General features: G+C 39.0%; 60 protein-coding genes, 1 pseudogene and 2 riboswitches (1 of these 63 running past the window's edge). Of the genes and pseudogenes, 24 read left to right on the forward strand and 37 right to left on the reverse strand.

Annotated features, from left to right (window positions below; genetic code table 11):
- Nucleotides 1-240: 240 nt before the first annotated feature.
- On the reverse strand, nt 241-1083 hold the full coding sequence (gene ablB, locus RYX56_RS04640) for a putative beta-lysine N-acetyltransferase (protein ID WP_317120965.1): 843 nt from the start codon (nt 1081-1083) through the stop codon (nt 241-243).
- Nucleotides 1080-2507 (reverse strand): sigma-54 interaction domain-containing protein, encoded by a 1428-nt coding sequence (locus tag RYX56_RS04645; RefSeq protein ID WP_317120966.1) that lies wholly within the window; start codon nt 2505-2507, stop codon nt 1080-1082. Before RYX56_RS04645 ends, ablB begins: the two co-directional genes overlap by 4 nt.
- A gap of 396 nt (nt 2508-2903) precedes the next feature.
- Between RYX56_RS04645 and RYX56_RS04650 the strand changes: the two genes are divergently transcribed.
- The gene (locus RYX56_RS04650) at nt 2904-3965 is read left to right on the forward strand and encodes a M14 family zinc carboxypeptidase (RefSeq protein WP_317120967.1); all 1062 of its coding nucleotides are present in this window, start codon (nt 2904-2906) and stop codon (nt 3963-3965) included.
- Between the two features lie 159 nt (nt 3966-4124).
- On the opposite strand, the gene wrbA is transcribed toward RYX56_RS04650, so the two are convergent.
- The 3 genes from wrbA to RYX56_RS04665 all read right to left on the reverse strand — a co-directional run bounded on the left by wrbA (nt 4125) and on the right by RYX56_RS04665 (nt 8349).
- Nucleotides 4125-4790 carry an NAD(P)H:quinone oxidoreductase gene (wrbA, locus tag RYX56_RS04655; protein ID WP_317120968.1) on the reverse strand — a complete coding sequence of 222 codons (666 nt, stop codon included), beginning with the start codon at nt 4788-4790 and terminating at the stop codon, nt 4125-4127.
- 276 nt (nt 4791-5066) lie between these two features.
- On the reverse strand, nt 5067-6992 hold the full coding sequence (locus tag RYX56_RS04660) for an ATP-dependent DNA helicase (protein ID WP_317121307.1): 1926 nt from the start codon (nt 6990-6992) through the stop codon (nt 5067-5069).
- A 157-nt stretch (nt 6993-7149) separates the two neighbouring features.
- Nucleotides 7150-8349 (reverse strand): alanyl-tRNA editing protein, encoded by a 1200-nt coding sequence (locus RYX56_RS04665; protein WP_317120969.1) that lies wholly within the window; start codon nt 8347-8349, stop codon nt 7150-7152.
- 265 nt (nt 8350-8614) lie between these two features.
- On the opposite strand from RYX56_RS04665, the gene RYX56_RS04670 reads away from it, so the two are divergent.
- Together RYX56_RS04670 and ymzB are read left to right on the forward strand one after the other, a co-directional pair.
- Nucleotides 8615-9121, forward strand: coding sequence for a hypothetical protein (locus RYX56_RS04670; RefSeq protein ID WP_317120970.1), 507 nt, complete (start codon nt 8615-8617; stop codon nt 9119-9121).
- A 167-nt stretch (nt 9122-9288) separates the two neighbouring features.
- On the forward strand, nt 9289-9648 hold the full coding sequence (gene ymzB, locus RYX56_RS04675; protein WP_317120971.1) for a protein YmzB: 360 nt from the start codon (nt 9289-9291) through the stop codon (nt 9646-9648).
- Nucleotides 9649-9744: 96 nt separating this feature from the next.
- On the opposite strand, the gene RYX56_RS04680 is transcribed toward ymzB, so the two are convergent.
- Nucleotides 9745-9987, reverse strand: a complete 243-nt coding sequence (locus RYX56_RS04680) for a hypothetical protein (RefSeq protein ID WP_317120972.1) — start codon at nt 9985-9987, stop codon at nt 9745-9747.
- A 492-nt stretch (nt 9988-10479) separates the two neighbouring features.
- Here RYX56_RS04680 and proC point away from each other — a divergent pair, with 492 nt between their 5' ends.
- The 3 genes from proC to RYX56_RS04695 are packed head-to-tail and all read left to right on the forward strand — an operon-like array spanning nt 10480 to nt 13768.
- A complete protein-coding gene (gene proC, locus RYX56_RS04685; protein ID WP_317120973.1) occupies nt 10480-11328 on the forward strand; it encodes a pyrroline-5-carboxylate reductase in 849 nt (282 codons plus the stop codon).
- Between the two features lie 17 nt (nt 11329-11345).
- Nucleotides 11346-12482, forward strand: coding sequence for a glutamate 5-kinase (gene proB, locus RYX56_RS04690; RefSeq protein ID WP_439108453.1), 1137 nt, complete (start codon nt 11346-11348; stop codon nt 12480-12482).
- A gap of 35 nt (nt 12483-12517) precedes the next feature.
- Nucleotides 12518-13768, forward strand: a complete 1251-nt coding sequence (locus RYX56_RS04695; RefSeq protein WP_317121308.1) for a glutamate-5-semialdehyde dehydrogenase — start codon at nt 12518-12520, stop codon at nt 13766-13768.
- A gap of 69 nt (nt 13769-13837) precedes the next feature.
- Here the strand turns inward: RYX56_RS04695 and RYX56_RS04700 are convergent, their stop codons facing one another.
- Nucleotides 13838-14236, reverse strand: a complete 399-nt coding sequence (locus RYX56_RS04700; RefSeq protein ID WP_317120975.1) for a phage holin family protein — start codon at nt 14234-14236, stop codon at nt 13838-13840.
- A gap of 117 nt (nt 14237-14353) precedes the next feature.
- The gene (locus RYX56_RS04705) at nt 14354-15409 is read right to left on the reverse strand and encodes a DUF3900 domain-containing protein (RefSeq protein ID WP_317120976.1); all 1056 of its coding nucleotides are present in this window, start codon (nt 15407-15409) and stop codon (nt 14354-14356) included.
- 163 nt (nt 15410-15572) lie between these two features.
- On the opposite strand from RYX56_RS04705, the gene RYX56_RS04710 reads away from it, so the two are divergent.
- Together RYX56_RS04710 and RYX56_RS04715 are read left to right on the forward strand one after the other, a co-directional pair.
- On the forward strand, nt 15573-16469 hold the full coding sequence (locus RYX56_RS04710) for a diacylglycerol/lipid kinase family protein (protein WP_317120977.1): 897 nt from the start codon (nt 15573-15575) through the stop codon (nt 16467-16469).
- A 154-nt stretch (nt 16470-16623) separates the two neighbouring features.
- The gene (locus RYX56_RS04715; protein WP_317120978.1) at nt 16624-17040 is read left to right on the forward strand and encodes a DUF4395 domain-containing protein; all 417 of its coding nucleotides are present in this window, start codon (nt 16624-16626) and stop codon (nt 17038-17040) included.
- Nucleotides 17041-17072: 32 nt separating this feature from the next.
- On the opposite strand, the gene RYX56_RS04720 is transcribed toward RYX56_RS04715, so the two are convergent.
- The 4 genes from RYX56_RS04720 to RYX56_RS04735 all read right to left on the reverse strand — a co-directional run bounded on the left by RYX56_RS04720 (nt 17073) and on the right by RYX56_RS04735 (nt 20142).
- Entirely contained in the window at nt 17073-17660 is a 588-nt protein-coding gene (locus tag RYX56_RS04720) for a DNA-3-methyladenine glycosylase (protein WP_317120979.1), read from the reverse strand.
- A 67-nt stretch (nt 17661-17727) separates the two neighbouring features.
- Entirely contained in the window at nt 17728-18717 is a 990-nt protein-coding gene (locus RYX56_RS04725; RefSeq protein WP_317120980.1) for an acrylyl-CoA reductase family protein, read from the reverse strand.
- A 66-nt stretch (nt 18718-18783) separates the two neighbouring features.
- On the reverse strand, nt 18784-19596 hold the full coding sequence (locus RYX56_RS04730; protein ID WP_317120981.1) for a uroporphyrinogen-III synthase: 813 nt from the start codon (nt 19594-19596) through the stop codon (nt 18784-18786).
- A gap of 33 nt (nt 19597-19629) precedes the next feature.
- Nucleotides 19630-20142: a P-loop NTPase family protein gene (locus RYX56_RS04735; RefSeq protein WP_317120982.1), complete on the reverse strand. Its 513-nt coding sequence runs from the start codon at nt 20140-20142 to the stop codon at nt 19630-19632.
- A gap of 194 nt (nt 20143-20336) precedes the next feature.
- On the opposite strand from RYX56_RS04735, the gene pepF reads away from it, so the two are divergent.
- Entirely contained in the window at nt 20337-22124 is a 1788-nt protein-coding gene (pepF, locus tag RYX56_RS04740) for an oligoendopeptidase F (protein WP_317120983.1), read from the forward strand.
- Between the two features lie 44 nt (nt 22125-22168).
- On the opposite strand, the gene RYX56_RS04745 is transcribed toward pepF, so the two are convergent.
- Nucleotides 22169-22894 (reverse strand): hypothetical protein, encoded by a 726-nt coding sequence (locus tag RYX56_RS04745; protein ID WP_317120984.1) that lies wholly within the window; start codon nt 22892-22894, stop codon nt 22169-22171.
- Between the two features lie 288 nt (nt 22895-23182).
- On the opposite strand from RYX56_RS04745, the gene RYX56_RS04750 reads away from it, so the two are divergent.
- Both RYX56_RS04750 and RYX56_RS04755 read left to right on the forward strand, forming a co-directional pair.
- A complete protein-coding gene (locus tag RYX56_RS04750; RefSeq protein ID WP_317120985.1) occupies nt 23183-23395 on the forward strand; it encodes a CDGSH iron-sulfur domain-containing protein in 213 nt (70 codons plus the stop codon).
- Nucleotides 23396-23599: 204 nt separating this feature from the next.
- Nucleotides 23600-23905, forward strand: a complete 306-nt coding sequence (locus RYX56_RS04755; protein ID WP_317120986.1) for a YrhK family protein — start codon at nt 23600-23602, stop codon at nt 23903-23905.
- Between the two features lie 102 nt (nt 23906-24007).
- On the opposite strand, the gene RYX56_RS04760 is transcribed toward RYX56_RS04755, so the two are convergent.
- Nucleotides 24008-24427 (reverse strand): hypothetical protein, encoded by a 420-nt coding sequence (locus RYX56_RS04760; RefSeq protein WP_317120987.1) that lies wholly within the window; start codon nt 24425-24427, stop codon nt 24008-24010.
- 1027 nt (nt 24428-25454) lie between these two features.
- On the opposite strand from RYX56_RS04760, the gene RYX56_RS04765 reads away from it, so the two are divergent.
- Nucleotides 25455-26876, forward strand: coding sequence for a hypothetical protein (locus tag RYX56_RS04765; RefSeq protein ID WP_317121309.1), 1422 nt, complete (start codon nt 25455-25457; stop codon nt 26874-26876).
- Nucleotides 26877-26986: 110 nt separating this feature from the next.
- On the opposite strand, the gene RYX56_RS04770 is transcribed toward RYX56_RS04765, so the two are convergent.
- From RYX56_RS04770 to RYX56_RS04800, 7 genes are all read right to left on the reverse strand, one after another.
- On the reverse strand, nt 26987-27223 hold the full coding sequence (locus RYX56_RS04770) for a hypothetical protein (protein WP_317120988.1): 237 nt from the start codon (nt 27221-27223) through the stop codon (nt 26987-26989).
- 106 nt (nt 27224-27329) lie between these two features.
- Nucleotides 27330-28547: an MFS transporter gene (locus RYX56_RS04775; RefSeq protein WP_317120989.1), complete on the reverse strand. Its 1218-nt coding sequence runs from the start codon at nt 28545-28547 to the stop codon at nt 27330-27332.
- Nucleotides 28548-28612: 65 nt separating this feature from the next.
- Entirely contained in the window at nt 28613-29560 is a 948-nt protein-coding gene (locus RYX56_RS04780; protein ID WP_317120990.1) for a ketopantoate reductase family protein, read from the reverse strand.
- A gap of 32 nt (nt 29561-29592) precedes the next feature.
- Nucleotides 29593-29835 (reverse strand): hypothetical protein, encoded by a 243-nt coding sequence (locus RYX56_RS04785; protein ID WP_317120991.1) that lies wholly within the window; start codon nt 29833-29835, stop codon nt 29593-29595.
- Between the two features lie 37 nt (nt 29836-29872).
- Complete coding sequence (locus tag RYX56_RS04790; protein WP_317120992.1) at nt 29873-30652, reverse strand: class II aldolase/adducin family protein; 780 nt, start codon at nt 30650-30652, stop codon at nt 29873-29875.
- Between the two features lie 289 nt (nt 30653-30941).
- Nucleotides 30942-31277, reverse strand: a complete 336-nt coding sequence (locus RYX56_RS04795) for a hypothetical protein (RefSeq protein WP_317120993.1) — start codon at nt 31275-31277, stop codon at nt 30942-30944.
- A gap of 65 nt (nt 31278-31342) precedes the next feature.
- Complete coding sequence (locus RYX56_RS04800) at nt 31343-32215, reverse strand: TRM11 family SAM-dependent methyltransferase (protein ID WP_317121310.1); 873 nt, start codon at nt 32213-32215, stop codon at nt 31343-31345.
- A 273-nt stretch (nt 32216-32488) separates the two neighbouring features.
- Between RYX56_RS04800 and RYX56_RS04805 the strand changes: the two genes are divergently transcribed.
- The gene (locus tag RYX56_RS04805) at nt 32489-32653 is read left to right on the forward strand and encodes a hypothetical protein (RefSeq protein WP_317121322.1); all 165 of its coding nucleotides are present in this window, start codon (nt 32489-32491) and stop codon (nt 32651-32653) included.
- 55 nt (nt 32654-32708) lie between these two features.
- Here the strand turns inward: RYX56_RS04805 and RYX56_RS04810 are convergent, their stop codons facing one another.
- From RYX56_RS04810 to RYX56_RS04825, 4 genes are read right to left on the reverse strand one after another with little or no spacing between them, the layout of a single operon-like run.
- Complete coding sequence (locus RYX56_RS04810; RefSeq protein ID WP_317120994.1) at nt 32709-34058, reverse strand: hypothetical protein; 1350 nt, start codon at nt 34056-34058, stop codon at nt 32709-32711.
- Between the two features lie 41 nt (nt 34059-34099).
- A complete protein-coding gene (locus RYX56_RS04815) occupies nt 34100-34483 on the reverse strand; it encodes a hypothetical protein (RefSeq protein ID WP_317120995.1) in 384 nt (127 codons plus the stop codon).
- Nucleotides 34480-34785, reverse strand: coding sequence for an antibiotic biosynthesis monooxygenase family protein (locus RYX56_RS04820; protein ID WP_317120996.1), 306 nt, complete (start codon nt 34783-34785; stop codon nt 34480-34482). Before RYX56_RS04820 ends, RYX56_RS04815 begins: the two co-directional genes overlap by 4 nt.
- A 22-nt stretch (nt 34786-34807) precedes the next feature.
- Nucleotides 34808-36004: a pyridoxal phosphate-dependent aminotransferase gene (locus RYX56_RS04825; RefSeq protein WP_317120997.1), complete on the reverse strand. Its 1197-nt coding sequence runs from the start codon at nt 36002-36004 to the stop codon at nt 34808-34810.
- A 204-nt stretch (nt 36005-36208) separates the two neighbouring features.
- Between RYX56_RS04825 and RYX56_RS04830 the strand changes: the two genes are divergently transcribed.
- Nucleotides 36209-37720 carry an esterase/lipase family protein gene (locus RYX56_RS04830; RefSeq protein WP_317120998.1) on the forward strand — a complete coding sequence of 504 codons (1512 nt, stop codon included), beginning with the start codon at nt 36209-36211 and terminating at the stop codon, nt 37718-37720.
- Between the two features lie 34 nt (nt 37721-37754).
- Here the strand turns inward: RYX56_RS04830 and RYX56_RS04835 are convergent, their stop codons facing one another.
- Nucleotides 37755-38561, reverse strand: a complete 807-nt coding sequence (locus tag RYX56_RS04835) for a S1 family peptidase (protein ID WP_317120999.1) — start codon at nt 38559-38561, stop codon at nt 37755-37757.
- Nucleotides 38562-38578: 17 nt separating this feature from the next.
- Entirely contained in the window at nt 38579-39145 is a 567-nt protein-coding gene (locus RYX56_RS04840) for a cysteine hydrolase family protein (RefSeq protein ID WP_317121000.1), read from the reverse strand.
- A 143-nt stretch (nt 39146-39288) separates the two neighbouring features.
- On the opposite strand from RYX56_RS04840, the gene RYX56_RS04845 reads away from it, so the two are divergent.
- Both RYX56_RS04845 and bshB2 read left to right on the forward strand, forming a co-directional pair.
- Nucleotides 39289-39651, forward strand: a complete 363-nt coding sequence (locus RYX56_RS04845; RefSeq protein ID WP_439108464.1) for a YojF family protein — start codon at nt 39289-39291, stop codon at nt 39649-39651.
- 26 nt (nt 39652-39677) lie between these two features.
- Nucleotides 39678-40361: a bacillithiol biosynthesis deacetylase BshB2 gene (gene bshB2, locus RYX56_RS04850; RefSeq protein WP_317121002.1), complete on the forward strand. Its 684-nt coding sequence runs from the start codon at nt 39678-39680 to the stop codon at nt 40359-40361.
- A gap of 32 nt (nt 40362-40393) precedes the next feature.
- Here bshB2 and RYX56_RS04855 read toward each other — a convergent pair whose 3' ends face one another.
- Complete coding sequence (locus RYX56_RS04855) at nt 40394-40579, reverse strand: BshB3 potential contributor to bacillithiol synthesis (RefSeq protein WP_317121003.1); 186 nt, start codon at nt 40577-40579, stop codon at nt 40394-40396.
- A gap of 141 nt (nt 40580-40720) precedes the next feature.
- Here RYX56_RS04855 and RYX56_RS04860 point away from each other — a divergent pair, with 141 nt between their 5' ends.
- The 3 genes from RYX56_RS04860 to RYX56_RS04870 all read left to right on the forward strand — a co-directional run bounded on the left by RYX56_RS04860 (nt 40721) and on the right by RYX56_RS04870 (nt 43053).
- The gene (locus RYX56_RS04860; RefSeq protein ID WP_317121004.1) at nt 40721-41623 is read left to right on the forward strand and encodes a 5'-3' exonuclease; all 903 of its coding nucleotides are present in this window, start codon (nt 40721-40723) and stop codon (nt 41621-41623) included.
- Between the two features lie 66 nt (nt 41624-41689).
- On the forward strand, nt 41690-42427 hold the full coding sequence (locus tag RYX56_RS04865; RefSeq protein ID WP_317121005.1) for an alpha/beta hydrolase: 738 nt from the start codon (nt 41690-41692) through the stop codon (nt 42425-42427).
- 110 nt (nt 42428-42537) lie between these two features.
- Nucleotides 42538-43053, forward strand: coding sequence for a hypothetical protein (locus tag RYX56_RS04870; protein ID WP_317121006.1), 516 nt, complete (start codon nt 42538-42540; stop codon nt 43051-43053).
- Nucleotides 43054-43362: 309 nt separating this feature from the next.
- Here RYX56_RS04870 and RYX56_RS04875 read toward each other — a convergent pair whose 3' ends face one another.
- Entirely contained in the window at nt 43363-44709 is a 1347-nt protein-coding gene (locus RYX56_RS04875) for an N-acetylmuramoyl-L-alanine amidase (RefSeq protein ID WP_317121007.1), read from the reverse strand.
- Between the two features lie 372 nt (nt 44710-45081).
- On the opposite strand from RYX56_RS04875, the pseudogene RYX56_RS04880 reads away from it, so the two are divergent.
- Nucleotides 45082-46409, forward strand: a pseudogene (locus tag RYX56_RS04880) (S8 family peptidase).
- Nucleotides 46410-46651: 242 nt separating this feature from the next.
- On the opposite strand, the gene RYX56_RS04885 reads toward RYX56_RS04880, so the two are convergent.
- The 7 genes from RYX56_RS04885 to RYX56_RS04915 form a co-directional block, all read right to left on the reverse strand.
- Nucleotides 46652-46981 carry a toprim domain-containing protein gene (locus RYX56_RS04885; RefSeq protein WP_317121008.1) on the reverse strand — a complete coding sequence of 110 codons (330 nt, stop codon included), beginning with the start codon at nt 46979-46981 and terminating at the stop codon, nt 46652-46654.
- Between the two features lie 69 nt (nt 46982-47050).
- Complete coding sequence (locus RYX56_RS04890) at nt 47051-47431, reverse strand: PH domain-containing protein (RefSeq protein WP_317121009.1); 381 nt, start codon at nt 47429-47431, stop codon at nt 47051-47053.
- Nucleotides 47432-47636: 205 nt separating this feature from the next.
- Nucleotides 47637-48698, reverse strand: coding sequence for an S-methyl-5-thioribose-1-phosphate isomerase (gene mtnA, locus RYX56_RS04895; RefSeq protein ID WP_317121010.1), 1062 nt, complete (start codon nt 48696-48698; stop codon nt 47637-47639).
- A gap of 12 nt (nt 48699-48710) precedes the next feature.
- Nucleotides 48711-49922 (reverse strand): S-methyl-5-thioribose kinase, encoded by a 1212-nt coding sequence (gene mtnK / locus RYX56_RS04900; protein ID WP_317121011.1) that lies wholly within the window; start codon nt 49920-49922, stop codon nt 48711-48713.
- A gap of 13 nt (nt 49923-49935) precedes the next feature.
- Nucleotides 49936-50925 carry an ABC transporter permease gene (locus RYX56_RS04905; protein WP_317121012.1) on the reverse strand — a complete coding sequence of 330 codons (990 nt, stop codon included), beginning with the start codon at nt 50923-50925 and terminating at the stop codon, nt 49936-49938.
- Between the two features lies 1 nt (nt 50926).
- A complete protein-coding gene (locus tag RYX56_RS04910; RefSeq protein WP_317121013.1) occupies nt 50927-52423 on the reverse strand; it encodes a sugar ABC transporter ATP-binding protein in 1497 nt (498 codons plus the stop codon).
- 12 nt (nt 52424-52435) lie between these two features.
- Complete coding sequence (locus tag RYX56_RS04915) at nt 52436-53542, reverse strand: sugar ABC transporter substrate-binding protein (RefSeq protein ID WP_317121014.1); 1107 nt, start codon at nt 53540-53542, stop codon at nt 52436-52438.
- Nucleotides 53543-53624: 82 nt separating this feature from the next.
- A riboswitch (SAM riboswitch) is annotated at nt 53625-53773 on the reverse strand.
- Nucleotides 53774-53945: 172 nt separating this feature from the next.
- A riboswitch (SAM riboswitch) is annotated at nt 53946-54059 on the forward strand.
- Between the two features lie 78 nt (nt 54060-54137).
- Here RYX56_RS04915 and RYX56_RS04920 point away from each other — a divergent pair.
- Genes RYX56_RS04920 through RYX56_RS04935 form a run of 4 tightly spaced genes read left to right on the forward strand, consistent with a single transcriptional unit; the run spans nt 54138 to nt 57256 of the window.
- Nucleotides 54138-55370 (forward strand): 2,3-diketo-5-methylthiopentyl-1-phosphate enolase, encoded by a 1233-nt coding sequence (locus tag RYX56_RS04920; RefSeq protein ID WP_317121015.1) that lies wholly within the window; start codon nt 54138-54140, stop codon nt 55368-55370.
- A complete protein-coding gene (locus RYX56_RS04925) occupies nt 55367-56050 on the forward strand; it encodes a 2-hydroxy-3-keto-5-methylthiopentenyl-1-phosphate phosphatase (protein WP_317121016.1) in 684 nt (227 codons plus the stop codon). The genes RYX56_RS04920 and RYX56_RS04925 overlap by 4 nt, the downstream gene beginning before the upstream one ends.
- Nucleotides 56047-56673: a methylthioribulose 1-phosphate dehydratase gene (locus RYX56_RS04930; RefSeq protein WP_317121017.1), complete on the forward strand. Its 627-nt coding sequence runs from the start codon at nt 56047-56049 to the stop codon at nt 56671-56673. The genes RYX56_RS04925 and RYX56_RS04930 overlap by 4 nt, the downstream gene beginning before the upstream one ends.
- Nucleotides 56674-56710: 37 nt before the next feature.
- On the forward strand, nt 56711-57256 hold the full coding sequence (locus RYX56_RS04935) for a 1,2-dihydroxy-3-keto-5-methylthiopentene dioxygenase (RefSeq protein WP_317121018.1): 546 nt from the start codon (nt 56711-56713) through the stop codon (nt 57254-57256).
- A gap of 75 nt (nt 57257-57331) precedes the next feature.
- On the opposite strand, the gene RYX56_RS04940 is transcribed toward RYX56_RS04935, so the two are convergent.
- Nucleotides 57332-57671, reverse strand: the 3' end of a protein-coding gene (locus RYX56_RS04940; RefSeq protein ID WP_317121019.1) for a DUF8580 domain-containing lipoprotein. It continues 341 nt past the right edge of the window; the window shows 340 of its 681 coding nt (coding positions 342-681); its start codon lies off the right edge, out of view; the stop codon is at nt 57332-57334.

Below are 57671 nucleotides of genomic sequence, written 5' to 3' on the forward strand. Positions count from 1 at the left end.
TTGCTACTCACTAGTATTAAAAGCAAGGAACGTGCCAAATGTGCATAATGAGAAAATATTTTCTATATAGGCTGATAGAATAAGGGTTTAATCAATTAATACTTAGCATCATCCATTCGATGCTCAAATGACATTAATGCTATTAATGCCAATAATTCGGCACAACTCTCATCAAACAACAGAAAAGAGCTGCCGAATAATTAGCAAGCGACTAATTATTCGGCAGCTCGTATTCATTCATTATTTAGATAAGTCTTTTACCCACACATTCATATCTTCAAGGTCTTCAAAGATATAGCAATTATTCGTTAGCCTTCCTCCGTAAGAGTAGCCTAATTGGTAAAAGGCATCATTCATACCGAACGACCTTGCTCTTGCTAAAGAAAAGGCACAGTAAAAACCCATTGATAGGAGTTCTTCTTCCAGTTTGATTAATAGATGTTTCATTAATCCATGTGAGCGATGTTCCGGCAAGGTCGCACAATCAGTCAGTTCTGCATGATGAAGGAGTTTATTTAAATCAGCAGAAGCTGAACTAACAACCTCTCCCTCATATTCGGTCACACAAAAAACATTTCCACTTTCAATTATTTTCCGAATGTATTTGACCTCATTCATTGGTGTTGGATAAACAGGGAATACAGCTTTATAAAGGTGAGCTAGTGCTTCTGCATCATCAACCGTTGCCTTTCTCATCTGGTATTGCAAAGGAAGATCTCGCTTAATTGGCTTAATATGCTTTCGTTGCACATTTTGCAAAATTTCTTGTTCCACACTCCAATGAGAACTTGTTCTGCGCTCATCGTTATAATAGTACGACATCACAAATCCATCACTACCATTGAAAAATCCTCGTAAATGTCCCTCTAGTTCAAAGCCTTGCTTCATTAACTCTTCCCACTGACTTGAGCGTGCTTGAACAATGACTTTTTCATACATACTTGCAGAAACTGTTTCGTGTAAATACATGACAAGATCCATTACATTGCCACGAAATGATTCGACCCGTACTCTCTTATTAAAATCATCTAATACTAATTCAAGAGAAAAGGATGGTTTTTTTATCGTTGAATGATTACTCATATAACTGAACACTCCTCAATCGTTATTTTTAATTTAGAAAGCTTGTACTGAAGAGTTTGTCTTGGAATGTCTAGTAATTTTGCTGCGTGCATCACATTTCCTTTTGATTCTCGGATCGCTTCTTTTATTAATGCTCTTTCAGTATATTCAAGTGTCTCACGTAATGATAGGCGTTTCTTTTGTGATTGAATGAGAGAATGTGGAATAGTAGATTGTTTTTCTACTTTCAAATAAGTAGGGAGATGCTCCAACGTAATGGTATCTCCGTCAGTCATCATTACAGCATATTCAATAGCATGTTCAAGCTCACGGATATTACCAGGCCATGAATATTCTTTTAAATGTTCAATGACGTCATCCTCCACCTTCATGACTAATATATGAAATTTATAATTGAACTTCTTTCTAAAATGTTCGATCAATAGCGGGATATCGCCCCGTCTTTCGCGTAAAGGTGGGATTTCGATAAAACATACATTTAAGCGGTAGTATAAATCGCGTCTTAAAACCCCTTTTTCCATGCATTGGATTGGATGTTCATTTAATGCAACAATGATTCGCACGTCTGTGTGATAGCTCTCTGCTCCGCCAAGTCTCCTGATCATTCCATCTTCAAGAACACGGAGCAGCTTACTTTGAAAATCAAGAGGCATCGTATTTAATTCATCTAAAAATAACGTTCCACCGTGAGCCAATTCAATTAACCCTGCACGATCGACTGCACCTGTGTAGGACCCTTTTTTTGTGCCAAATAGCATACTCTCTAATAAAGTTGAAGGAAGAGATGCACAATTTTGAGCAATCAATGATTCCTTTCTGCGATTAGAGTGCTGATGAATCGCGTGCACAAATAATTCTTTTCCCGTACCAGTTTCCCCGAATACCATAATTGGAGATGAAGTAGTGGCCGCTTTTTGTGCCAAATTTATCATCTCAATCATTTTAGGATCTTCTGTAATAATGTCATCCCATTTAAACGTCGCTCCAGAAGATGCAACAGGTTTGGTTTGTTTATGAACGGAGGATTGAAGGTCAATTAGCTTTTGAGATAGCTGCTTTACTGTGGATAGATCCTTCGCAACCTCTACCGCTCCAATTAATGTGTCGCCTGAATAGATAGGGACGGTCGTATTAACCGTGTCGATTAATTGACCTCGGATATTCGTAAAGGATTGATGCTGTTGATAGATAGGGGTTCCATTTTTGATTACTTTTAGCAAGGTACTATTCTCTTTATTTAGAGAGGGAAAAACGTCTAAAACATGTTTTCCTAGGGCATCATCAATCGAGATTCCATCATTTTTAGCGGCTACTTTATTGTAGAAAATTGTGATTCCATTTGCATCTACGACGTGGATCGCTTCATCTATACTTTCAATAATCGACTCAAACAGCTCTTGGCGTTTCATCGGCTCATTAAACATCTCTTCACCACACTCTCTCTATCATTCTTTACCTCTATACATTCCTGAAAAAATCGAGAAATCCTTTTTTTCTCTATCCATATGAAGAAAAGCTCTCACGAATGCTGGTCTTTACAAAGCACTTGTAGGTCTTTTTTATTAATATAATCTATTAAAATGATTATTATTCCAGTGATATATTAGCACACTTATACATTAGGTACTTTCAACCTATATTCTTCGTTATTTCGGATCGAACTACCCTAAACATCCTCCTTCATTTAGTTCATTCCTCCTTTTTATTTCGTGTCTCAAAACAGTCTTTCTTCCTTATTAACAGATTATTCTTTTTACTTTAATATTAGAGTATAGTTATTTTCTTGAAAGAGAACCACAATTACCTAAAGGAGGAATTTGATGAAGAAGATTACGAAGACAATGCTCGCTTTATCCTTATCAGGTGTTATGACTTTTGGAGCACTAGCAACAACGGGGTTATCAGTTGGTGCTGTGGGGAACGGACCTAATTACAATGGGAACGAATCGATTCAAACTTCTATCCTTACTACATATGAAGAACTAGTAGATTACCTTGAAAAGCAAGAAGCAAGACAACAAGCCTTAGAGCTTGAAGTCATTGGTGAAACGGTTAAAGGCCGTGACATTTACATGGCAAAGTACATTTCAGATGAGTCTAATCCAACGATTCTCTTCCTTACTCAGCAACATGGAAATGAACAGTTGACAACAGAAGGAGCAATGGAGTTTATTAAACATCTTGGTACAGGGAAATCGAAATCTGTCTTAGATAACGTAAATATCCTCGTGATCCCTATGTTAAATGCTGATGGCGCGATGGGTGATGTCAATTTTTCAACGGATGACTACATTGCAAGTGGTGATCGTCACCTTACTCGTACAAATGCAAATAACGTTGACCTTAATCGCGAGCATAATAAACCGATTGAAGACATGGAGCCTGAAGCTCGTGCCCTTTATGAAAATGTATTTGAAAAATACGAGATTGACTATTTAATTGATCTTCATCATCAAGGAACACAAAGTGAACGTGATGGGAAGTTGGTATCTGGATCGATTCTTTACCCAACAAACCCTAATGTCGATCCTACGATTGTAGAAGATTCAAAAAAACTTGGAGCTGTTGTTTTCCACGAAATCGAATCGAAAGGCTGGGGACACCTTGGAAAGTATAATGGTGGTGCTGGAGACAACATTGGTAGAAACGGTATTGCCCTTCGTTACGATATCGCAACTCTGCTTTTTGAAATGCGCGGAATGAGTGACCACACGAATCCAACCGCTATTTTAGGTCAAAAAAGCAACGGCTATCTTATTAGACAAACCGTTAACACACTTGACTCCACTGTAAAAGCGATTGCTGATGGTTCCATTGATACAGTTGATACGAGCTTCTGGGATACACTCCCATTCCAAACAACTAGACAAAATGAAGAATAAAATACTGAATTTACAGGACAATCAACTTATGTTGGTTGTCTTTTTTTAGTTTCTTATTTGTTGTTATTTTTTCGAAAATAAATTAAATACGGTAAGTGAAATTAATTATTAACAACTAAAAAAGGCCAGAGTCATGATCCTCTGACCTTCTAAAATGACTTATTCGTTCCCTCTTTTAATTAATGAAGCAATGTCGATCGTACGTTTTGCTTGGTGTTTTACCGCTTCTTCAACGTTTTCTTGCATCTTACCTTCTTGATCCACTGTTACACTCGTTCCATATGGGTTTCCACCTGAAGTGAATGTAACTGGATCTGTGTAACCTGGGGAAGCAATAATGGTACCCCAGTGATGCATTGTAGTATAAAGAGCTAAGATCGTTGCTTCTTGCCCACCATGGGCATTTGAAGCAGAACTCATTGCACTTGCAACTTTATTAACAAGCTTCCCGTTAAACCAAAGCCCACCTGTTGTATCGAGGAATTGTTTTACTTGGCCTGGAATGTTACCAAAACGAGTTGGTACACTGAAAATAAAGGCATCAGCCCACTCAAGATCATCAAGTGTTACTTCAGGAACATCTTTCGTGTCTTCAACATGAGCCTTCCAAGCTGGGTTTGAATCAATCGCTGCTTGTGGTGCAAGTTCAGGAATCTTCAATACTTTAACTTCAGCACCAGATGCCTTTGCGCCTTCTTCTGCCCACTTTGCTAATGTGTAATTTGTACCTGTTGAACTGTAATAGATGATAGCTACTTTTACGTTTGACATGGTATCATTCTCCTTTTGTGTTGGTTTTCCAAATAATTTTTCTAAAAATCCCATTTTTCTCACCCCAGTGATTGTCATTTCGTTACGTTTCAAACTGAGACAAGCATACTTCGTCTTACTTTTTCCTTATCTCTTAAACTTATTCATTATCTTAAATCCAAGATATACAGGCAAAAAAATATCTTAACTTATTTTTAAATTTAAGATATCACCTTTAAAAATTGGTCTTTTCTAGCCGTTTTTATCTTGAATTTAAGATAATCATAATGCACATTCTATGCACTGTCAACTCTTTGTGAAAAAAAGCCACGCAATTTGCGTGGCCCTCGTTTATTTCCAATCAATTGAAACCGGTAACACCTGCTGAATATTGGCTTTATGCATTTCTTTTTCCTGCTGAGTTAGCCATAGTTGCACAATACCCTTGTCTTCACTACTACGTATTAATCGGCCAATCCCTTGGCGCAGTCTTAGTAACATATAAGGCGCATCAATTTCTTCTAACGGATTTGAGGCATGCATTCGTTTCGCTTTGAAGACTGGATCTTGTGGCGGAAACGGTAACGATGAAATGAGCACTTGAGTTAACGAAGTTCCTGGGACATCTAACCCTTCCCATAAATGATAGGAACATAAAACGGCTGTTTCATTATGTTGGAACTCTTTCACCGCTTCACTAATTTCCCCGTCCCCTTCATAGATCATTGGGAATGAGAAGCTATGGCTATTTGACCATGATCTAAAACGATTCATTTCTTCAACGGATGAGAATAAGATCAGTGAACGTCCTCCATTAACTTGAAGCGCCTCAGCAAACTGGCTCCATTTCTGTTCCTCACTTTGATCGACATGACCGATAATCTTCATTTGCTTATCATAATCAAATGGAGATTCGACTGAGAAAGATAGGGCTTCCTCAATCCCTAAACTGTTTGACATGTATGAGAAATCTTTGTTTCTTGATAACGTTGCGGATGAGAAGATAAATGGAATAGATTGCGAGAACACTTCTTTTTTCAAAATATCTTCTACAAGCCTAGGCATAATGACAAATGACGTTTCGGATGCATTTTCTTCAAGCCAGAAAATCCCTTCATCTTCTTTTAGCAGGATAGCTAGTCCATAAGAGAAAAACTCAAGGTACTCCTCGATCATTTTAACGTGATAATCTTCTAGTACAAATAATTCAGAATCAAAAACTAGTTGTTCAAGGATGATCTGCACTTGCTTATCCATTTTCTTAGCCAGTAGTTGCATTTCTTTTGTACGAGGGACTTCACGTCTTTGCGATCCCTCCACTTGTACCGCTGTATCTCGAAGAATATCAAACCACTCATCATGTAGAGAGAGCAATTCTTCAATTGCATAAAGAGATTCTTCTCGCACATCTTGGTTCATATAACCAGTCAAAACCGTCGTTAATGTCTCTGAGTGAAAACGATAGGTTAATGCTTTTTGTGCAGCAAACTCCAGTAAGTGCCCTTCATCAAAGACAACACAACTTGCCTCTGGTAAAAGAGGTAATTGCCCTTCACGTTTTCTTGATTCTTTTGTCCAGACATGCTCCATATAAAAATCATGAGAACAAATGATTAAGTCTCCTGCATGTCGGTAATAGTCGCGATTCAGTGTTTGACCACAACGATGGCGCCAATCACAGGTCGAGCATTGCTGTAGCGGATCCCAAGCAATCTGCTCCCACTTTTCATTAGGTACCCACGGGTATTCTTTACGGTCTCCGTAGCTTTTAAACGAATTCATCGACGTTGCGTTATCATAGACGAAGTTAGGAATTTCATCGTGAACACGTAAAATATCTTCATCATCCGTTTTATTTGATAACGGATCTAGCTTTTTCATACAAACATATTGCTCGCGTGCCTTGGCGAGTCTTACATCTACTTGAAGGCCTAATGCTTTTTGAAGCTTTTCAATGTCTCCGCCCTCTTTAACCAGTTGCTCAATTAACGTTTCATCGGCACAGGAAATAATCGCTGGTTTACGCATGTAGCGTGCGTAACAAATGGCATAAAGCAAATAAACAAATGTTTTACCTGTTCCTACCCCAGCTTCGGCATAAATCGTTTTCTTCTGCTTGAACGCTTGCTCGACTTGGAATGCCATAAAAATTTGCTCATCACGCAGCTCATAGCCTTTATCTGGTAAGATGTCATAAAAAACATCCCCTACATAATCTCCTAATTGATCAAAGAAATTTTCGGTTTTTGATATCGTAAATGGTAATGTTCTAATCAATTCTTTATCTCCTCTATTAACAATTTCCACTTGCTTAAATTCTTCGCGTAAAAATCCACTCTCTATCATAGCAGAACGTACCTTCTTATGCGATAGTAAATAATCTCTTTACTTCTGAAACAAGAAAAAGACTACGACATTCGCAGTCTTCTCCTTCTTACATGATCCTTCTTTTTATACGTTCAACTAAATATTCGACGGACCCATTCTTTTTTCCTCCACCTTGCGCAAGCGTTTGATTTCCCCCACCTCGACCATCGATTTCAGTTAATAATTCTTTTAATAAAACGCTGGCATTCATGTCCTCTAGTTCTTGTCCACAAGCTAGGACGAGTTGCCGTTTATCAGCTGATTCAGATACTAAAAAGACGATGCCATTTCCCTTTTTGTCCACAATCATTCGTGCCAACTGCTGCATGTCTTTAATCGGACGGTCCTGAAAACTTTGAAAAACGAAAGGTTTGTTGCTCACTGTTTCACTAAGATTGGTTAATTCACTAGCTTCATATGTTAATAGCTCTTGTTTTAATTCTACATTTTCTTTGTCAGTTCTCTGTTGTCTTGAAAGCAAGTTTGTGGCAGCGTGAGGTAACTTCTCCATTGGTGCATGTAATACTTGAGCTAACTGTTTTAACACTTCATTTTGTTTATTGAAAAGCTCTACAATCCGATTCCCACAAACAAAACTCACACGGATATTCTTACGCTGCTTTTCCCAGCCAATAATCGAGATGCCTTGAACTTCTAACGTTTGTTTCGGATGTGTACCACCGCAACCGTTATAATCGAAGTCAGGTATGATCACAAGCCTGATATCACCACTTACAGAAAGTTTTTTTCGTAAAGGATAAGAAGCGGCCTCCTCTTCACTCACCCATTTTGTTTCGATACCCCTGTTCTCAGCAATAATTTGATTAGCTAACTCCACTGCTTGATCTGCTTTTTCTTTCGTTAGCTCGTCAATCGCTAAATCAATGGTGACTTCATCAGTACCTAAATGAAACCCTACTGTTTCATATCCGAATAACTCTGCAAAAGCTGCTGAAAGAATATGTTGACCAGTATGCTGCTGCATATGATCAAACCTTCTAGACCAATTGATCTCGCCACTAATCGTATGTACATCTCGAGGAAGCGCCCCTTCAAGATAATGCCGTATTTCCCCTTCCACTTCTTCAACTTGGGTAATCGTTTGATTATTTAATAGACCGGTATCACTTGGCTGTCCCCCACCAGTTGGGTAAAACACGGTTTGATCAAGCACGATATATACACCCTGCTCATCTTGATCTTGTTTTAAAACAGACGCTTCAAATGTCTTCGTATAGGCTGATTGATAATAAAGTTTTGTTGTCATACTGATGTCCCTTCTTTCTTGTATTTCCGAAAAGATATCATGAATTTCCCGGGGAAGCGCATAATTCGACGAGAACGGACGACATCTGCTGTCGATTGTCTAAATGTGTTAGATAGGGCTGCAATCTAGCAGTGATAGGCACATTATAACGTTAATTAGCCTGTTTTTACTTGTACTAGCCACTCACCCATACCATTTTACCCCACTCACATAGAGTATAGTAACCCTAATGAAAAGGGAATTCACTATAATAGGAGGAAATAAAATGAGTTATTTTAGAACGCAATCTGTGTCTCACTGTGGATGTGGGCCAGTTGAAGAAAAACGTTCGTTTAAGAAACCTGCGAAGGAGAAGAAAGAGAAGACAAAATGTGAAGGGTGTTTCTGTCACTTTGCAAAGAAATTCGGAATGGCAAGTTTTAGTAGTGTCACAATTCGCGATACTGAGTATACAACTGAAATAACCATCCCTAACATCGTAGCTCACATCTTAGGCAATAAAGTGTTAGTAAGTAACATCCAGCTTGTCGGATGTCCTAAGAAAAATTGCTGTGTAACTTTACAATTTACACCACTTACATTGGCTGAGATTCTAGCAGCGCTTGGCCTCGCAGACGTAGCGGCATTATTAGCGCTATTACTAGCTCTATTACCTGACCTTACTGAAGCTTTATTAACGGCAATATTCGGTGGAGCCCCGTTCTTTAGAGTTGTTGACTGTGAAAAGGTAAGCAGCTTTGCTCCGACTGGTAATGGAATGATGATGTTCTAAAAGAATATCTTTCTTAGAGTGACTCAGTCTTGGATGAGTCACTTTTTTTCCTTTTCAGCAAATTACAGGGTAGTGTTTAAATTCTTCACCTTAACGAATTAATCATAAAAAGTACTAAAGAAAATCATACTAAGGGTTATAAATCTTATTGTGGAGGCTGATTACTAATGAGTACTATGATTGACCAATTTTCTTCTTGGCTGGATAAGCAAAAAGGAAATACCCTTTCTATTCAAAAAGGTGAACACGAAACTGGTATGAAGGAGGTAATGGATATTGACCTCGTTTCTATCCAACTTGATTCTGTTTCACTAAGAGAGTCTGAGCAAGCTTCGATCGACGATTACATTCCTAATAAAGAAATTATTTTACACGGTACTGGACAAGTTCATGGTGATGAAAAAGATAGTCCTTTACCAGAAGATTGTTTTGAAATTCCGGTTGATGATTCTTTTCAATTCCAAGGAGAAGGAAAAGACGTTCAAGTACATACCGATAAAGCGATTTATCGTATTTCTTCTCAGTAAACAAATTAACTGAGAGCTTCTATTCAAGGGTTCCTTCGCACTTCGTTTATAAAAAGCAAAAAGTTTGAAGCCAATAGCTTCAAACTTTTTTACTGATTACTTTTCATCTTCATCTAGTAAGGATTCATCTGTCTCAGAAATGGTTGCACTTTGACAAGCTATGCAATCATTAAAACATTGATTAAACTGAAACGGATAAAGTGTGCTGCACACATTTGAACAATAATTTGAGCAGCTTCCTCGTGTCCCCCCTTCATTATTCGGACGATACAAACCAGGAAGATTTATTCTGCTTAATGCGTCCAAAATCTCTCTAATATTTTTTTGTTTATTTCGCATTTTCTCACCCCCTTGATATAAAGTATGTTTGAATAAATTCAAGGATAAGACTGATGTACATGCATCAATAAAAAAGGGCATTGTTTTTTAGTATTTATTCAATCAAGCTCCTCGTTTCATCATATTGGATAATTCTAAAGGTTGACTAAACACAACTGTTTTTTACCACATACAATATCCGTCCTCCATTACACCATTCCATCCTTCTTCCTCTTGAAATTTCAGGGTTTCTACACATCACTTTCACTTTTACATAAATCTGGAATGAGAAATGGATCATTCTTTACCTTTTTTAAGTATTTTTAAAAAGAGTATGTATTAAGGAGTGCTATGCATGTTACAGACCCCCTCATAGTCTCTTATTCCATTAAATAAGGTTCTATCAGGGTTGAAACCAACCTCTTTATCCTATAGCATTATTACTTGTGAGATTCATTAGAGGAAAACGGATAAGCAAGATTGGTTCTATAAAAATCATTAGGAGATGATAGAGTGCTACAACAAAAAAAGATCGCTTTTATTGGAGCCGGAAATATGGCAGAAGCTATTTTTTCAGGATTAATTCATCAAGAGAAAGTAGCTGCCGAGCAGATTCATGTCACGAACCGCTCTAATTATGATCGACTTAATCACCTACGTGAGAAGTATGGTGTACAAGTGAGCACTAGTAAGGAAGAAGTTTTACAAAATGCAGATATCGTTATTCTTGCGATGAAACCGATTGGAGTGAAGGATGCAGTTAATGATATTCGACCGTTAACTTCTAAAAACCAACTATTTCTATCGGTTCTTGCTGGAATTACGACTGAATATATATCAAATTTACTCGGTCATAGCGCACCCGTTGTACGAGTGATGCCAAACACTTCAGCTGCTGTTGGCTCTTCAGCAACCATGATCGCAGCGGGCGACAATGCAAATGAGGAAGATATGGAGATGACTTCATCCTTATTTGAAGCTGTTGGGATGGTTAAACAAGTACCTGAACATGATGTTGATAGCCTTACTGCTATTGCAGGTAGTGGTCCTGCATTTATGTATTATTTAGTTGAAGGCATGTATGAATCATTAGAGGAGCTAAATTTAGATAAAGACTTAGGAAAAGAAGTCATAATTCAAATGATGCAAGGTGCGATTGATTTGATGAAATCAACAGATCAGTCCCCTCGCGAATTATATTTAAATGTGAAAAGCCCTGGTGGTACAACAGAAGCTGGTTTAAATGTACTTGAAGATAACGATTATCAAGACATTATGATTGAATGTATTAAAGGAGCAGCAAAACGCTCACGTGACATTACGAAAGAATTATCAACACTACCTGAGAAAACACTAAGCTAATTTTTATAAATATTGGAGTGAATAAATTGGTAGACAAAAAACGCATCGTAGTAAAAATCGGAAGTAGTTCATTAACAAGTCGTAATGGAGAAATTAGCTTACGCAAACTAGCACGTCTCGTTGATGAAATTGCTCTTATTAAAGAAGAAGGGCATGAAGTCGTATTAGTATCCTCTGGAGCGGTCGCAGCAGGCTACCGTAAACTTGGCTTTATTGAGCGACCGACTGAACTTGCCGAAAAACAAGCAGCAGCATCCATCGGACAATGCCAATTAATGGAGGCTTACTCTGAGAGATTTCATTCTCATGGATACACAGCTTCTCAAATTCTCATCACGCGTAGTGATTTTTCTGACCAAAAAAGATACATGAATGCACGTAATACGATTCAAGTTTTACTTGAACGAGGCGTTGTACCCATCGTGAACGAGAATGATACGATCACCATTAAACAACTAAAATTTGGCGATAATGACACGCTGTCCGCTAAAGTAGCTGGACTTGTTGAAGCAGATGAATTATTTATTTTATCAGATATTGATGGGCTTTATGATGATAATCCTAATACAAATCCCGATGCTAAACTTTTAGAAGTAGTCAAAGAGATCACTCCAGAGATTGAAGCTGCGGCTGGTGATTCTGGCAGTGACGTTGGAACAGGAGGCATGAGCTCTAAAATAGAAGCTGTAAAGATTTCATTAGCTGCAGGGATTGAAACGTTTATAGGTGATGCCAACAAGTCTAATATTCTTTATGATGCGGTGAACCATCAAGCAAGAGGGACGTATTTTAAGGCAAATGATGAACTTGATGGTCTCGATGTTAGACAACATTGGATCGCGTTCAATTCAGGTGCAAAAGGCGAAGTCATTATTGATGATGGTGCACGAGTAGCCATTACACAAGAACAAAGTCACCTCCTCCCACAAGGAGTGCGTGAAGTAAATGGAGGTTTTGATTGTGGGGATGTTGTTGTGATTCGTCATATGAACGGTGAAGAAGTTGGACGCGGAGTTATTAATTACTCTGCTGATCAGCTTCGTAAAATTAGAAGACTTAAGTTAACTGAAATTCCTGATGACATTAAGGTGACTGATAGTGAAGCGATTAAGCAAGAAGAATTTGTATGTCTCACAAATGTAATGGCTAACTAATTTCAAGGGAGAGGATACGTTTGAGTAACACGACAATGACTGAGATTAATGTTGCAGAACAAGCGAAAAAGGCCCAGAAAGCGAGTAAACCTTTAAGTGTTTTATCGACGAAGGAAAAAAATGAAGCATTATTGATAATTGCTGAAGAGCTAGAACAAAATTACGCTTTTATATTGGAAGAAAATGAAAAGGATCTCGCATTAGGTAGAGAGAAAGAATACGATCAAGCCTATATGGACCGTCTTCTTCTCACGAAAGAGCGTGTCTTTGAGTTTGCTAATGGGTTAAAAGAGCTTGTGAAATTAGATGACCCAGTTGGAGAAGTTGTAACGGAATGGACACTAGATAATGGATTACATGTAAAAAACCAGCGTGTCCCTCTTGGTGTGATTGGTATGATTTATGAAGCAAGACCAAATGTGACAGTTGATGCTACAGGAATTGCTTTAAAATCGGGTAATGCAATCATTTTAAAAGGTGGTTCTTCTGCCCTTCATTCAAACAAAGCGATTATTTCCATCATTCATCAAGCTCTTGAGAAAACAAGCATCTCAGTTGAGGCAGTACAATTTATCGCAAGTACTGATCGTGAAGCTACAGAGCAGCTATTTACATTGAAGCAATATATTGATGTGCTTATCCCTCGTGGTGGTGGCTCATTAATTGAAACCGTTGTTCGTAAAGCAACGATTCCAGTGCTTGAGACTGGTGTTGGAAATGTACACATGTATGTAGATAAACATGCTGACTTAGAAAAAGCACTAGCTATTATTACGAATGCGAAAACAGATCGTCCTGCAGTATGTAATGCACTAGAAACGGTTTTAATTCATAAAGAATGGTTTGCAAAGAACAAAGACACTTTGATTTCGATATTCAAAGAGTTTGGTATTACCGTTCATGGCGATCAAGAAGTCGTCCAAGCTGTTCCTGGTGCCATCGAAGCCTCTGAAAAAGATTGGGCTGAGGAATATTTAAGTCTCGATCTTGCTATAAAGTTAGTTGATGATGTGGATGAAGCCATTAACCATATTGAACAATACGGTACAAAGCATTCTGAGGCCATTATCACTGAGGATGCACAAGTAGCAGAGCAATTCTTGAATCAAGTAGATGCAGCAGCCGTTTACCATAACGCTTCAACTCGATTTACAGATGGTAGTGCATTAGGATATGGTGCTGAGATTGGAATCTCCACTCAAAAGCTACACGCTCGTGGGCCAATGGGCTTACCAGCACTAACGACGACAAAGTTGAAAATTTCAGGTACAGGTCAAGTAAGATAAATAGGATCATGAAAAGAGATGGGAGCCGTTTGGGCATCCATCTCTTTTTTAATTTACAGAGGTACGTCTTTAGTCCTCTCTGTTTCCCTTTCTTTTCAGAACCTCGATCGCTTCTTTCAATACATTTGGTAGCGGTAAGCCTACCTCCCCTGCGTTTTCTAGAATAGAGATCAATTCATTGATGATGTAAAAATAAATCACCGCATCGCGAAAAAAGCTACTCGCTCCAAGAACAATGTCGATCCCATAAGCGACAGCGACCATTGCGATCATAATGATTTTCTTTGCAATCCCTTTAAACCCTACTCTACTACTTAACTTCCCACTATAAGCTGCTGCAATTAAACCCGTCACATAATCAATCACAATAAACATGAGTAAAACTTGCAATAATGCCGGCCAGCCTCCAAATAAAAAGCTTCCCACTGTGCTGAGGCCAGCAATAAGAAGTTTGAACGTATATTCCACTAAAGCCCCTCTCCTTTTGAACAAAAGGTTAATCTTTATTTTATACACTATTCAAAAGGAAGGGTTTTGGTTTGTGCATGTCTCTATCATACTTCTTTTATTTTTCAGGAAAACTAGCTACCTCCCCACCTTCTTCAACACTTCCTCTAAATCATCTGGCTTCAAAAATTCAACAGGTGAAACCCCCTTCTCAAACGTAAACGCATCGCCTTCAATGACAATGACATACTTCCCGTTCACTTTCGCAATATGAAGTGACTCACCAAAGTCTGATAGCATCGCTTTCACCTCAATATGGTCTAGCTTCAGTTTTAACTCGATTTCTGGTTGATGCTCGACAATCGGTGCAGAGGCTTCTACCACTTGTTCTGGTGTCCACTTCTCCTGCATTTCACGAACAGGCGTATTGGACCAAGCCTCTATAAACTCTTCTTCCTGCTCACGTTCTGGACTCGCTTCTTGATACGTTTCAGCGATATGCTGCTGTGCCAATTCGATCATTTGATGCTTAACAAGCTCTGGCATCGACTTATTATATTCAACGAACTTTAAGAAGTCTTCAAAGTATCTCGCGTGTGATGATTGGTGAACTTTCAATTCCCACTCTTCTACCATTCCTTCTTCCGGCATGTAAGGATATTGAATAGACTTCATATTTTTTGTCGTGATTGCTCGGTTAACATGGTTGATGAGCGTCTTTTCATCCGTAATACTCGCTACTTTTTGTTCAAAATCACATTTTAAAACAAAGACGAAAGGATCATCCATGTACTTATTGAGTTTTGCTCGAATGACAAGTAAGGCTCCTCCTCGAATCGCACTCGTATCCATATAAGCACGAACTAATTCTTCGCTTTCTTTTTTAAAATCGTCTGTTGATTGTGCGAGTCGTATTCGATTGAACTGATTATAATTTGGATTCGTATCTAAATCATATCCAGGTTCGACGATGAAACGTCCTATTTTAGTTGGGACTTGATCTGATTTTGGGTTCTGTTCGACCTTTCTTTTCGTCACTTTCATTAGTTCTCCATCTAAAAACTCTTTTAGGGCATGTTGTTCATAAGCAGAGTGATCAAGGGTTTGATAATGTTTATAGCCTTTTGTTGCCTGTTCACCCGAGCCCTCTACATTTACAACAAAAAATGATAAATACTGTATTGTAAAATCCATGTGTAACTCCTTCATCGTCATGTAGACCGTCCATTTTTCATACGTATTATACCAAAACGCCCGCTTTCATGTCACATACGTATTGCTAATTAAAAGGAAGTGTTGAATGTGATTATTTAGGGAATACAGAACAGTATACAGAGCATTGAAACGAGGGATTAAGATGTATGAAAAGGCAATGCTTATCTATAATGGAAATGCAGGGAGTAATGATATCGCAACGTTGCTTTCTGAAGCAGTAGCTGGGCTTTCTCAACATATAACTGAATTCACATTAATGAAGACAAATGAAAGAGGGGATACTGAGCGCCTTTGTAGGGAACGAGGCGAACATTTTGATTTAGTCATTATTATGGGCGGTGATGGAACCGTTCATGAAGCTGTGAATGGCTTGATTCATTTAGAACGATCCCCTTCTATTTTTATTTTACCTACTGGTACGTGTAATGATTTTGCACGAGCACTTAACATTCCTTTAAAAGTGAAGCAAGCATGTGAAGCCTTTAAAGAAGCCACGGTTCAACCCTTAGATATCGGATTGGTGAATGAACGGGCATTTTCCAATTTCTTTGGATTAGGACTGATTACTAGAGCTTCTGAAGGGACAAATGACGATCTTAAAAGTAGTATTGGTAAATTCAGCTATTTTCTAAGTGCGATTCAATCCCTTCAAACGGCAGAATCGTTCTCCTACTCTCTACAATTGGATGGAAAGACGGTTCAAGATGAGGCTGTGATGATTCTTGCCATGAATGGATCCTTTCTTGGTACAACAAATTTATACCATGAACAAACAAAACTAGATGATGGAAAGCTCGAGCTTTATATCATCCGTGAAGCAGGGCTTGCTTTACTTAAAAACTTGTTCAACAAAGCTAGATCTCCAGAATGGCCAGGTGAAATGGAAGGGATTGAGTTCATCCAAGCCGCTTCCCTTCAACTCGAAACCAGCCCGATTGAAGATATTGATATCGATGGAGAAATTTATTTAGAAACCCCTACACGTCTATCGCTCAAACAAAAGGCTCTTCCTTTTCTAGTATGTAAAGAAGAAAAATAACGATAAACATCCACTCACTTCTGTAACGAGAGGTTGTTTTTTACAATTGACTAGATAAACGATCAGCTTACTAGGTTTAAATCTTTCTTTTATAAAGATTCCCTGATATACTTCCTTTAACAACAATGAATCATCTACGTGGAGGGAAAAATAAATGGGAATACCTAAACCGCTTGTTCAATTAAATCAAATTTTTCTTATAATAACGGTTCTATTAGGCTGGCTCGTATCACCTTGGATTTTAGCACTACCTTTTCTAGTAGGAGTCGTCGCATTAGCTTTTCATTATAATGTGGTGATGAAGATAGCCAAGTCTTTACTAAAAAAACCTTTAAAGACTTACGTACAGGAAGACTCACAGCAGCAACGTTTTAATCAATGGATTGCAACGATTTGTTTAGGACTAGCCTTAGTAGGGTTCATGTTTCAGTTTATTAGTTTTATGTTCATTATGAGCGGCATGGTCTTGATGGCTGCAGCTCTTGCATTAAGCGGCTATTGCATTGGATGTACGATTCGCTATCGGTATATGATGTGGAAATACCAAAAACAAAAGAGTCACAACAATTAAGATAAGCACAAGGGACTCTCCCCTTGTGCTTTTTATTTGGATACATACGGATTACCCGTCTCCCAAAATCTCCAAGGGTAATCTTTTGCCTCACCGCTGTTGTCTATCCCAATGCGTGGTCCGGTTGAAACGTGAACAACTTTCTGGCCTTCTGCAATATATAAAGGTGGTTCCCAAAATGCCTTCCCATAATCCTCTTTAGTGATAGCTAAAGCTTTTGTCAATTTGCCTGGTCCGCTTGTCAAATCTCTATCTCTTTTAGCTTTCTCACGCCTTTTATACATCAACGGGATCCCTTCAATCGGTTCGACCGCCCGGATTAACACACCTTCGGGACAACCTTCTCCTCCGCTTACGACATTAATTAAACAATGCGTATGCATGACATGGGCATAGCAATGACCGTTTGCCCCAAACATAATCTCCGTTCGGTTCGTCCTGCGATTATTAAAGCTATGAGCAGCCTGGTCATCCGGGCCTTTATAGGCTTCGGTTTCTACAATGTACCCTGCCGTTACACCTTCACTCGTTTCATGGACGAGTGTTTTCCCTAACAATGATTGAGCCAATTCTAACGTCGGCTGATCATAAAAAGTACGAGGTAGTATTTTATAGGTCAATATTCTTCCTCCTTCTTAGCAAAAAAGAGCCTAAGCTCTCTATGAGAAGTGAGCTTAGGCGAATCCTTTACTTCAATTTCACGATTGTTCTTCCGCGTACTTCCCCTTTTAATATGCTTGATAACACAGAAGGTAATGCATCTAAACTAATTTCATTGACAATGCCTTCTGTTAAATGAGGTGGCTTGTAATCTGAAGCTAGGCGTTTCCAGATCTTCTCACGTACGTCCATTGGGCAATAGACCGAATCGACTCCTAGCCAGTTGATCCCTCGTAGAATAAATGGAAAGACGGTTGTCTCTACTTTATTTCCTCCTGTAAGACCACTAGTTGCAACTGATCCACCATATTTTAAGGTACTTATAATGTATTCCAATGTCTGACCACCCACTGGATCGACAGCTGCAGCATAAAGTTCCTTACGTAACGGTTTCTTGTCTTCTGGCGTGAGTTGATCACGCTTCAGAACTTCGGTTGCACCTAATTCTTTTAAATAACCATGTTCACTTTCTTTCCCAGTGCTTGCATGCACCTCATAGCCACGACTTGCTAATATATCAACAGCGACACTTCCTACTCCACCGGTTGCTCCCGATACAAGAACAGGTCCACTATCCGGAGTAATCCCTTGATCTTCTAACTTTTGCACAGATAGGGCAGCAGTAAAGCCTGCTGTACCAAGAATCATCGCTTCTTTAAGCGATAGGCCATCAGGTAAAGGTACTACCCATTTAGCTGGAACTTTAGCGACTTCACTAAAGCCACCATGATGAGAAACCCCAATTTCATAACTAGTCGCAATGACCGCGTCTCCCTCTTTAAAACGAGAGTCTGTTGATTCAACAACTGTTCCTGAAAGGTCAATACCCGGAATGAGTGGATAGTTACGAATAATTTGCTTAGGTAAAGTTGCTAGGCCATCTTTGTAATTAACGCTGGAGTAAGCGACTTCAATCGTTACTTCCCCTTCACCCAAATCTTCCACAGTAAGTTGTTTGCGCTCTAATTTTGTTTTACCATCTTCTAAGTCAACCATATAGGCCTCAAACCTCTTCATGATCATACCACCTTCCATATCTTTTTTATGTACAACTCTTACGTTACCACTTCTGTAAATGAAGGACTAACCATTTGCTTCAACATATTTTGCTAGCTCAATGATCATCGTTCCCATCCGTTCTCTCTCAGGTACAACCATTCTTGTCACCTTAACATCCGTTAAGCCTTCAGCTGTAAGCTTCCCAACAGCGACAGCTAGTACCTTTTCATTAAAACAAGTCGCAAGCTCACTACTAGACTGTACGGAACTTGCATAATCAAACAAGGCTCTTACTTGAAGGACCGTCGTAAAGCAAACAGCATCTACTTGTTGTTCGATGATTTCAAGATAAAGCTTTTTAACATCTGCCGCGTCAGGTGCAATATGACGGTACGGAAGTACTTCTGCGTATACTGCTTCTTTCTCTTGAAAGAACGTACGTAAATTAGGAGAAGGTACCCCATGCAATTGGACAGCGACTTTTTTTCCTTTGAAGTCTATTGCTTCCATTGCTCGAATTAATCCAGTTGTTGTGCCGTCATCATCACTAATCGTTGGCGTAAGACCATGTTTTTTAAGAGCATTTTTTGTTTTGTAGCCTCTTGCTGCAATATTCGTTTTCTCTAGTAATTGAAGCAAGTCCTCTTTTAAACCCACACCTTCGGCAAGCTCAAGAAGCTTCTCTGTTCCTATACCCGTTGTTAGTACAAACCAATCTACTCCATTTTCAATCACAGCTTTAAGCTCATCAATCACACTTTCTTCAGCCACATAAACGGTTCCTTGCATTGAACGAACGAGCGGTACCCCGCCCTGCTTCTCAATTAATGTACTCATCTCCTCCACTTTACGAGATGCTGTTAGTACGACCTTTTTACCTGTTAATGCTTTTGCCATTTGATAAATAGCCTCCTACTTGTTTTATCAGTCTTATGTTTGAAAAAAATCTCTGATTTGCTTTTTGTTTTTCAGTTGAATTACTTTTCTACTGCCTTTTCCGGCTAAGAAATGGGTAAAGTGTTCCTGCATCATTTCTTTTCGTTTGAAGTAAGTTGTCACAATAAACTTAATGAAAGGCCAATCTAACTTTTCAATGCATCCTTCTCCAAGGTCTTCACGAACTTTTCCTCTATTTTGAAGGTACCGTTTCAACACACGATACAAACAAACTGGTAAAGATCGTTCGATGTAGATGATCGTATCTGTTTCTTCCATACGCAAGTGAAGAGTGCCAGTATAATTACCTTCAATGATCCATGATGCATGTTTTACTAGATTTAATTGAGCTTCATAAAATTCGATTTCAGAAGCCTCGACCCAGTTTGATTTCCAGTAAAAAGTATCCAAATGATAAACTGGAATATGTAATCTTTCTCCTAACTTCCTAGCAAAAGTTGATTTCCCTGCCCCTGCAGACACGCCTACAACCATGATCCTTTTCATCTTTCACCTGCTTTTCAAATACCAAGTAATCGTATCTATATCGTAGACAAATTGATTGAGTTTGTAAAGATCGTCACAATCTTTTTTATTTTCTGACGCACTCAAGACTTCTACATTTTTCTGTACATTTCCTTGTGATACAATCATAACTATGGTGGATAATGGTAAACCTATACTTAAAGGAGTGATGATACATGACAACTTATTCTTCACGTAAAGATGTACCTGATCACGAAAAATGGAAAGTGGAAGATATATACCCTTCGATTGAAGACTGGCAGGAAGACGTCGCAGAAATCAAAAAAATGGCTACACAATTAAAAGAGTTTGATGGCAAAATTACGGACGGCCATTCATTGTATGACTTCTTAACCTTGCAAGAGAAATTGAGCTTTCACTTATCGAAAGTGGTTGTCTATGCTCGCTTACAAGTGGACGTCGATACACGTGATAAAAAAGCTGAGTCCTTATTAGATGAAGCGACGGGTTTAAGCGTGAAAGCGAGTACGGCGGTCTCCTTTTTCAGACCATTTTTATTGAGTCTCGATAAAACCACCCTTTCTGAATACATATCTGAAGTCGAGGGTCTGACTTATTTTGAAGATGACCTGATGGACCTGTTCCGTTACAAGCCACACGTGCTTAGTAAAGAAAAAGAAGAAGTCCTCACTCAACTAGGTGAATCACTCTCCTCTCCTAGTAAGACGTTCGGAATGATTAATAATGCTGATATTAAATTTGGCGAAGTCACCACAGAAGACGGAAAAAAAGTAGAGCTCACGAGAGGCATGTATGAAAAACTTCTTAAAAATGAGGATCGTTCTAAGCGAAAAGAGGCGTATCATGCGTATTATAAGCCATATGTTGAACTTAATAACACCATTGCATCTACTCTTTCCGCAGCAATCAAAACAAATGTAACCGTCTCTCGTATGAAGAATTATCCTTCTGCACTTGAGAAATCATTGTTTGCTGATGAAGTTCCAAAAGAAGTCTATGAAAACTTAATCGAATCAACAAAAAACCATCTCGCTCCTTATCATCGTTACCAAAAAATTAGAAAAGAGATGTTAGGTGTCGATGAATTGCATCAATATGATTTATCCATTCCCCTAGTTCAAGGCGTTGATAAGGATATTCCATATGATGAAGCCTATGATACGATGTTAAATACACTAGCACCACTTGGCGAGGAATACGTTGAGACATTAGCTGAATTTAAAGAAAAACGATATATTGATGTTCGCGAAACACCTGGCAAGCGTTCTGGTGCTTACAATATGGGTCTTTACGGCGTTCATCCATTTGTCCTACTGAACCATCAAGATAATTTAAACAGTCTCTTTACCCTTGCTCATGAGATGGGACATGCGATGCATAGTTACCTTTCAGCCAAACACCAGCCACAAATCACAGCAGGTTATACCATTTTTGTCGCGGAAGTTGCCTCTACAGTAAATGAAGTGTTGTTGATTCACTATTTATTAGATCAATCCACAGACGAAAAAACTCGTAAATACTTAGTTAATGACTTTATCGATAAGTTCAAAGGCACGCTCTTCACACAAGTGATGTTTGCTAACTTTGAAAAAGATACACATGAATTAGCAGAAGCAGGAAAGCCCCTTACTGCCGAAGTATTTAATGAAGTGTATGAAAGACTATTTAGAGAATACAATGGAGACGACCTAGTATTTGATGATGAGGTCAAGTTTGGCTGGTCAAGGATTCCCCACTTCTACCGTCCGTTTTATGTGTACAAATATGCGACTGGATTTGCTGCAGCGATTCAGCTTGCCAATGGTCTACTTGAAAAGAAAGAAGGAGCGAAGGAAGCCTACCTTGAATTTTTACAAAGTGGTAGTTCCGATTACCCGCTCGAATTATTAAAACGTGCTGGAGTTGATCTAACGACTTCCGAACCAATTGAAAAAGCTCTTTCTTTCTTTAGCGAGTTAGTAGATGAATTTGAGGGCAAATAAGAAAGAGGCCGTCTCACGCAATTGCGTAGGACGGCCTCCTCTCTTTATTTTTCAACGGCTCTCGTTAAAGCTTTAAATCCAGCACGTGTTAACTTAAATTCTTCATCTACATAGCCCGCTTTATTTAAAGCAATTAAGTCTTCCTCTGTTAAGGTAGCACGTTTTCTTTGTAGATGTTCATTCAACAGATCAAGCGAATCAGCTTCTAATAACTCTGAGTCAATTGATGAAGCTAGCTCCTTCATCGGATCATGCTTCACAAACATATTTTTTGTATCGAGCATCACTTGCTGAATCTTCTCCCCTGCATTCATTAACTCTTGACGCAAACGAGAAATCTCATGATCCTTTTGTTTAATTTTTGAGCGATACGTTTGTTTTTCTTCATCATCGAGTGAGGCTTTTCTAAATAATTCTTCAAGTAATTCAGTACGATCGAAATCAATTTTCTGAAGTTGAGTCGTCTTCTCTAAAATTTCTTGATCCGTTTCTTCTTTAATAGGTGTAGGTACTGCAACTGGCTTCGTTTTCACTGCCGCAATTTCTGCCTCTTCAGCAATCGTTCCTTTTCCATTCAGACGCATTTGCAGGAAACGATTGACCTGTAGTAATAGACCTACTAAAAACAACATCACAAATAATCTGAAGGCAAATGCACTGAAAAGCCCAACAATAAATAAAACAATAAATAAAAAGGCTGTAAACCATTCAAACGCAGTCGATGGCTTTTTAATGCTTGAGAATAATGATGGATAGGTTCTTTGATTCATAATAATCCCCTTCTTTATCTTCCAATCTTTTCTTTTACTCTAGGTACCAATCATGATATAAATCGTAAAGCTTTAGCCCATATCATAGCATAATTTTGACTGATTAACCGTGTAATAAGTTGTGAGAAGCGTAAAAAAAGAATGATTTCCTATTACGAATTTCACAGATCCACATCATCCTATTTTCTTCTGTACTCATTTCAACTCACTAATTATGCTAAGATTAAAAGGAATTACACGACATTTGTAGAATTCATTACACATCCTACATACAAAGGAATGAAGAATATGGCTGAAGAAAAGAAAGTAATATTAAAAATTAATGATAACGGCTCAGTACGAGTGACTGGTGATGTTGAACTATTGGACGGGGAAGGCAATCCATTCCCAAAAAAACCTGCATTTTCCCTCTGTTTATGCGGGCAATCTAAGAATCTTCCATTCTGCGATGGATCACACAAAACAAATGGTTACGATAATAAGGTACGTGTGCCTAAATAATCAAACTACGTTCCCCCCTTGTTTTGGTTGTTTAACCATTAATTGTCTCACTTGATGCATTTCCTGCGGTAGATAATCAATAAGAACGAGCCCATAAACTTGTCAAAAGCTTTATTTTTCCTAAAAAAGCAGTTGCAGCAGGTTTATTATTTTATTAATAGTGGGTAAAGTTATTCGCGGAGATTTGTAGCAAGGAGGATTTAAATGAAAAGAAAAGTTCCAAAGATTAAGAATGGTGAAGAGTATTTGGACGTGAAAATGGGACGGATGCGAATTTATTTTGATAAGAGATATAGAGTTATTTCTACGATTAACGATTTATTAATCGGAATTTTGTTTGTTGTAGGGAGTATTCTTAATTTTTTTGATGAGGCGGAAATGATCGGCCTTATAAGTTATCTTGCTGGGAGTACTTTTTTAGTTGCCAGACCAATTTTGAGGCTTATGCATAGTGCTACACTAAGAAAGGAAATTCAGGACAAAGACACGTATACAACGGATGATGATTAGTGTCTTCTCATTGATAATAAGCGCCCCTTGAGGCGCTTTTTTGATGGACTAGGCTTTCCTTTGTCGTTCGGAAATTCTGTGAAACAAGGGTCTCAGCCTTTTTTATTGATATAGTTCTTTATAAGCAATCACCTTAAGCGCCATGATCTCTTCCGATGTTAAACTTGAATGAGGATCATCGATTAATTGAACAGGATTCACATTACCTTGTTCTACTTTTGTTTGTATATTTAACAGCTCTGTGATTCCGACTTTCCTAATCAAGACTCTTGTTGCTTCTTCCTTTGTTGTAAAAGGTAGCTTACTTTCATCGACCTGTGCAACTTCCTCCACAAGAACTCTTAAATCAGGATCATTGTCAATATACGTTCGGATCTCATTCATTTGGCCATAATTCAACTCAGATGAAAGGCCTTCTGTTATCCTATCAGAAGCTATGTTAGTCCCAAGATAATAAATTCCATATCCCATCACGCCAATTAGGATAAACAACATAAATAATATAGAAACGATTTTTTTCATCGTACCCTCCCAGCTACTAGATAACCTAGTGAACATAGATTACCCTGCTCTATCTATCATAGTCAAGATTCATTATCATATTCCTCATCGGCGACAAATTACGAGAATTTGATACAAGATTATAACTTATTCCTTTATCCTTCTCTTTTCGTGGCAATATTTTTCAGCTTATACACCAATGCCCATTAAATTGTATAGACAATTCAGGCACAAAGTATTAAAATTAATTTGAGTCTTACCCGATACGATTATAGAATGATGATGAAAAAAGATCAGAAAATGCACTTACTCTTAGGCAGGGAGTAGGTGCTTTTTCGTTTGCCCCACTATGTGAGGGCTCGTTTTATGAATATTTATATCTACTCAGCATATGTTTTCAAGGAGAAGGAACGCCTCCTCTCAACGGCTTAAAGACTCCTGATAACATGGAGCAGGACAGGATGAACCCAGCCCCTTTATAGGTTGGGCTTTTTTTGATGACGGAAAGGATACGCGTGTATTTTTAGATCTTCCCTACCAATAGCTGATACAAGCCTCTTAAAAGATCCATAAATTATATTATCTCTTAAAGAGGAGGTGCCTACATGAGCTACGATAATTGTCGAAGAAAGCGTAAGTGTGAACGCAAGCATGACTTTTTTAGGCGTGACGATTCCCGTAAACGTGACAAATGTTGCTGTAAAAAGCGTTGTTGCTTTAGACGATTCTGTAACTTCTTTTATTGGTAACTTGCATATTTACGGATGAGGATAAAAATAATACAAGTAGTTGGAATCAACGAGAGGTAGTAAAATATAGTAATATAGAGCAGGAAGCCTCCCCCTCTCATTGTAATGTCCTCAAAAAAGGGAGTGTAGCCTTCACATCAGTGAGGGCACTTTTTAGAATTCCCTAGACAACATTAACAATTCCCTTTATCCCTCTCTTTTCACTACAATATTATTTCCGCAAATACACCAATGCCTAGTTTGTTTCATACCATATCGTAAGTTTGACTTTTAGATAGAGGGGGCTTCGATTCGATATGATTGAGCTTACTTTGTCCCATTGGATGTATTTATCAGGGACTCTCTTAATCATTTTAACCATGCTTTTTAGACAAAATGTTGTCGTCCCAGCGATTTTGATGACATTTTTAGTGGGATGGATCTTCAGCGGATCCTTATCCATAGGACTTCAAACAATCTTCCAAGCAAGTTTAATCGCTGCTGGAGAATTATTTAACATTTTTTTAATTATTGCGATTATGACAGCGCTTTTGCACGCCTTGAAAGATATAGGGGCAGATGAACAAATGATCACACCGTTTCAAAAGGTTATGGTCAATGGCCATATCTCTTTTTGGGTCATTGTTCTTGTAACGTACTCGATCTCCTTGTTCTTTTGGCCAACCCCAGCAGTCCCACTTGTCGGTGCGCTGTTAATTCCAGTTGCGATTAGAGCTGGTCTTCCTCCGATTGGGGCAGCGATTGCAATTTCATTAGCTGGCCAAGGTATGGCTTTATCGTCTGACTACATTATTCAAATTGCACCGATGCTCAGTGCAACTGCTGCTGGAGTCGATATTTCCCTAGTTGCCGATCGAGCGTTTGTGTTATCCCTTGTAACGGGTGGAATTGCGATCACTGTTGCTTATTTATTGTTACGAAAGTGGATTCAGTCACCTTCAAAAAACCATTTACTGAAGTGGGAAAAGGTTCAATCTTCGTCAAAGGACGACCACACTCAAACGAGAAAACCCGTCACCAAAAAGAGTATGGTGTTTGCGTTACTCGTCCCGACTGCATTCTTGTTTATTATTGTCTATATGGTTATGGCGAAGTTCTCAGATGTCATTCCGACGATTGAAGGGGGCACGGGTGCGGCATTAATTGGTGGCACGGCCGCTCTCCTCTTACTTGCCTCCACTACAGCAGACCAGGCTAAAACATCTCTAGCAAAAGTAAGCGAACATTTAATTACCGGCTTTGTCTTCGCATTTAAAGCAATGGGGCCAGTGATTCCAATTGCGGGTTTCTTTTTTATCGGAAGTGGTGAACTAGCGGGTACGATTCTAGGTGTCGGAAGTGAGAGCTCTCCTTCTTTCTTGTTCGATCTCGTGCAAGCAGGACAGCAATTGATCCCTGAAAATGCCTTTCTCGCTGGATTTGCAATATTAATCATTGGAATGATCACAGGGCTTGATGGTTCTGGATTCTCAGGTCTCCCACTTGTCGGGGCTCTCTCTAGTGCACTTGGACCAACAGTCGGAGTCGATACAGCAACCTTAGCTGCAATTGGTCAAATGGGTTCGATTTGGGTAGGTGGGGGTACTTTAATTGCCTGGTCCTCCTTAGTCGCTGTAGCCGGTTTTGCCAAAGTACCGGTCATGGAGCTTGTACGCAAAAGCTTCCTACCTGTTATTCTCGGTTTGATTGTTTCAACCTTGTTTGGTCTCTGGTTCTTCTAACATTCACTTCAACAATTCCTAAAAAGGAGTCGGTAACTTATTTAAACTCACATTAATAAGAGCCAACATATCAGATAAATGTTGGCTCTTATTCCTTTATACATGTTGAATTATTTGTAAGTATTAGCCTTAGCTTGGGCTTGTTGAAATTTCTCTTGAGCTAGCTGAACATCATGTTGTTCATGATCTACTTTTTGTTGAGCTTCTTTTAACTTTTGACCCTCATGTTGTACCGCTTGTTGAGCCTGAAAAAGTTCATGATTCTCTTTTTCTAACTGATTAAAAGCTTTTTCCACTTCTTTCTGTGCTTGGTTTAGTTCTTGCTTATCATGGTTAGGTTGTGTCATAACGCATTCCTCCTAATTTCAAGTAATTCAGATCCCAGTTTTATCGTTCTCTATTTCGTGGTTTCTATTCCATGAATTAAGAGGATATTTGGTGCAATGCCCTTATTCACCCACTCACATTTGATTCCACAACCACCTTTGGTGTTTGCGAACTTCTCACTTTAAAGGTTAAAAGTAACCCTATACCTAAACAAATCGACGAAAAAAGAAAAGCTTGTTGAAATCCACCGAAATCATCAATTAACCAACCAGCAATTGTCGGGCCAATAAATTGCCCTACAGCAAAATAAAAAGTCGCGTAGCTAAAGGCTACGGGCATATCGACTGGTTTCACTTGATCCATACTAGAAGCTTGCACTAATGTAAACAAACCAGTCAATGTACAACTTAAAATAAGGATATGAATCGTGAATCCAATGAGTGTTGGGAGTATGATCGGAATCGTCATAGCTGTTAAAGTAAACGCCATCGTCAAAATCAACGACTTTTTCCGTCCAATCCTATCGGAAATATGTCCCCAAACGGGCCCTGTGAAAATGGATAGTAACCCGTTCAATGCCATCAACTGACCTGCTACTGTTACACTTATACCAGACTCAATCATGAAGCTCATCACAAACAGCATCTGAACAATGTAAGCAAGCCCGACCACACCATAGATCAGACTGACATTAATAACATCTTTATTCTTATAAATGTCTTTAGGGTTTGATTGCTCATCTTTTGAGCTTGCTGTGGTGCTTGTCGGCGGATTTTTAATGAATAAAAACATCGAGAGGAGGACAATCAAACTGGCAAAAGCAAATAAAGCCCATGAAAATCTCCAACCAATTATTGGGTACACGCTACTCAAGTAAGGGACAATCACTCCTGTTAAGAGGATTCCGACTCCAACCCCACTAGTCGTAAGTCCAATGACTAACCCTTTTTTTGTAGGAAACCACGCAACCAGTAAAGAGATTAAAGGCGTATACGTAAAGGCCGTCCCAACTCCTAACACAAACATAAACAGAACTGCTACCCAATAGGAAGGAGTAAAAGTTAAACCTATGAAGCCTACAGTAACAAGCATCGTCCCAAGAAGCATCGTTCTCTTCCCTCCCCATTTGGAGGCAAGGATTCCAGCAAATACGACCATGCTTAAATAACCAAACGAGATAACGGTTCCAAGAATACCGGCTTCTTTATACGTAATCTGTAATCCCTCTCGCATAAAAGGAAGAACAACACCATACGAGAGTCTGGCAAAAGCTAGTACAACGATTGTGGTTACCATTCCGATGAAGGAGTAGATCCACATTCTTTTTTGTTGACTTATTTCCATTTTGGCACCCCCTTTAAACTACATACGTACTCTTCTTCAACTTTACTAACTTCAAGCGGGAGTGCTTAGTTTGATGGGTACGCTTTTTCTGTATTCTTGCTTTCCATTAGATCATTTATTGAGCATAAAATGGTATAAATCGTTTCTAATACAGGGGTTTTAATGCCTAACTGTTTTCCTTTTTTTATAATATATCCACAGATCGATTCCACTTCCATCTTCTTTCCCTTTTCCAGGTCTTGCAGCATAGATGTCTTATGATTACGAGCTACTTCAGATAAAGGGAAAATCTGCTTGACCCAACTCTCATTCAATTTAATTCCTAGACCACCAGCAACACTAACGACCTCAGCAAGAACTGCTTCAGCAGTCCTTCTTAATGATTCTTTATCGAGTACATCACCTACCGAGGCCAATGAAGCTGCTGTGAGTGGATTAAATGTTGCATTCCATAAGAGCTTTTCCCATTTTTTTTCGATGATTGAGCTAGATACTTCAAAATCAATCTTCGCAAGCTGAAGAACATGAACGAAAGATTCAATATGATGAGAGCTTGTTTCAGAAAGACCACCAAAAATAATTTTTTCTAAATTTGAGTGACGACGAATAACACCTGGTTGTTCAACAGAAGCAGAAAGGTAACTACTACCCGAAACAATCCGATCAGACCCTAGAGTATTTATTAATATTTCTTCATTGTCTACACCATTTTGTAACGTAAGTATAGCTGCACCTTTTTTTAATAATGGATGAATCATCTCTGCAGTCGCTTTTGTTTCTGTCGATTTCACTGTGAAAAGAAGAAGGTCCGCCTCTTTAATTTGATTAAAGTCATTTGTAAAAGTCCTTTGGGCAATAAATGAATCTTGAAGGGAGTGAATGTGAAGGCCAGAATGTTTCATGGCTTCTAAATGTTTGCCCCTTGCAATAAAAGTGACATCGAAACCCGCCTTAGATAGCATCCCTCCGTAGTAACCACCAACAGCACCAGCCCCAATAACAGCAATTTTCATTTAAACCCTCCTCACTTATTTAAAGAGAATTTCTATTTATAGGAATGCTTCAAACTAGCATCTCGTTTGAATAAGAGAGATGAAATCGCATCCCTATTAGCCTTCATCGTTGCACCACTCCCTGCACCTCCAGCAACATACCAATAGGGCCCATCTTCTAACTTTTCTTTCGCTAATCTTTCCCACTCCTCAAACGCTAATGGAAATTTACCACTTTCGTTTGAATGTTCAGGTGAATAGATTTGAAATTGTACTTTCTCCCCATAACCGCTCATTAATTTGCCCCCGTAATTCATAATTGTTTATATTTCGTTAATCTACTAATTCAGGTTGCTCTTTCACGATTTTGTCCCAAAGGGGTTGGAAACTGAACCAACCTGCTAATTCGGAGCCAACTTGAGAACTTGTGACTTTTGCGTATTCTTCTTCAATTAAAACCGGTCTCCCTGCAGCTTCTGCCATTAATTGTGCCTGACATGAACGCTCCATTGTAATGAACCACCAAGCTGCTTCATCAACCGTTTTACCAACTGTCAATAAACCGTGGTTTCTTAAGATAGCAGCTTTATGCGGACCAAGGACCTTGGCGATTCGCTTGCCCTCTTCTGTGTCTAAAACGACTCCTGTATAATCATCAAATAAAACATGATCTTCATAAAATGCACAAGAATCTTGTGTAATGGGGTCGAGTTTGCGACCGAGTGCGGACCAGGTTTTCCCGTAGACAGAATGGGCATGCGCGGCTGCAACCACATCTGGACGAGCAGCATGGATCTGTGAGTGAATCGCAAAAGCAGCTCTGTTTACCGGACGATTTCCGTGTACCACATCACCTTCATGGTTACAGAGGATTAGATCGGAGGCTTTTATTTGACTAAAGTGCATCCCAAATGCATTTACCCAAAAATGGTCCTTCTTTTCTGGATCACGTACAGTGATATGTCCGGCAACTCCTTCGTCAAACCCAAACTTAGAAAACAAACGAAAGGCAGCTGCAAGACGTTCCTTTAAATACTGTCTCTCTTCTTCCACCGAATGAAACGTTGGCAATAGGTTCTCCAATTTCATAAAATCCTCAAATGTTTTCCCCATAATAAATAGCACCTTCTCCCATTAATTTTTGATTCTTGTAAGATTAACTCAAACAAAATACTGACTAGTAGGTATGTAACTGTTACCATTAATAATATAGTTAGAATTTTTAAAAAACAAGGTTATTTTGATAATTTGTAGAGAAAAGCCTACTAGGGAGCTTTTATTCCTCTATGATGCACATTAATCGTTAAACTCAAATAATCGAAATTCTTCAAGTTAGAATTTCGATTTATCGTGAGCAGGCAGAATGGAGTCCTAATCCATTCCCCACCTAACTTATTCAATTTCAATGCTTCTTAACATACACCCAACTTGTCTTTTCGATACCCTCTCCTTTACTGGAGACTCCCTTAATTAAACCTGTGTCTTCCACTTCCTTTAAAAGCTTCTCTACTGCTTCTATGTCAAGTTTTCCCAAAAATACCTTTTCTGCTAATTCCTCTGTTGTAGGGGGAATCTTCGTTTTGTTCTCCCTAATAGCAAGTAATAATTTGACCCGTTTTTTCTGTCTCGCCTCTTCCTTATACTTTCCGGTGAATATATTTTTTAAAGGTTCAGCGATGAACACCCCAAGAACAATACCAAATACTATTAAAATTAAATCGTATAAAATCACATTCACAGTTCTGCACCTCATTATTAATGTTTTGAGACTAAAAAAGACTGGTCAGGTTGCATCCTACAGTTTTATTGACAGACCAGCACTTGTCTTGAAAACGTCGATTTTTTGGCCACACATCTATCTACAATTGTAAAATCAGCCTGTTCGATTAAGGAATCAATGTTCTCAATCGTAATCACGACCATTTTCTTAGCCAGTTTACGAGCACTTTGAAGCATTTCAAGTTGTTCTTCTTGTGTGAGGACTGAGCACAAGTTATAAGGCATATCAATGATGACCACATCATATCTTCCAGTCACATCACGTAGATCTAGTAACGCCACTTCACATTCAAAGCCAAAATGAGCTATATTTTCCCTCGCACTCGTTGTTACAAGTGGATTCAGGTCACTTCCTATGATATCCATCCCCATCGATAACGCTTCAATAAGCACTGTTCCAGCCCCGCAACATGGGTCGATCATTTTCATTCCCTCAGTATGAGGTGCGGCAATATTCACAACAGCTCTTGCCACTCGTGTGCTTAGAGCTGTGGAATAATTTTGCGGCTTCTTTTGATGCTTTAACCAAACTGATTCGCTCTTGGTATACCTGCCAAATACCCAGCCTTCTCTTACTTTCATAATTCCGAAAATGATTTCAGGATGATGAAGATCGACTTGACCTTGGACAAGCAAGCCAATTTCTCGCTCTATCTTACGTCTTTCTTCAAACCTAGCCGTTTCATTTACCTCTAAATCCTCATTTTTCACATAGATGATTTTAAATGTACAATCCTGTATCTCCAAGCCTTTCATTTGCTGCTTCATATCAGACAAACTTGCCCCTTTATGGCTCACATCGATTCTTGCCTTTATGAACGGACTTCGACTTGGGTCGATTCGTTTTGAACTCTCCACGATTGATAATGAAGTATCTATTCCAAACAACGAGCGCATCTCCAAGTGACATAAGGAAGCCTCGTCCTCATGAAAATTGTACATGTATAAATAATTAATAGGTTTTTGCTTATAACTTTCCAATCTTTATCCAACCTTTACTGAGCTAATGACATTCTCTACACATTATAAAGGAAAAGCTACCTTTAGCTAGATTTTCTTTTATTGGGTCACATCACTTTTGATTGTACCAGACTATTCAATCAGCCAATGCATAAGGAAAACTTATAATGAAAAGACTATTGTTGAAAACATTTTAAGGGGGTCATGGTATTGGCAAGAGGACAAAACTTTAATCATAAGAAAAAAAGTCATCCCGGTGCATTTCCTGAAGGAAGCGAAATGAAGGAAGCGAAAAACAACGATCATAAAACACCAGAAGAAGATGGCTTTTTGGCTACAAAAGAGGCTTTTAAAAATCGCGTGACTGAGGACTAAGTAATCTTTATAGATAGTTCCCGCCCGCCTTCTATCAATGAAGGGGGCGGTTTGATTAGTTAAGTAATTGAATACTATAAGCCATCATAACCCCTACAACAAACAACAAGAATAAATAGACTCCATTCCATTTCATCCCTGTCGTAAAGCCACTTCGACCAAGCAAAGAACTCACCAGCATATTAATCGCATTCAAAGGACTTAAAATCGAAGAAAGGGCCCATGCCATTAAAAAGATGACAGCGAGAGCAACTGGTGTGATGCCCGTTACATCTGTGCCCGCATACATCGCAAGTAAAGGTACGATAATGATTTGATGTACTCCAGCCATTGCGAACATGCTAACGATCACAACCACTAATCCAATAAAAAATAACAATGAAACAGATGAAGCCCAACCCATCGTCGTTTCAATAATCCTTGCTACTGAGGTATATGAGATCGCACTACCAAAAAAACCAGCACTTAAAAATAAGACAATTTCATTTTGACTTTTGGAACTGATACTTAGCAAATACTCTTGAAAGGAATCCTTCATTCTGCTTTTTTGTTGACTGCCTATCCACCACAAAATAGGAATGATAAGAGAAATTAAGGACACTAAGACAAGCATTGATAAAGTAGTAAAGGATTCCAACACTAATAGACTCACTATCATTCCCACAATCATTGAAATGAGTTTCACAATGTTTAATCTGTGGAGAGATTCATTAATAGTAGCGTTGGGTATCGCTTTTATTCTAACTCCTTCATCCTCTACTTTCGCAAATCGAAATAATAGCATGCCAAGCCCCAATTGAATAACCCCATACCCTAGTCCGACTAGTATATAATCGGTGACCCGGACGTTCACCGAAACGAGCACTAAGGCAACTGATGCAAAATAAGGAGACCAGAGCATGGCAGTTGAAAAGCCAATAAAATAAGATTTCCCAAGAAGCTTTGTAGGAAACTGTACATCTCTTGCTACCTCATGAACCAATCGAACAGAACCCATATTTAAAACAGGGGCAAGTAAGGATAATAAAGAGGTGAGCCCCATAAATGCTTTATTGGAATCATTTTGCCACTTGCTTAAATAATGATAGGTCGATTCTAAATAGCCACTTACTTTCATTGGAATCGCTAACAGGGGGACGAGTAGTAATAAGGATAAAAGCGGTAGATTACGTAACAAGCCTTGCAAAGCATCGGTTATATGTACATTCATTAGGACATAAATACTGATTCCAGAAAGTAATAAGATCAAACTGATCATTTTTTGAGGTAGCTTCACCTGATTAATCACAAACAGCAATATGATAGCCGCCAAAATCGAGAGAATCAGTTCGAGTAGATCTATTGGAAAAAACGAATAGAGTAGAAATAATAAACACATTGAAAAAATGACAAGCCCTTTAAACACATGATCCCCTCTTCTATTCCTTTGTAAAAAAGTACCCGGCATCAGCCGAGTACTTCTCCTACATTGCTTTTTCGAATCGCTTTAATTCCTGCTTGAAGGTATTGAATAAAGATCTCCTCTTTATCCTCTTCTACTTTGTCGTGGATTAATCGCGCTATTCGCTCAAAGTTATCAATTAAATGCTTGGGCGACATCCCATGTTTCACTAAAATACCATTAAGCCAAAGGGCATAATCAACAAAGATTTTCTCTTGATCCATTTGATATGCCGTCTCTAATGTGTGGAAATGATGTTGATTGTCTTCACGACATTTCTTTCTCCCAGCCTCACCGTACTTTTCATTCAATTCAGGAAAAGCTTGATAAATTTCTTTTGTAATTTCATCAATAATTGGATGATATTCTGGATATGGAAATGGAATCAATCAATCACCACCTCAAATTGTCTCACTTTTGGAATAACAGCTGCTAACTCTTGGTCTGGATACTTCTTTTCAAGATCATGAATATGCTTAAATTCTGCACTACGCACCCATCTTAAATAATCCTCTTTCGTCTCCCACTCTATTTCAACTGTGATCTCTCCAGCTCTCTTCTCATTTTGCAACAATCGAAATCGTTGAAAACCCGGCGCCTGATCGACGAGACCTGAGCGATTTCGGTAGATATCAATCACTTCATTTGCTTTTTCATCTGGCACGTTGAATGTTGAATGGACGATAAACATCAAAAAACTCCTATTCCCATTCTTATTTTTCGTTCGCTATCTTACACTCTTCAAATAATGCTTTGAATGCCTCACGAGAGCGTTCAATTTGTTTCGGTGACACACTATAAGAAAGGCGGAAATGTCCTTCTCTACCAAAGCCCGCTCCAGGAACTAATAGAATGTTAAATTTCTCTGCTGCTAGTTTACAGAATGCCGTATCATCAACTAGTGGCGATTTAGGGAAAATAAAGAATCCACCTTTTGGCTCAACAAATTCAAAACCTGCATCTGTTAACACGTCTACCATTGCATTTCGGCGTTCCTTATAGCCTGCTTGCTCTTGCGTTAATGTTGGCAATTGGCTGATCATTCGTTGCACGGTAACGGAAGCATTTCCAAATCCTAACGTACGGTTAGCAAATACGAACGCTGCCATATAATCCCCTGCTCCATCCATTTGCCCGTCAATTGCTAAGTAGCCAAGACGTTCACCAGCAAGTCCTAAATCTTTACTGAACGATGATACATAGAATAATCGCTCAATCGCTGCAAAAGGATTAGGCGCATCATAATCATAAATAAGTTGGCTATACGGATCATCATATAAAACATGAATCGTTGCACCAGTCTCAGCTTCTTTTTCACGAAGAAGTGCATTAAAGCTTTCAAGATCTTCTTGTGGGAGAAGTTGTCCAGTCGGATTATGCGGATTATTTAAAATCACTGCTTTTGTACGACTCGTGATCGTTGATGCTAGTTCTTCTAAATCAATTGTGAAATCTTCAGCAAGTGGGCAGTAAACAGCCTTCCCCTTTGCATTATTCACATAAAATTTATACTCAACAAAGAAAGGAGTGAAAATGATGACTTCATCATCTTCATTTAAAATGCTTCTTAATGCGACATTAAGAGCACCCGCTGCACCTGAAGTCATAATCACGGTTTGGTCAGTCACTCCAATATCTCCGTATCGACCTTCTAAGTGACTTGCTACTTTCGCTCTTGCTTCCACGAGTCCTTGGTTGGGGATGTAGCTATGTCCACCTGAGATCGGGTTGTTCGCATACGTTTTTAGAGCATCGAAATATTCTTTCGGAGGATCAATAACAGGATTTCCTAATGAGAAGTCATAGACATTATCTGCACCATGAATGGCTTTTAGTCGTTGACCTTCTTCAAACATTTTTCGAATCCATGAACTTTGGGTAAGATTTTGTTTTATTTCTTCTGAAATCATCGTGATCCCTCCATGTTAGATCTTGTTTCAATTCATATGTATTTCTTCATTATAACGCGCTTGAGGTCATCTGTCATTTTGAAATAAGCTAATCTGACAACTTCTTGCAGGACAATTAAAATAAATGGTTAATACCAAAGGGAGTGATGCATATATTTCTCAGGTGTGGCTTGAAGACACCATCATTTATTAAGGAGGTAATCTATGGTTAAGTATTCCTTTTTAATGGCTCTCCTTCTCATTCTATTCATTTCTCCTAGCAAAACGTTTGCAGGGTCTTTTGGTGATAAAGGAAGCGCTGGCATTCCCGGTCATTGGTATAGTGGCAACACCCCTTTATTCATTGACCAGACAAAAGCTCCCATTGTCTTTATACATGGCTTAAACAGCTCATCGGCTACATGGTGGGAGGCAAATGACATGTATCAAGTAGCCTACCAACAAGGCTATGAGACTGCCTTTATCGATCTCTATCCCACAGAAGATATGTGGACAAACGGGGCTCTACTTGCAGAGAAGCTAGCAGAGATCCATCAGCATTTTGGGCGAGATCTTGTACTCGTTACCCATAGTAAAGGTGGGATTGATGCTCAATCAGCACTCGTCCATCATGGGGCTCATTCCTTTGTTTCCAATGTGATCACCTTATCCACCCCACATTATGGTTCAGAGCTAGCCGATTTAGCTTATAGTAATTGGGCTGGTTGGTTAGCAGGAATTGTCGGTGGAAGAAATGCTGCAACGAATTCTCTGCAAACAGGTTATATGGCGTATTTCAGAAGTGAAACGGATCCCCTCCCTCATGCTCGGATCAATCCTTTTTATACAGTTGCAGGAACAAGTTGGGGAAGCTTCGGTTCGTCACTTTACTGGGGTGGATTGTATTTACGTTCTTATGGTCAAAATGACGGGGCAGTCACCGTTAAACATTCAAAGCTTCCATACAGTCAAGAGCTAGCTGTTGGAAGTTGGAATCATACGACTGTAAAAGAAGGTCATGCTACCTTCCAAACATTTCAAAATTACCTCACGACTGAAAGAATGGCTATCGAGTCCACAATAGCGTCAATGGATGTAGTAGATCCCGTTCATAGTGACCAAATCGTTCGTGGAGGCACGATTCAAGGATCTGGTGAAGTGGGAGAATTCACTATTGAGAATGGAGTTACTTCCATGACGGTCGATTTATTAAGTGATCAACATCTCCCTTCTCTTACTTTAAACGGTCCAAATGGTGAAGTGCTCCCGATTGATATTGCTTATCCAGATGACGAGATGTTTGAAGGGGCCTTCCATCATCTATTTAAAGTTGATGCCCCAAAGCCAGGACAATGGAGCATAGAAGCAAATCATGTCAAGAGTCAGGCCTATCTTCTTACAGCAGTAATCGATAGCTCTGTGGACGAATTTTTTACACTTGATTTTGAGGATACACAAATAAAGAAACTCCACGTCCAAGGTAATTCTTCCAAAATAAACAAACATAAAACCATTTACCAAGCCGTCGCTACCTATACAGATAAACACGGCAAACAAAAGAGTCGTTCAGTACCAGTCAGCATCGCATCTGATGGGACGATGAGTCTTCCTTTTAAAAAAGAAGGGATCTATACCTTAACAATCGATGTGAAAAGTGAAACAAAAAAAGCGTACCCATTTGATCGAACGTTTATTAAAAGCGTCTATGTAGACCAACAAGGCAACCTTTATTATTAAAAAAATGGTGTGAGCAGAGTCTGCTCACACCATTTTAACGATTTAATTGACCTCCAAAGCGTTCTTTCACTTTTTCAATCGGTACAGCAAGGCCACGTGAAGGTTCATTTTCAAACAAGCCAGGCACCGTCCTTGCATACACGACACCCATTACTTCTCCATCTTCGGTTAAAACGGGACTCCCACTATGACCACCGTAAATCGGTGCTGAGATGCGAAGGACTTCAAATCCTTCCGTTTGCTCCAATACAGTCCCTTCATTGACGATTTGTTGTTGAAGTAATGGATTGCCTATCACTAAAATTCTCTCTTCACGATCAGCCTCTCTCTCACTTAACGATAAATAAGGTAAATCATTAGCATCAATTTCTAATAAGGCGAGATCTAACTCTTCATCACTATCAAGTATGGTCGCTACATATTGTTCACCTGATGGTAAGGTCACAGCAAGTGGGCCTGCTCCGTCCACGACGTGATCGTTTGAAATAATCAAACCATCAGAATGAACCACAAAGCCCGTGCCTCTTGATTGCTGATTTTGAATCAGTACGACAGATTCCATGCTTTCTTGAACCATTTCATCTTCAGAGTATTGCTCGGTTCCTCTTAATAACTTTAAAGAATCAAGACTAAATACATTCAACCAAATGCTAAGGACATTGACAATTAATAATAAGCTAATCCCAATTGCAATCGACCTGATAATAAATCGACGACGCTTTTTCTTTTGCTCTTCTTGTACAGGATCTTCTTCCTCCTCTTCAAACAAAAAATCTTCAAAGGGAGGTTCTTCGTATTCCTCTTTCTTCAACTCATCTTGCTCATCCTGGTGTTTTGACACGATCTATGTAAACCTCCTTACAGCTTGTATACTACATCACTTGTGTTAACAATCGTTGTTTTGAATATCGCTTCCATTTGCTTTAAGAACATCTCTTGATTACCAGTGAACGTCGCCATTTGATCTTCAATCGCAAACGTCTTAAAGCCACGTGCATAAGCTCCGTATACTGTGAGGAAATTGCAAATATCGGTACAGACCCCGACCACAAAAACATCCCGCACATTAGCAGCCACTAACTTTTCCTCTAAGTCCGTTTGAAAAAAAGCATCGTATTCTGGCTTTGGTATATAAAAAAGATTCTCATGCTCTTTGTATGTATCGTACCATGTGCCAAGTTCACCGTACAATTGTTGACCTTTCGTACCGATGACATTATGCTTTGGCCACAGTTCAAAATGGGGATCATCTTCAGTATGTGCATCCATACAAACAGCTACTATATCCTCGTTTTCTAGAAAGGTATTTGCGGTCTTGATGATATCAGACACAATTTCTTGAGCTGACTTCCCTACCGTCAGTCCCCCATCATCTGCCACAAAATCATGACTCATATCAACAACAAGCAACGCTCGTTTATTCATTTGAACTCCTCCTTTAACTGCTTAGCTCATGTTCTATTCGACAACCTTCTTCCTTTTTCCTTTCTGACGATCGCTAGACGTTTTACTGTAACTCTTTCGTGTGATGCATTATAATGAACGACATACTATTTATTTCATACGACATGGAGGACTGTTCAGTGAAACCAATTACAATCGAAGAAGTACAACCGTTAATCAATCAATTTGCTAAGCAGCCCGTCTACATACATCTTGAAACGACAAACGGAGCTTATGCTAGTCACTTTGATCAATCCTTTTTCTCAGCTAGTGCATATATCAGAAACGCAAAGGTTAATTATGAACACGGTAAACTAATTGGAGAAGGTCCATTTCGAGCTGGATTAAAAATAGAGATTGGATGGGTATACGCAGAAGGTCTTACTCATTTTGAGCTTGATGAGAAAGGTCGTCTTTTACTAGCTGGTCACGGATTTGATGGAAAGTTAGCTGTAGCTCTTGAAATAAGCAAAACCCCATTTGAATAATGAATGTTCGTTAGGAGTGTTTATATATGAAGAAAGAAAGCCATGTACTTGTCATTTTTCCTCACCCAGATGATGAAGCCTTCGGGGTGTCTGGTACGATTGCGATGCATACATCAAAGGGAACACCTGTTACTTATGCCTGTTTAACACTTGGGGAAATGGGTCGGAACTTAGGAAACCCTCCTTTTGCTACTCGTGAATCTCTTCCTTTAATTCGAAAGGAAGAATTAAAAAAAGCTGCCGAAGCCATTGGAATTACTGACTTGAGAATGATGGGGTTACGTGATAAAACATTAGAATTTGAAGATGACGATGAAATGGTCGATTTAGTCACTGATTTAATCAATGATACGAATCCTTCTTTGATCATCTCATTCTACCCTGGCTACTCTGTTCACCCCGATCATGAAGCGACTGCAAGAGCGGTAGTACGTGCAGTGAAAAAACTTCCTACAGAACAGCGCCCCACGCTTCACTGTGTTGCTTTTTCAAATGGTCATGAAGAACATATCGGGAAAGCTGATGTTGTCTATTCAATTGAGCCGTTTGCTGAGCAAAAAATGGCGGCAATGAAAGCCCATATCTCGCAAACAGCATGGATGTTGAAGGACCTTGAAGATACGTTGAAACATGGAGATAAAGAAGAAGCGACGGTCAAATTTTTCACTGAACAGTTTTGGACCTATGACGTTGATAAAAGTGACCTCTAAAAAAGAACATGCCTCTTGGCATGTTCTTTCCATTAGAACAACCACCAGATCCCGACGATCACAACGATTAAAATCGGTAGGATGATGAGATACACGAATGAAAGATTCGTGATGCTTCGTTTCGTTCCATAATTAGGGTCTTCAGCTTTCGTTAAATACAAGGTAATAATAAGTGCGGCAATACAAGTTAAGACTGCTATAGCCATTAAAACTGTCATCTTATTCTCCTTACTCCTAATTGAAATTGACTTCAGTTTACCATTATTACCGAAGATCCGTCTAATGTTCTAAACTTCCACCTCACTTTACCCCTCAATCATGTTAAAATAAATGGACTTTGGCTCAAAGGAGATAAAACATTGACACAACCAAGATTATTATTAATAGACGGATTCAACTTACTAAGTAGAGGCTATTTTGCAACTTCTTACGGCAAAAGTGATGAACAACTTAGTAAGAATAGCGAAGGTTTATATACGAATGCATTACGTGTATTCTTTCAAAAATTAATGAATTTAATTACTGAGCATGACATCACGCATGTTGCTGTTGCATGGGATGTTAAGCGCGAGGACTCTGTCAGAAGACAATATGCACCTACTTATAAAGAAACGAGAAATGAACTACCTTCACCTCTCATTCAACAATATGAAACATGTACACGACTACTAGAAAAAATCGGTATCATGCAATTAACGGTGCCACCATATGAAGCCGATGATGCGATTGGGGCCATTGCCTGCCAATGGTCAAAACGTAACGATGGCCACTGCTTCATTTATAGCAATGATCGTGACCTTCTTCAATTACTTGATGAGAGAACGACTCAAATTATTGCGAGTAAAAAAGGCGAAATCTTATATACTCATAAACATTTTGAAGAAGAATACGGGATTAATCCTACACAATGGATTGATGTGAAAGCGCTTCTTGGTGACAAAAGTGACAATATTCCAGGCTGTCCTGGTGTTGGTGAAAAATCAGCGCTTCCCCTTATTCAACAATATGGGTCAGTTGAAGGAGTCTATCAACAACTAGACAAAGAAGAGTTTGATCCAGCCTATAAACGATACCAAAAAAAATTACTCGTTGGTCGTGAATCGTCAATGATGAGTAAAAAGCTCGCCACCATCATTTGTGACATACCTGAGCTTACCGACACAGATTTCACAACGTATGCATTCACGATGGATTATGACCTCGTTGAAGAAGCTTTCCAAGAAATCGAATTAAGAATAAAACTTCACACCAAATTACCTTAAGTTCAAGAGCCACGATAGCTTATTGAGTGGCTTTTCAAATGCGCAATCATGAGAGGAGAGGCGCCCATGTCATTACGCAAACATTGGTGGAAATGGTTAATAGGCATCATGATACTTCTAGCTTCCATTCTATATTCGTACTTGCAACCTTATCAAGCTAGTAACGAAGCGAATGAAAAACGGATTTCAACTGAACAAGTACTAATCGAAGATACGCCTAACTGGATTTCTTTTTCTCCTACTAATTCGATCATTGCCACAATTATTTTCTATCCAGGTGGATTAGTCGAACCGGAGAGTTATTCCCCTCTCACTCATTCCCTTGCTGAGGAAAACATTCGCAGCTACATTGTGAAGATGCCGGTTAATTTGGCTGTCTTAGGTGGGAATAGAGCCAGTAAGCTGGTAAATGAAATTGGTAGCGAACCTGTCTTTATTGGAGGGCATTCCCTTGGTGGAGTCATGGCCTCTCGATTTGCGGCTGAAAATGAGGATATAGTTGACGGCGTTTTCTTTCTCGCTTCTTATCCAGATAAAAAAGGAAGCTTAGACACCTCTTCTCTTCCCTCTTTATCCATTACGGCATCAAATGATGAGGTTTTAAATCAAGAAGCCTACATGAATGCAAAATCTTTTTGGGGAGATAATCATACAGAGATCATGATTGAAGGTGGAAATCATGCTCAGTTCGGTTCGTATGGAGAACAAGGTGGGGACGGAATGGCGACGATTTCCACCGATGATCAAATGACTGAAGTACATACTATTTTACTTCAGTGGATTGATGAGATTGCCGGTGAATAAAGCTGAACAAATCGTTCAGCTTTTTCGTTTGAAAAAATAATTGAATTCCTTTATAATAATGTACTTGTGTGAGCCAAAAATACTAGATGAATGAATAAAGGAGTGGTTGGGTGGTACTCGCAACTCTCGAGAGGGAAGAACTCAAAGAGCCAGAGGAGCTGCAACAAGACTTAAATGAACTCGAATTTCAACTGTTTCGCATGCAAGAAAATATGAAACGAATTGCGAAAAGATGGCAAGTAATTGGAATCGAACAAACAAAAGAAGAAAAATGGGTGATTGTGTACATTTTAGATGATGGATCTCAGTGTAAGATCATGCTTAATGACTGTGAAACTGCCTACGACGGCATTTGGGATTTTTCCATCCAAGCAACGTACGCAGATGACTACACCATTCATATTGGAGATATCAAAGGTGAGGAAAATAAAGGCTACGGCTCCATTTGCATGAAATATTTAAAAAACCATGCCGTTGACCAAAATGTTCAATACATTACCGGAGATATCGCAAAACGTGATTGGGATCATCTTGACAGACTCATCCATTTTTATGAAAAGCATAATTTTGATCTGGAGATTGATTATGAGGATCAATGCGGAGACATTGTGTGGAATTTAGCTTGATAAAAAAACCGCCTCTTTTATGGCATGGTCTGAAAAAGTCCCTTAAATACAAAAAAGGTATAATCTTTCAAATAAATTGAGAGCATTATACCTTTTTTGTTTTATTATTGTTGTATCCACAGCAGCTGATAGGATAAAATGATTTAATTTTACACTGACTTTATATTACCTGCTGGAGATATTGATGAAAATAGTTCCTCTCCCAATTTTCAATCGCTCTAGCACTTATCCCCATAGTAGAGCGTTTTTTTTAAAGGGAGGTTTGATCTAATAGATTTTTATGATCACTATCTATAGATGATAGAGTATTTATGAGGATTGTATCTCTTGAATGATCTCCTCTAGGTTTTGAATAGTAGAATGAATCATCCGCTCATAAATATTCAAAATTGATTGACCATATTGTTCACCTGGAACAGCCCACTTTCCGTTTAAGCCGATCCATGTAGAAGCTGATCCTCTATTCACTAGATCAAAGCGAGGGTCAACTAATGGATACTCGTTTGGTAATCGTTTAGTAGATGCATAGGCAAATAAATGTTGAATATGGGCAAGGACCCCTTCTCTTGGTGTAGAAAAACTTGCACCAGGCTCATCTGGACCTGTTGCTCCCAATCCGCAAAAGTTGTTTTGGTTGGGTTGTACAACTCCAGTAAATCGCAAGAAATCTGTTTCATGCATGGCTTGAGCAAATGCTACGTCCCCTTTAATTCCATAATATTCTCCAAAGGTTAAATAATACTTTCCTAGCTCAAGCGCACTAGGATTTATTTCTTTCGCATACTGGTTCATTTGAGCTGAAGATAGAAAAGTCTGTCCTAGAATAGAATATCCAGATTGATCCTCTTGATTAGATTCGCCATTTTCAGCAACAATATAAGCATCATCAATTCCAGCATTTTTGACTTCTTGCAAGCGCTTTTCCGCATTTTCTTTGCTTGAAAAAGACCCAGCTTGCACACGATACCGAGTTTCACCATAGATAGTAACAGATTTGATAAAAGACTCAATGCCTTGAGATTCCAAGTAAGTTACTCGTTTCTCTGCATTTTCTTTTGATTTAAAAGAACCAGCTATTACCTTGTAAAACATTGTTGAATCATTCGTTTTCCGCTTAAGATTAAATGCCTTTTCCAAACCATTCACATGTCCTTGTGCCACATTTTGACGCCATGAAGGCTCTTTCATCAAAGCAGCGTCTTGTCCATTATCGATAAAACCATTTTCTGTCAAAAGGGCTGACATAGCCGTTTCACGTAAAACGTGAAAATTTGCTTTTTTCTTTCCACGATTATTTAATTGATTTACTTTCATTATTTCTGTGTGCAGAAAATCTCGATATTTTGCTGTCGATGAAGAATCAGATAAACTGCTGTGAATATAGTCTTCATACCCACTAGCAGAACCGTTATAAGCATTACAATGAATAGACAAATAATAATCAGCTCTCCAAGTATTGGCCTCATTTGTTCTATCACGTAAACTTTTAGAGATGTCGCTTGTACGACTCATCATTACTTCAACGTTGTCATAACTATTCATTACAATGGTCCGTATTCTAAGAGCAATATCTAAAGCAATGTCCTTCTCCTTCAATCCATTGCCTTGAGCTCCTGGATCTGAGCCCCCATGACCTGGATCTAAATAAAGTTTCATTAAATATCCTCCATTCTATTAAGATGACATTACCTAGATATAATATGATAAGTACAAAATTTTGATTGGACAAACGCTCTTTTTGAAAAAATAAGGAGAAATAATCATGAGCCTTGGACAACGATAATGCTTAGTGTAATGGGGCTTTAGTTTAAAAACTCCGTTCCGTATCTAAATGACTTTTTAAAAGCCGAAATGTTGACGGCACCCAAAGCTAGAAGCTATTAACCTTATTGAAGAAGAGATTCAGTCTCATAGGTGAACGAGCCATATTAGGTATAACCATAATTAAATAGATAGTAGACAAGAACCTTTACATACCCTCTTAAGATTTCAGTGAATATTATATCTAGAAATTAAGGAGGGTGACTAATGTTTGGATTTTCCATGGTACTAATGGTGCGTGCTCACTCTCAAAAGTTAGATAAATCTTTACGTGATAAAATACTAAATCTGTATAAACCATTCAAGTGGACGCCCTGTATTTTACACAAAATGTTTGAAAGGCTTTTAAGAATACTAAAAAATTAACCGTAATTTTTGAATTTGAGGGTAATTTTATCAAGAGGGATCCTTAGAGGTCAATCAAGTTTTTACGAAACGCCCTAGTTGTAAAATCAGAAACGAATTTTCTATCATTTCTTGCTGTAGTGCCGATGTAACACCATCAGTTTTAGAAGAAGTATTAACTAATTGCAACCATATCAAAAAGGTATATTTAAATTATGAAGTGCGAGCTTTATTAGATACCGCCGTAATATCAGCAAATGCTAAAAATATTGTGAGAACTAACACGCTACTTACAGGAAAAGGAATTACCGTTGCGGTTATTGATACTGGTATCTTTCCGCATACCGACCTTTCAGGTAGAATTATTGATTTTGTAGACTTTATTAACGACAGAACGGAACCCTATGACGATAATGGACACGGAACGCATTGTGCTGGAGATGCTCTCGGTGATGGTTCAGCTTCTTCCGGTCTTTATATGGGACCCGCACCAGAAGCAAATGTCATTGGTGTAAAGGTTTTAAATAAGGTAGGATCTGGTTCATTAGAAACAGTCATGAAAGGGGTGGATTAGTGTATAAAGGATAATGATAGAAACCCTGATCAGAAAATCAATATTATTAATATGTCTTTAGGAGCGCTTGCTCAAAAATATGTAAATGAGAACGATGATCCGATGGTGAAAATTGTTGAAAAAGCATGGGAGGAGGAAATTGTAGTTTGTGTTGCTGCTGGAAATGAAGGTCCTGAAGCAAATACGATTTCTAGCCCAGGAGTTATTGAACAAGTTATAACCGTCGGAGCCCTAGATGATAAAAATACATTTGACACTAAATCAGACGATGAGGTCGCAAGCTTTTCTAGTAGAGGTCCAACGATATACGGAAAGGTAAAACCTGATATTTTAGCTCCGGGTGTAGATATCATCTCATTGCGATCTCCAAATTCTTATTTAGATAAATTTCAGAAAAATAATCGAGTGGGGGCAAACTATTTATCTTTATCAGGAACATCCATGGCAACACCTATTTGCGCAGGGATAGTAGCATTGTTTTTACAAGATAATCCATATTACTCCGAATGAGGTAAAAGATTTTTTGAAAAGTGGAACGGTTTTATGGATAAATAGAGAACCTATTATATATGGATCGGGTTATATATATGCGGAAAATTCAGTTCCTGATAATTGAGATGTTCTTTTTACTAATCAAAAAGTAGAACTAAATAAGCTTGTACAGCATAGAATACTTTATGGAATTTTAAATTTAACCATACGGAGGTTGGCCATGTGAGGAGGATGGCTGCTTTCTGACTGAGCGATCCCACATAGCCAAGCGCCGAAAGATGAAGGTGTCTAATGTGAACACCTATAGGCTTGTCAATAATCACCCATACATTGGTGGTTATTGACTTTTATAGAGATGACCCGTCATTAATAAAGCTGATTCACTTCAAAATATGCTCTTAATACTTGGGCAAGGTAGTCATAGGGGGTCGTTTCAACCTGACCATACCCTCTTTGGGTGTATAAATGAGTGGCGTTTGGCAGCTCTCTTTTCAACTGCTTCCGTAGATGTTCTCCAGCATCATCGGCATCAACAAGTATATATACATCCTTATCTTCAATTGGCAATACGATATTCTCTAGCTTTTCTACACTTAAAGTGCCGTATGTGCAGATGACGTCAATAGGCTCTTTTAACACTTTTTTCACGCGCTTCCTATCATTCGTCCCCTCGACAATTAATACTTTTTCATCCACGCCACTCACCCCTCACTAGGTAAGTTATATTGAAGCATTTTCATTATTATTGTCTTAGTATTTACATGATTATCGTTTTAACACATAAGTGGCAATGGCTTTTTGCACATCAAAAATACTTTTATCCTTTTTAAACTGTTTTTTGATTGGTTCAGCAGTACTCGATACCCAAATTTTCAATTCAGCATCTAAATCAAAGGTTCCCGCTGTTTCTACACTGAAATGTGTAATGCTCTTATATGGAACAGAATGATACTCAATTTTTTTACCCGTCACACCTTGCTTATCAACTACAATTAAACGAGTGTTGGTAAAAATGAATAAATCCCGAATAAGCTTATATCCCTTTTCAATAACTTCCCCATCGATTAAGATAACTTCTAGTTCCTTTTCTACTTCAGTAAGATTAATTTCAGAAGCATTACCCATTAACCCATCAAGTAAGCCCATTTTCAATCACTCCTCGGATTCATATTCACCTAAACTATTCTACAAAGAGATGCTAACTCCTTTATCCCTTCACCTTCCTAAATAAGATGATACACTCTCATGTTAGATCACTTCAAATGAAATGGATATGAAAAAGGTGTGCTCTTATAATCAAGAGTACACCTTTTAATGTTCCTACCTTTTCCTCATGCTTGGTCCATCCTATCTAGATCTCTTTTAAGTTTTCTTGATAGTTTGGTCTAATAATTCCGTTTTCCGTTATAATGGCTGTAATTAATTCATGACTTGTTACATCAAATGCTGGGTTATACGTTTTTACACCTTCTGGAGCCATCGGTTCTGTATACCATTGGGTGGTAATTTCTTCAGACTTGCGCTCTTCAATGACAATCTCCTGCCCATTCTTGCAGTTTAAATCAATCGTAGAAATTGGTGCACATACATAAAAAGGAATGCCGTAATGCTTAGCTAAAATCGCTACGCCTGATGTTCCAATCTTATTGGCTGTATCCCCATTAGCAGCGACACGATCACAGCCTACGAGTACAGCTTGAATTTTCCCTTCACTCATCACGATGGAAGCCATATTATCACAGATTAAGGTGACGTCGATATTCGCTTCTGATAGCTCCCAGGCTGTTAAGCGTGCGCCTTGTAATAATGGTCGTGTTTCATCTGCATATACTTTGAAATCGTACCCTTCTTGTTGACCTAAATAAATCGGAGCGAGAGCCGTTCCATACTTGGCAGTTGCGATCGCACCTGCATTGCAATGGGTAAGGATGCCTGTGCCTGGCTCAAGAAGCGTCAAAGCGTGTTTTCCAATTGCCTCGCATACTTTCTCATCCTCAAGGCGAATCAATTCCGCTTCTTCTCTTAGCTCTTCTAGTATAGCTGGAATAGAATGTCCCTTGCTTAATGTCAGATCCAACTTCTCTTCCATTCGTCGAAGAGCCCAAAATAAATTAACAGCAGTCGGTCGTGAAGAGGCTAGATACTCTTTCACCTGTAAAAATCCTTGGTGAAGCTCTTTTGTATTTTGAGGGTCTAGTTGCTTTACGCCTAAATATACGCCGTAAGCCGCAACTATCCCAATTGCAGGTGCTCCTCTTACTTTTAACTTCACAATTGCATCCCACACATCGTTTGCACTAGTGAGCGTTTCATACTTTTTTAGTCCAGGTAGGAGCGTTTGATCTAATATGACCACTCCATTTTGATCTTCGGATAGTTTAACGGATTGGATAGCTTCTGCAACTTTCTCCATAGTGGTCCCTCCTCAATTGTTGTTAATAGCCTCTGTAAAATCAGATCCTGACTGAAAATTCCCTCTATTTAAAATAAAGGATTTTCCTAGTTTCAGACAAAAAATCTCCGCTTCGGCACGTCTTACAGGGTCTGTAATATCCGTTAGGTCTTTAACATGAGCGATACCGATCACTCTCCGACATAGTTCTAAACCGGTGACGGCTGCGGCGTCGCTCAGAATTCCGTTTAAATAGTGTTCAAGAAATCCATCGTAACTCGCTACTTTTTCAGTCACTTTATCTTTATAATCGATTACGAATTTCTCTTTAAATAAATCGATCGTTTTCTTAATGGTAGATTGAAGATAACCTAAATAGTTTTCTCTCTTTTCAGGGTCTTCAATCTCACTATTACCATTTACATAAGCGAAGATTAAATTTGCCACCACATTACCTAGATCATAACCAGCTGGTCCATAGAAAGCGAATTCCGGATCAATGATTTTAGTTTCTTCTTCCGTTACAAAAATCGAACCTGTATGAAAATCACCATGTAAGAGCGATTGAGTATTCGTTAAGAAATCAAATTTCAGTTTTGCTGTTTCCAATGCTAAATGAGGATCATTCCATATTTCCTTTTCTACATAAGAACGTGTTCCTAGAAACACATCATTTCGTGGACAATCGTAGAAAGGCTCCGTATAAACGAGATCTTCGGTTATCTCACAAAGTTCAGGGTTCGTGAATGTTTTTACGAGCTCCTTTTTTTCTTTATGACCTAATACCAGATCAGAAGTCTGTAGTAATGTTTTTACTAAAAAAGTAGAGAGATGCTCTGCTAGATTAGGGAATGTTTTATGTGCTGAAAAAGCTGTACGTAATATTTCAAAGTCTGATAAATCTTCCATCGCACAACAATTCATGACTGGATCATAATGATACACTTCAGGTACAAACCCAGGTGCTAGTTCCCCTTGAAGGCGCAGGATCTCGCTTTCAATCCGATTTCGGTCCGGTGAAACTTTGAATTCATCTGATATACGTGCAACCGGACCTGCTTGTTTGATAATAAGTGACTGGCCTGTTTGTTGGTCAACAATCCTGAAAACATAATTTAAATTGCCATCCCCTATTTCTTTACACGTAAGATTTGCCCCAGGCTGAAAGAAATCTAGATTTGAGTTTGCGTATTCTATGGCTTCTTTTTCGGTCATCGTAAAATAGCCAACAGTAAAGTTTGTCATACCATACCCTCCGTTATTTAAGTTTGTAGTACGTAAGTGCCAAGGCTAGAGCGAGGACGGTTCCTTTCACAATGTCCATTGCATAATAGGGAACGCTCATCATTACAAGTCCGTTCGCCAAAATCCCGATTAAAACAGCCCCTACAAATGTTCCGAATGCATTTGGTTTTCCTGCCCCTAATACGGCAAATCCAATAAATGCTGCGGCGACAGCATCCATCAAATAAGGACCACCCGCATTAATCTCTGCAGTCATCACTCTCGAAGCTAGAATCACTCCACCTAGAGCAGCAAAAATAGCAGAAAGTAAGTAAGCAATCACTTTGTATTTATTAACGGGAATTCCCGAAAGTCGAGCTGCTTCCTGATTGCCACCGATAACGTATAAATACCGACCGTGTTTTGTGTAAGTCAGGAATATATGAACAATGACGACTGTAAAAAGCATGATGATAATGATGTAAGGCACTTGACCGAGCTTTGCAAATAAAGAGCTGATGGTTCCTGTAGCATAGCTTCCATCTGCCATAATCATATTCTGTGAGACTGTAGCACCTCTGGTATATGTAAGAGCAACCCCTTGAATAATAAACATCGTAGCAAGAGTCATTAATAGGTCTGGTATTTTCACTTTTACAATCATAAAGGCATTAAACGCCCCTACAAGAAGAGCTGCAGATACAGCTATTCCAATGGCAATCAAAGTGGGCTGTGAATACCAAACAAACATTGAGATGACCACGGCATTTGCAAGAGATGCGACTGAGCCTACCGATAAATCAAAGCCACCAACAGAAAGAGAGATGGTAATACCAATAGCAATAATCGTTACAATCGAGATCGATCTTAAAATGGTAATAATATTGCTTGTCTGCAAGAATGCTGGATTAGCTGCTGCGAACACGATAATGAGTAAAAAAATTAAGAGAATCGTTCCATATTTATATAAAAAATCAAAAATATTAAAAGATGGTTTCGGACGGACGGTGTTGAGTTGCGCCAAGTTAATCTCCTCCAGTAGAGAGGTATAAAAGTTCCTCTTCATTCGTCGTTGTTGTTGCTAATTCTTTCGAAATTTGCCCGTCATAAATCACATAAATCCGATCCGTAATCCCGATGACTTCGGAAAGTTCACAAGAGGCGTAAATCACTGATTTCCCTCTTTCAGCTAGACCGGCAATTAAATTGAAAATATCTTTCTTTGCCCCCACATCTATCCCTTTGGTTGGTTCATCAAAAATATAAAGATCTGCATCTGAAATAAGCCACTTACCGATCGCTATTTTCTGTTGATTTCCACCGGATAGATTTTTAACCAATGTTTCCGTGCTCGGTGTTTTCACTCCCAATACGTTAATCATTTCCTCCGCCTTGGCTCTCTCTTTTTTAAAATCCAAAAAGCTAAAGATTTTTAGGAAGTGGTTCATACTTGAAGCGGAAAGATTGGTTACAACCGTCTCTTCTACTAATACACCTTCTTTTCTTCTCTCTTCAGGAACAAAAGCGATCCCACTTTCCACCGCATCAGTTGGATTAGAAAGAGTGAGAGATTTTCCCTTCAACATCATTTCTCCTGTTTTCTTTGGTGTCGCACCAAACAATAGCTTACACAGTTCCGTTTTGCCTGCTCCTACTAACCCTGCAACACCGATGATTTCACCTTCACGTACATCGAGCGTTACAGCTTTCACTTTCCCTCCATCTGAGAGCCCTTTAGTGCGAAACATCACTTCACCAAATTGTGCTTGTCTCTCTGGAAACTGTTCTTCTAATTTTTCTCCGAGCATATGCTCTACTACCTTTTTAGTAGACGTATCAGCAATCGCTTCCTTTATCACATAGGCACCGTTACGCATCACTGTAATAGAATCACAGATTTCAAAAAGCTCAGGTAAGCGGTGTGAGATAAAAATCACACCGACATCCTTCTGCTTAAGTTCCCTAACGATTCGAAAAAGCTCTCTTGTTTCCGATAAACTTAACGGTGCCGTCGGTTCGTCTAAAATTAGAAATTTACAATCAGTGGTGACTGCTCTCGCTATAAGTACCATTTGTTTTTCGGCGAGAGTTAATTCACTCACGAGAGTTTTGGATGATAAATGTACCTGAAGCGACCTTAATACTTCTGTCGCTTTGCTATGAACGTTTTTCCAATTCATAAAAAACGATTTCTCTTTATTGGCCGCCAGATCATTCAGTACAATATTCTCTCCAACCGTTAAGTTGGGCACAAGAGCTGTATCTACTTCTTGATAGACAATCTGTATTCCTAACTTTTGTGCATCTCTAGGTGAGCGGATAGTCACTTCTTTTCCGTCTAGATAGACTTGACCCGAGTGATGAGTATAGACACCTGATAGCACTTTCATAAGTGTGGACTTTCCAGCTCCATTGGCACCTATTAGAGCATGAGCTGTTCCAGTCTCCGCTTCAAAATAGGCATCATTAAGAGCTTTCACACCTGGAAATTCAATTGAAATATTATTCATTTGTAGATTCATACAATCACCTGTTTATTCATGATGGTTCTTTAACGTTTTAATCCAGTCCTCTTCAAACTCATCAGATTGACCCCAACCTGAAACAAGCTCTCCAAGACTAACCATGTTTACATCTCCTTGACCTTGAACTAAGTCATCTCTTGAGATCAGTGTTGCTTCTAAGTCATAAAATTGTGGTGTTTCTTCTCCTGCTAATTTTTTCGCTAAAATACGAAGGTTAATAGCCCCAATCAGCTTAGGATCAACAGCAGCTGTGTATTCCCACGCACTGTTTTCCTGCTGCATGACTTGCAAATCAGCGTTCGAAACATCAATTCCATATATTTTTATTTCATGACGACCTGCTTCTTCAATTGCACGAGCAGCGCCAATCGCAAAGGCATCCCACGTTGCAAAGATTGCATCAATTTCACCTTCTGGGTATTTGTTTAACATAGCTGATACCGCATTTTGAGTTTGAGTTGATGTGTCCTCTGCAGCCACTCCAAATCTCTCAAGCTCATTTAAGCCAGGGTTTTCATTTAACACATTTTGATAAACATTGTTTCTTCTAACCATAGGAGGAAATCCGTCCACCCATAAATATAAGATATTCGCTCCCCCGTTAAAGTCTTCTACTAGTTGTTCAAGAGCAAGAGAAGCTAATTCTTCATCATCTTGAGAAGTTAACGTTACACCTTCAATGTTTTCTAAATCCTCGTTCGAATCAAAAGTTACAACCTCGATTCCTTGATCAACCGCGCGCTGTACCGCATCAACAGTAGCAGCATCATCCCCATGAGAGAGAACAAGCCCATCATAATCATCATCTATTGCTTGTGAAATGGCATCATGGTACCTAGCTGTATCCCCATTTGCAGTGAAAATATCGACATTAAAGCCGATAGATTCTCCTTCTTCTTTTACACCTGCTAAGAATTGTGCAGTATGATCATCCCCGCCAATTTTTCGGATTACTTTCACCTTGGACCCTTCACCAGTAGCAAATCGTTCAGGAACGCCTTCAAGATTGACATCTTCTTGTGCACGGCTCGCTTCCTCGCCACTTCCGCAACCTACTAACAAGATTGCCGAAGCAATTGTCACTCCCCATGCTTTAACCCAATTTACTCTTTTCACCTTTCATCTCTCCCCTTTTTCTCTTTATCAAATAGAAAAGCCACTTTCTGTTTAAGAAAGAGGCCGAATGAATGAATCCGTCCTCTTATCTTTCAGGCCGGTGACTTGCACCGTCTGTTGGATGTAGCACCGTGCCTTAAAACCTTAAAGGTTTTCACCGAATAGATAGGGTGAGTAGGTCGGTTGCCGGGCTTCATAGGGCCAATTCCCTCAGCCAGCTCTCGATAAGAGTTGCTATGTAGTTGATCTCAAGTTTTTCCAAATTTGAGAGGTTGAGTGTAATGATACGAGCGATCGATTCTTTTGTCAATAGATTCTAACAATTAATTTTTTCAATTGACAGACTTCTCGACAACTGTCATAATTCATTACAACGTTTTCGATAATTTCATACAACCATAAACTCTTATTATGAGCAGGTGGAGGGACGAGCCCTATGAAACCCGGCAACCTGTTTCAACACATTCGTGTTGATTCAAGGTGCTAATTCTCACAGCGTAAGCTTGAAAGATAAGAGGACATTCTATGATCCATTCAGTCCTCTTTCAATGTTGAAGAGGACTTTTTATTTGATGAGAGGAGGACTCAACTTACTATGAGTCACATTACAGCAACCTATCTTGTTCACGACCGTAAAGGAGATCTCCACAAAAAAGCTGAATCGATTGCACTCGGCTTAACGATTGGTTCTTGGACGCATCTTCCTGCGCTTGAAAAAAAACAACTAGAAAAACATAAAGGGGAAGTTGTAGACGTTCAGGCTCTACCTGAAAACGAGGATACAAATCGTTACTTCAAAGAGGGACGTAGTGCAGGATTAATTAAGATCGCCTACCCTTCAGCCAATTTCAGTCCAGACCTGCCAGCCATTTTAACGACCCTTTTCGGAAAGTTATCTTTAGATGGTGAAGTAAAGCTTGTGGATATTCAACTTGACCCTCAATTAGAATCTAAATTCCCTGGCCCGCAATACGGAATAGAAGGGATTCGCAATCTTCTAGATGTACATGATCGTCCTTTGTTAATGAGTATATTTAAAGGCATGATCGGTAAAGACCTTTCAGAATTTGAAAAGCAATTAACAGAACAAGTTACAGGTGGAATTGATCTTGTAAAAGATGACGAGATTTTATTTGATAACGAATTAACTCCGTTTGAAAAACGAATTCAAGTAGGAGCTTCTGTACTAAATGATGCGTATGAGCGTACTGGAGAAAGAAAACTATATGCGGTCAATTTAACTGGACGAACGTCCGAATTGAGAGCAAAAGCGAAACAGGCTGCTGAGCTTGGCGCTAGTGCCTTGTTGTTTAATGTATTTGCATATGGCCTAGATGTCTTGCAGGAGTTGGCCGAAGATCCTGATATCCCACTACCGATCATGGCACACCCTGCTGTTTCCGGTGCTCTTACCCAATCACCTTTTTACGGATTTTCGAATAAAGTGCTTCTTGGAAAGCTACTGCGCTTAGCGGGAGCAGATCTAGTTTTGTTTCCATCACCATATGGAAGTGTTGCGCTTGACCAAAAAGAAACAGCTGATATTGCGGATGCTCTAACGTCAGAAGGCCCTCTCAAAAAAGCATTTCCTGTTCCTTCAGCCGGTATCCACCCTGGCCTTACCCCCCTTCTCATTAATGATTTCGGCGTGGACTCGATCATTAATGCAGGGGGCGGTATACACGGCCATCCTAATGGTGCCCGTGCAGGAGCTCAAGCGTTTAGGCAAGCGATTGATGGTGTATTAGCTGGTCGCACATTAACAGAAACCGCTCAGCGTTCTCCAGAACTTTCCCAAGCACTAGAGTTATGGGGACAGCCTACATGAGCCAATTAGATAAACGTAAGCTCATTATTTTTTGTGATTTTGACGGTACGATTACGACAAAAGACAATATCATTGCGATTATGAAGCAATTTGCTCCAGATGGATGGGAAGATATAAAAGATGATATCTTAGCAGAACGCATCTCCATTCGAGAAGGGGTCGGCAGGCTGTTTTCTCTCATACCAGTAGAGAGAAAACAAGAAATTATTGATTTCGTGTTAAAACAAGCAGAGATAAGAGAGGGTTTTGAACCCTTTTTAACCTATCTTAAAGAAAATGATATTACCTTTAAGGTCGTTAGCGGTGGAATTGATTTTTTTGTACAACCTGTACTAGAGCCATATGATGTTCTAGAGGATTTATATTGTAATGGAAGTGATTTTAATCAAGACACCATTACAATTACATGGCCACATCATTGCGATTCATTTTGCACAAATGATTGTGGCTGCTGCAAGCCATCCATTTTACGTCAATATCCTAATGAAGAGTATTACAAAATTGTGATAGGTGATTCGATTACTGATTTACAAGCTGCTAAGCAAGCAGATGAAGTGTTTGCGTGTGATAACTTTTTGTTGGAAAAATGTCAGGAGCTTGAATTAAATCATTCCTCTTTCTCTACCTTCTATGAAGTGATTGAATCGCTTAAGCACAAAAAGGAAGTGACGAGTCGATGAGTGTAACGATCGATCATCAAAACAACTATTGGAACGAATTAGCTGATATTAAGGACGAACTAGCTGCGAGGGACTGGTTTCCCGGCACTAGTGGAAATTTATCCATTAAAGTGAGTGATGATCCTCTTACCTTTCTCGTTACAGCTAGCGGTAAAGATAAAAGGAAAAGGACAGATGAGGATTTCTTGTTAGTAGACAGCGACGGTCACCCTGTTGAAATCACAAATCTGAAGCCCTCTGCGGAAACGGTCCTTCATCAGCGAATTTATCAAAAGACTGATGCCGGATGCTCCCTTCATGTTCATACAGTTGACAATAATGTCATCTCTGATCTGTATGGGGACCAAGGGTCGATCACTTTTCAAAATCAAGAATTGATAAAAGCTTTCAACATCTGGGAAGAAGATGGGAAAATCACCATCCCAATCGTCGAGAATTATGCTGATCTTCCACGTTTAGGCGATGCTGTTGCAGATAAAATCACTCCCGGTATACATGGTATTCTCATTCGTAATCATGGTATCACCGTTTGGGGTCGTAACGGCTTTGAGGCAAAAAGACATTTAGAAGCATTTGAATTTTTATTTAGCTATCATGTAAAGATGAGGCTTCTTACTAAATAATGTGCTGCATATTGAAAATCAAAAGGAGGAATGACGAATGGCTGTGATTTATATTCGTGATACAGGAGAAGAGATTCGTGGAGAGGAAAATGTGCGCCGATTTTTAGAGAGTCAGGAGGTTCTCTATGAATATTGGAATCCATCAAAACTTCCTGAAGACCTTCAAAACGTTTGTCATTTAAATGATGAAGATAAAAATCAAGTCCTCTCTACTTACGATGAGGAAATACGATCACTAGCCGAGCGTAGAGGTTATAAGAAATGGGATGTGATCTCGCTTAATAAAGACACACCTGACCTAGATACCTTACTCAAGAAATTTGAACAAGTACATACTCACACAGAGGATGAGGTACGTGCCATTACTGCAGGCTCTGGTAGTTTTGTGATTAAAGGCGAGGAAACAGGTTATTTTGATGTCCGTTTATCTCCTGGGGATGTTATTTCTGTTCCGGTCAATACCCCTCATTTCTTTACCCTTTCTGAGGAAAAACAAGTGGTAGCAGTCCGTCTGTTTATCGATCCAGAAGGCTGGGTGGCCCATACTTTTAATGACCCAGAATTTGAAAAAACCAAGTCTTAATCATAAAAAGGGACTTAGAGCAAAGCTTAGCTTCTTAAGTCCCTCCTACCCAATAGCCTACAGGCTGTTGGGTTTTCAAGGTTTAATCGTCTCTAACATCGCCCACATGCTTGGTGCTACACCTTCTTGTGCTTCTTTTGCTGGGAGAAACAGGGTCATTTGAAAAAGCTCACCCTCAAATGTTTTAGCTACATGAATTAAGGTTGTGCTCTCTCCGTTTGACTGTACACGTTCAACCAAGGCATATTCAACATCATCAAGTGGAACATGCTGCATTACTTCGGTCTCACCCTCAGCATGCTCTTTTATCGTTTCTTTTAGCTCACTTGCATCAACCTCTTCACCGTGAGGAATAATTCGTGTGAAAAAATTACCGTCATGATTAAATGTTAATGCGTCCCTACCTGGCTCTTCA

The sequence above is a fragment of the Alkalihalophilus lindianensis genome, from assembly GCF_032843265.1.
Classification (GTDB): domain Bacteria; phylum Bacillota; class Bacilli; order Bacillales; family Bacillaceae_D; genus Alkalihalophilus; species Alkalihalophilus lindianensis.

Excerpts from the sequence above, each read along its gene's own strand:
- ablB (WP_317120965.1), bottom strand. The coding sequence starts at position 1,083 with ATGAGTAATCATTCAACGATAAAAAAACCATCCTTTTCTCTTGAATTA.
- RYX56_RS04645 (WP_317120966.1), bottom strand. The coding sequence starts at position 2,507 with ATGTTTAATGAGCCGATGAAACGCCAAGAGCTGTTTGAGTCGATTATT.
- RYX56_RS04650 (WP_317120967.1), top strand. The coding sequence starts at position 2,904 with ATGAAGAAGATTACGAAGACAATGCTCGCTTTATCCTTATCAGGTGTT.
- wrbA (WP_317120968.1), bottom strand. The coding sequence starts at position 4,790 with ATGGGATTTTTAGAAAAATTATTTGGAAAACCAACACAAAAGGAGAAT.
- RYX56_RS04665 (WP_317120969.1), bottom strand. The coding sequence starts at position 8,349 with ATGACAACAAAACTTTATTATCAATCAGCCTATACGAAGACATTTGAA.
- RYX56_RS04670 (WP_317120970.1), top strand. The coding sequence starts at position 8,615 with ATGAGTTATTTTAGAACGCAATCTGTGTCTCACTGTGGATGTGGGCCA.
- ymzB (WP_317120971.1), top strand. The coding sequence starts at position 9,289 with ATGAGTACTATGATTGACCAATTTTCTTCTTGGCTGGATAAGCAAAAA.
- RYX56_RS04680 (WP_317120972.1), bottom strand. The coding sequence starts at position 9,987 with ATGCGAAATAAACAAAAAAATATTAGAGAGATTTTGGACGCATTAAGC.
- RYX56_RS04695 (WP_317121308.1), top strand. The coding sequence starts at position 12,518 with ATGACTGAGATTAATGTTGCAGAACAAGCGAAAAAGGCCCAGAAAGCG.
- RYX56_RS04705 (WP_317120976.1), bottom strand. The coding sequence starts at position 15,409 with ATGGATTTTACAATACAGTATTTATCATTTTTTGTTGTAAATGTAGAG.
- RYX56_RS04710 (WP_317120977.1), top strand. The coding sequence starts at position 15,573 with ATGTATGAAAAGGCAATGCTTATCTATAATGGAAATGCAGGGAGTAAT.
- RYX56_RS04715 (WP_317120978.1), top strand. The coding sequence starts at position 16,624 with ATGGGAATACCTAAACCGCTTGTTCAATTAAATCAAATTTTTCTTATA.
- RYX56_RS04725 (WP_317120980.1), bottom strand. The coding sequence starts at position 18,717 with ATGAAGAGGTTTGAGGCCTATATGGTTGACTTAGAAGATGGTAAAACA.
- RYX56_RS04730 (WP_317120981.1), bottom strand. The coding sequence starts at position 19,596 with ATGGCAAAAGCATTAACAGGTAAAAAGGTCGTACTAACAGCATCTCGT.
- RYX56_RS04735 (WP_317120982.1), bottom strand. The coding sequence starts at position 20,142 with ATGAAAAGGATCATGGTTGTAGGCGTGTCTGCAGGGGCAGGGAAATCA.
- pepF (WP_317120983.1), top strand. The coding sequence starts at position 20,337 with ATGACAACTTATTCTTCACGTAAAGATGTACCTGATCACGAAAAATGG.
- RYX56_RS04745 (WP_317120984.1), bottom strand. The coding sequence starts at position 22,894 with ATGAATCAAAGAACCTATCCATCATTATTCTCAAGCATTAAAAAGCCA.
- RYX56_RS04750 (WP_317120985.1), top strand. The coding sequence starts at position 23,183 with ATGGCTGAAGAAAAGAAAGTAATATTAAAAATTAATGATAACGGCTCA.
- RYX56_RS04755 (WP_317120986.1), top strand. The coding sequence starts at position 23,600 with ATGAAAAGAAAAGTTCCAAAGATTAAGAATGGTGAAGAGTATTTGGAC.
- RYX56_RS04760 (WP_317120987.1), bottom strand. The coding sequence starts at position 24,427 with ATGAAAAAAATCGTTTCTATATTATTTATGTTGTTTATCCTAATTGGC.
- RYX56_RS04770 (WP_317120988.1), bottom strand. The coding sequence starts at position 27,223 with ATGACACAACCTAACCATGATAAGCAAGAACTAAACCAAGCACAGAAA.
- RYX56_RS04775 (WP_317120989.1), bottom strand. The coding sequence starts at position 28,547 with ATGGAAATAAGTCAACAAAAAAGAATGTGGATCTACTCCTTCATCGGA.
- RYX56_RS04780 (WP_317120990.1), bottom strand. The coding sequence starts at position 29,560 with ATGAAAATTGCTGTTATTGGGGCTGGTGCTGTTGGTGGTTACTACGGA.
- RYX56_RS04785 (WP_317120991.1), bottom strand. The coding sequence starts at position 29,835 with ATGAGCGGTTATGGGGAGAAAGTACAATTTCAAATCTATTCACCTGAA.
- RYX56_RS04790 (WP_317120992.1), bottom strand. The coding sequence starts at position 30,652 with ATGGGGAAAACATTTGAGGATTTTATGAAATTGGAGAACCTATTGCCA.
- RYX56_RS04800 (WP_317121310.1), bottom strand. The coding sequence starts at position 32,215 with ATGCGCTCGTTGTTTGGAATAGATACTTCATTATCAATCGTGGAGAGT.
- RYX56_RS04820 (WP_317120996.1), bottom strand. The coding sequence starts at position 34,785 with ATGTTTATCGTCCATTCAACATTCAACGTGCCAGATGAAAAAGCAAAT.
- RYX56_RS04825 (WP_317120997.1), bottom strand. The coding sequence starts at position 36,004 with ATGATTTCAGAAGAAATAAAACAAAATCTTACCCAAAGTTCATGGATT.
- RYX56_RS04830 (WP_317120998.1), top strand. The coding sequence starts at position 36,209 with ATGGTTAAGTATTCCTTTTTAATGGCTCTCCTTCTCATTCTATTCATT.
- RYX56_RS04840 (WP_317121000.1), bottom strand. The coding sequence starts at position 39,145 with ATGAATAAACGAGCGTTGCTTGTTGTTGATATGAGTCATGATTTTGTG.
- RYX56_RS04845 (WP_439108464.1), top strand. The coding sequence starts at position 39,289 with ATGGAGGACTGTTCAGTGAAACCAATTACAATCGAAGAAGTACAACCG.
- bshB2 (WP_317121002.1), top strand. The coding sequence starts at position 39,678 with ATGAAGAAAGAAAGCCATGTACTTGTCATTTTTCCTCACCCAGATGAT.
- RYX56_RS04855 (WP_317121003.1), bottom strand. The coding sequence starts at position 40,579 with ATGACAGTTTTAATGGCTATAGCAGTCTTAACTTGTATTGCCGCACTT.
- RYX56_RS04865 (WP_317121005.1), top strand. The coding sequence starts at position 41,690 with ATGTCATTACGCAAACATTGGTGGAAATGGTTAATAGGCATCATGATA.
- RYX56_RS04875 (WP_317121007.1), bottom strand. The coding sequence starts at position 44,709 with ATGAAACTTTATTTAGATCCAGGTCATGGGGGCTCAGATCCAGGAGCT.
- RYX56_RS04890 (WP_317121009.1), bottom strand. The coding sequence starts at position 47,431 with ATGGGCTTACTTGATGGGTTAATGGGTAATGCTTCTGAAATTAATCTT.
- mtnA (WP_317121010.1), bottom strand. The coding sequence starts at position 48,698 with ATGGAGAAAGTTGCAGAAGCTATCCAATCCGTTAAACTATCCGAAGAT.
- mtnK (WP_317121011.1), bottom strand. The coding sequence starts at position 49,922 with ATGACAAACTTTACTGTTGGCTATTTTACGATGACCGAAAAAGAAGCC.
- RYX56_RS04910 (WP_317121013.1), bottom strand. The coding sequence starts at position 52,423 with ATGAATCTACAAATGAATAATATTTCAATTGAATTTCCAGGTGTGAAA.
- RYX56_RS04920 (WP_317121015.1), top strand. The coding sequence starts at position 54,138 with ATGAGTCACATTACAGCAACCTATCTTGTTCACGACCGTAAAGGAGAT.
- RYX56_RS04925 (WP_317121016.1), top strand. The coding sequence starts at position 55,367 with ATGAGCCAATTAGATAAACGTAAGCTCATTATTTTTTGTGATTTTGAC.
- RYX56_RS04930 (WP_317121017.1), top strand. The coding sequence starts at position 56,047 with ATGAGTGTAACGATCGATCATCAAAACAACTATTGGAACGAATTAGCT.
- RYX56_RS04935 (WP_317121018.1), top strand. The coding sequence starts at position 56,711 with ATGGCTGTGATTTATATTCGTGATACAGGAGAAGAGATTCGTGGAGAG.